This window comes from Acetobacter sp. ESL1128, from assembly GCF_058505085.1.
Genome location: NZ_CP196370.1, coordinates 57672 through 115342 on the forward strand (window position 1 = coordinate 57672; position 57671 = coordinate 115342).

Consider the following 57671-nt stretch of genomic DNA (forward strand, 5'->3'; position numbering starts at 1 on the left):
CGCCCTGGCACATCTGGCCCAGAAAAAACTAAAACGCGGTTACAGGGTTATTGCGCAGGATGCGCTTTTGTTTTCGTAACGCGTTTTGAACCGGGTTTTGGCCCCGGTTTTTTGCGTGGCGGAGCTGCTGGCTGAAGTTCAGCTTCAACAACAGCAGGTTTGATTTTTTTTGCGGATTTCTGCTGGGGCTCCTGAGCAGTCGCCACAAGCGTTTTACTCACCTTCGGCTGACGTGCCAGTTTTTCAATTGGCGCGGCGACTTTCACTGTTTTTCTGGCTACTGGCTGGCGGCTACTGGCGGGAGCTTCAACCAGTTTGCGCAGAACAGGTGACGCCTTGAAGCGCACAGTGGCATAATCCTCCACCATCACCTTTGCTCCGGTTCGCGGATTCAGGCGCTGACCACCTTTGGCTGTAGCTTTTTTAAACGTCCCAAAACTGGGAAGTGTGAAAAACCCTTCTTCTTTGATCTGCGACACGATGGCTTCGATCAGCTCATTCGCGGCTATATTGGCCTTCACACCGGTACATCCAATGCTATCCTGAAGAACGGCTGCGATAAATGCTTTGCTCATTATAATTTCTATTCCTGGTGAATAATCAAAATGGATTTTTCATCGCATGAGTTACCTCATCAGAAGCAACATGAGATGGCAAGTGTTTTCCAGACAGGGTGGTAATAATGCTATCTATCTGTTCTTTAAGAGCAAGAAGGTTGTTAAGACTTTCCTGATCCTGCCGGATGTCCAGTTGACCATATAATGCAATCCTCGCACTCTCATTCTCCAGTGTGAGTCCACCAAAAGTGATACTTTTCCCCTGATCGTGGAAAGGGATAAACGACATGGTTTAATCCTCCATTATCTGCTTCAGCGCATGTAGGCCAAGACGTATTCCCTGTCTCTCGAGCCTGTTCTGATAAGACTGACTCTCCCGCGCTCGGTAAGGACTACTTTCAGGTTCGGGCAGGCCCATGGCGCGCGCCTTCATATCTGCGGGTAAGGAAGAGAACGGATCAATACCAACCGCATGAATTAACGCCGCGACACTGACTATGGTACAGGTTAGCGTATCATTATTTTTGCAGACATAAACCCCTGCCCCAGCACTGACCGGATCATAGACAGCTTTCCATGTTGAACTGGGCACCAGAACATCATGTCCAATCCCGCGTGTACTGTCATGGAATGCGGGACCTGTGTGCGCCATCTCCACACCTGTCCATATCCCTTCGCTGAGGGCGGCCGTCTGCGGCACGACATTTGCCAATGTAAACGTCTGTTCCTGTGCCTGAATAGTCGCCGCGCCCCCAGATGGACTCATGTGAAATACCCGTTTTAATTTCATACTTCTCATTCAATACAATGCTTCCGCGGCGGTCTGAAAGGCGGAGCGAAGCGAAGCCGGAAGACCGCCGCGGAAGCATTGTAAATTGCGGAGAGAGGAGCTAGGTGCCCCTACCCTCGACAAATTAGAGTAGGAGATGCCAACTATCGACTTCAGATCTGTAGACCCTGTCCTCTCAGCGCGTAAACCGGCCGTTAACGGGCTTAAGTGAAAGCTCAATAGCCGATATTCGCGGTGGCCCACTGGTCTACAAGGGGGGAGAAACGCTAAGAGAACTTATCGGACATAAAAACGGGGGAGGGGGCAGAAACGGAAAAACAGTCATTTTTGAAGTTATTGGCCATTTAAGGTAAATCGTAATGACTTTTCCCAGCTGCCCTTGCATCTATTTGCAGTAAAATGGTATCTATCGCGATATATACTATCTTGGGAGGTACGCCATGTCAGAGACTGCCAAAATTTTCATGACCGGTCGCAGCCAGGCGGTTCGCCTTCCCGCTGCCTATCGGTTCAATACGGCCGAAGTCAGCATCCGGCGTGATCCACAAACGGGAGATGTCATCCTCTCAGCCCGACCCACAGATTGGAACGAGGCATTCTCGGCTATCCGGCATAGCCGGGGCGCAGAGTTGTTTCCGGCAGGCCGGGAGCAGGATGAACAGAAACGTGATCCTTTTTCCGGATTTGAATCGTGACTCTGTGGATGTTCGATACCAACACGGTCAGCGACATAGTGCGGGGAGACGAGATCGTTCTGCAGCATGTTGAGCGCCTTGATCCCCGCCAGTGTTGTGTGTCATCTGTGACCGCTGGGGAAGTTGCTTACGGGCTGGCCCGGCGCCCTGACGCTACGCGCCTGCACCGTTTGACCCAGATCGTTATGGACCGTCTGGAAGTGTTACCTTGGGACTCAGAAACTGCACACCGTTATGGCCGGTTACGCGCCAGTCAGGAACGGCAGGGCCTGTCTCTGGGCGCACTTGATATGATGATCGCAGCTCACGCCCTGACCTGTAGCCTGACACTGATTACCAGTGATCAGGCTTTTACAGCCGTCAGGGGATTGGATGTGCGGAATTTCCGTGGCTCGTAACGAGCGGCAGCGTTCTACGGTCATGGCAGACGAGCAAAGGGGCGGTTTTGCCACAAGGCGAGCGACTGGATATCCGTCTTCAGGTGCTCGGAAAGAAGCCGCTCCGGCTCTGGGCGATATAGCCGCTGTACTGACGCGGACAGTCCTACGATGTGGTCAGCTCGACCAGCAGATATACAGGCATCCTCTGCGTGACGTGATCTTGTTCCGATCATGTCTGGAGGCTGCCCGTAATTGTGCGGCCGTCGATGGTTATCTGGTCGATCCGTGGCATCTGGCTGCCGTTCTTGAAGGGTTGCGTCCCCGGATCCGGGGACAGGATGTGTTTGAACGGGGTACCGAAATTGATGCCGCCCGTGTGGCATTCACGCAGTATCAGTGGCTGGCAAGACCCACAGGACTGCAAAAAAAGGCTATTACGCAGGCACGGGCAGTGGCCAAACCTCTAACGCAAAGCCTGGGGCCATTTCTGGGAAGTGCATTGGCGTTCCGACAATGGATAGAAGCCGGAGAGAGCCGCGCACCGTTTCGGGGCGCCCTGATGGAGGTCTGGCGTGAAGATGGCGTGTTACGCACACCCCTTCCGCTCACGGGAGCTGCAGCCTTTCGGTCAGGAACATCCTGGGATGTCCGGACCTGGGTTCCGTGCTGGTTGCAGGCCTTAGAAGACGAAGCTGACGCCATTCGTATCATGACCCGAACGCTTGAGGCCTCGTGGCGCGCTGCCCGTCTTCAGGCGGGAGGTCAGAGACGCACCTCCCGCGCACGCGCCGCGATCGATGTTATTGCGGCCCACCCTGTGATTTCGGCGACAACGCTTGCTACACGGCTTTCGATGTCGATCAAGGCGGCCTGCCAGTTACTTGAACGCTTTTTGAAGAAGGGGTTGATTGTGGAAGTCACCCATCGGTCCGCACGGCGGTTGTTTGCGCTGCAGGATATGGCGCCTCTACGGGAAACTGTGCAGCCACGAGCACAAGTGGTGCCAGGACGAAAGCGTGGCAGGCCTCCTGCGAGTGCTGCTGAAGACGATATGAATGTCGCGGATACAGAGTCGGTGCAGGATTTCAGTCCCCTTGAACGGTGGGTACCCGATTACTCCGAACTTGAGGCCGCAATGGCTATGATTGACCGTCTGATGGAGAAAACCTGTCTGTGAATGGCACGGCACAAGTCGATGACGGTAACTGATGCCGTAATCTGTGACGGCACCCGCCTTTGCTTCCGTCGGAATACGCCAGTGCCTTGCGGAACACTTCAAAATTCACAGTCCGGGGAAACGCTTCGAGCTGATCACTGAGCCCGCTCAGCCGGGCAAGCCGCTCTTCAACGTCAAAAAATCCCGCCTGCTTCATATCGCCATTCCCTCAATCAACACAGAAGAAATAGAATCATATAGAAGACCCCAAAATCAGGGGGTTTTTCGAACCCTCCACTTCTATGGCAGAAGCTCAAATCGACCCTATTAAAAAGGAATCATGGAAATAAAAGTGGAATAAACTAATTAATTCTTTTTCATAAGGCGTGAGTAATAAGTTGGCAATCTTCCTATAAAAGGAAGATTGCCCGACTTTTAGTTAAACAAAATCATTATGTACTGGTAAAACATTTCGAACCTCCTCTAGTTTCAACGAATTTTATATATTAACTACAATCGTGGATTGCAAATAAAAAACCAACTAATGAAAATTATGCCCAAAAAAGCTACTAAATGAAGAAAATTTCCAGTTGGTTTTTTGTCCTGTCAGTTAGGTGATTCAGGTTTGTCAGTTAGGTCTGCCAGCTCACAATCACTGCTAGTAGTGGTGATGTCACGTTAAGTTTTTTAGTTTGAGTGTGGTTGGTTTTGAGTGGATTTCAGGCTGCGAGAATGGTCGCGGGCTTCCACTGAGCGAAAGCTTGGAGACGATGAATGTGTCGTGTGAGGGCGTTGGCGTCAGTGGCGGGTGGAACGAAGAGATTACGGACGGCAGGCTGGCCCCTGATACCGCGATGGTGCCATTGGCCCCGATACGACCATTCGTATTATCAATCTGCTCCCCACTCTTCAGGTTTATGCCCTGCGTGCCGTAAATCAGCCCCGTGTTCACGGCAGAACCAGTCAGAGTTGCATTGGCCTGTTCGGCCGCTACCAATCTGCCTGTATTGAGAAGAGACGCGGCGGTCATCCGGAAATGGAAGACAACAGATGCCGCCGCCCAGTGATGGCGCGCGATTGAGAGAGGGGCTTCTGGATAAAGCCAATACGGCCTCAAGCGTCTGGGCTGATACAGCGTATCGCTCAAAAGCCAATGAAGACTTCATGGAAAAGCAGGGCTTTGTCTCAAAGGTTCACAGGAAGAAGCCGCATCTCAAACCCATGCCACTCCATATCCAGCGGTCCAATGCAGGAAAGTCCGTGATCCGATCCCGCGTCGAGCATGTCTTTGCTGACCAGAAATCGCAAATGGGTCTGTTCGTCCGAACTGTCGGTATCACCCGGGCCACCATGAGGATCGGTCTGGCCAATATCGTCCACAACATGCGCCGCTTCCTCTTCCTCGAAAGATTGAACGCGAGCGCGTAGTCATTCAGCAGGGGATAACACTCGATCTGCTCAAAACGCAGATCGAAAACGAACCCAAAAGTAGTCAATCAAATCGCCAAAAACCTGAAATCACCAGCCACGCGTATCAATCAAGGGTTCTTCGATCCCTCCATCTTCTGGCTATGAGTCCTGAGCCTAAAAACCTGAAATCAGGCGTAAGAGAAGTCAATCAATGGTTTTTCGAACCCTCCAGTTTCTGAAGCCCACTCCCGGAAAGCCCTGCATGCAGGGCTTTCCGGCCTACCGCGTCAGGCTACGGCACACGCCATGTCATACTGGCGGCAAGCTTCAACATAGGAGGCAGAGACATGGGCGAACTTTCGAGCCTGCCACTGATGATAATCGCGCACAAGTCGGGCTGATATCCAACTTTTCTTGCCTGTTTTACCGAAATCATTTTCTGCCTCGACTTTTTTCAGAAGCCGCGCGACATTCCCACGCGAAACGCCATAACGCTGCGCCATGGCGCTGGCACTGTCGAGGGCAATCTCTATCCGTTCCATGCTGCCTGCGGGCGATGCTGTTACAGACTGGGTCATTTCATTTAAGACAGAAATGCCCACCGTCGTGCTGACAAGTTGCGCAATGGACTGCGGTGGCGCGCTCAAAAAAGTATCCCGCAGCATTAGATTGGCAAAAATCGGGTGCATGTGATTAAGGATTTCCGGCGTGGTGCGTGTAACCTCACTCCTTCCCGCTCCGTCAATCTGGTCAAGCGCCTGCAGGTTAACGCTGAGATAAACATGAAACATCTGCTCAGAAAAAGCGCTCATCTGATAGGCGCGCACCCGGCCATCCTGACTGGGAATGGCTTCGATATAGCCAAAATTCTGAATTTCTTTGAGGTAACTTGTCACCGTATTCCGGCTGACCATACTGCTATCTTCCACCAAATCATACAGGTTGGTTGCGGTCAGCGCGGGAGCAGAAGGATCAACCCGCCGCTGAAAATGTAACAAAAGGGCTGCATGTGTTAAAAACCATCGCCTTACATCGGCCACGTAACGCACTTCACGCGGCATCTGCTTGTGAATACTCAGTAATGCCTGATTACAGAACGCTAGACATTTCATGAACTGCGGCAACGTAGCGAGCGCCTTAGCCTCATAAACTGGTATATTGCCTGTCATACCTACCTCTGCATTTACCTTCCCATACTATGACACAAACAGTTGTCTGCCGCCCCGAACATCGTGTTTGTCGCATTTTTGAGGATATCACAAAATCAACCTTGATACGATATAAAAACCAATTAATAATGTGGGAAATTTCATGCCATGGGCTATAATAAAAGAAAATATTTTTGAATATATACAGACTGTAAAATAAAAATCATTATTTTTAACATGTAATATCCAATTGTATATTTTTATTTATGGTTTTTATTGCTCAGAACTCACCCACTTCACTCTGAAGAGGCCCTCTTCCACATCCAGCTCCACAGAACTGAAGACTGACTGATGACCCTGACAACACGCATGCTTCTTCTTGGCGTAACCGCCCTTATCCCCGGCTTTGCCTGGGGGCAGGCCCTGCCCACAGGCGGTACCTATGTAGCCGGTTCGGGCAGTATCAATACGACAGGAGCCACCACCACAATCGACCAGTCCTCCGCGCGCGGGGTAATCAACTGGCAGGGCTTCTCCATCGGTGCGGGCGGTTCGGTCCAGTTCAACAACGGCAGTGGCGCTACCCTTAACCGGGTCACAGGTGAGCAACTTTCTTCCCTGCAGGGACATCTGGGCGCTACCGGCACGGTCTTTCTCATCAACCCCAATGGGATTGTGGTCGGGCCCGGTGGTACGGTGGTGACAGGCGGCAGCTTTGTCTCCTCCACGCGTGATAATCACGGCGGGGAGTGTAAGCGGCACACTCTCGCGTGATCCTTCGAGCGCCAATCATCCGCTGACGAACAGCTTTGATGCGCAGAAGATGCAGAACGACCTGCAGATCCAGCAGGTCGGATCACAGGTCGTAGGTGAAGTCGGTGGGGTTATTTCCGATGCGCTGAATCATGCCGGGATTTCCGGTTTTGGTACAACAGATGCCGGCAATGCCTGGGGGCGCATTGGGCTGGAAACCGCAGGGAGCGCTCTGGTCGCTGGGTTGTCTGGTGGGAATATCGGAGCAACGGCTGCCGGTATGGCGGCGGGAGATGCGGCTGCAATAGCAACGCGTGAGTGGGCAGGCTCAGTCGCACAAGCCATCACGACTGATGGAAATGCCCAGCGTGTGATTGAGAACATGCTGAGTAATGCGATAGGGGCCAGCGCTGGAACTGCGGGGGGAGCCGCTGCGGGTGGTTCTGGGCACACCATGCTCAATGCATTGACCGGTGCTGGCTATGCGTCAGCCATACAGCAGTTCAACCAGGCAAACGAAAATGATGAAAAAGAAGCGAATAAGGGGCCTCGCAATACGAGAGAGGCTCTGGACTGGGTGTTAGGCCCCAGTCCAAGAGAAATCACGGAAGAATTCAGAGAACAGACTTACGATACTGATGCACATGAACTGGCAAGACTGGATCCATCTAACCCCGAACTACAAACATTAACAGATCCCAATCAGCCGCGGGTTATTAGTGACAATGACGTTTCAAGGATGGAGAATGCGCTTTTAGAGGCTCGTGAAGTCAACCTACTGTTGACGACACCAGAGGGAAGAAAAGAGCTTCTGGCAAAAACGCCAACGGGCGCAGAAAACCTGACCGAAGCCGCAAAAAAAGTTGTTGAACAAGAACAACTTAAAGGAATTGATAATTCATCAAGACTTCTACCTGAGGAGAATAAAAATGCACCTAAAATACAAAAACCTAATGGCATTCCGAATAATTGGATAGAAAAGCCCACAAGAAAAGGAGGGGGGGGTCGTTACACGAACCCAGAGAACCCCAATGATTTCGTAAGAGTGATGCCAGGGAATTCGGAAAGTCCTTTCCCTGCACAAAGAGGGCCATATGTTATACGATCAAGCAACGGACAGATTGTTAACGCGAATGGAGATGCTGTCTTAGGCAGTGACCCAGATGCTCATATTCCACTTTCACAGTTTGGATTTAAATGATGGACCATGAAGATCACAAAGTATTGAAGTTGTTTGAATTATTTTCTGATATTGAATTTCAGAAAAATAGCTGGTTTGGTTTTAATCATTCAGCGTCTTCTCCAGACGAGCTATGTAATAATATTGATGACATAAATTTGATAACATGGGTAAATAAAAACGAATCAATTCATCCATTATTATGTAAGTATATAAAAATATTTATTAAAAACGTAGAAGAACTTCCTGATACTCAGGAACCATTTTCAGCATTTTCTTCCAAAGAATGGATATCTTTGCGACTAAAGGCGTCAATTATTTTGGAGTTTATGAGACGCATTTTTAAATAGATAAGAATCCGTGTTGATTTTCACCGAGAACTGACCCGGGAAGGGTATAAATTTCCACTGAAAATTGACTCATGCCTGGAGGGATCGAAGAACCCTTGATTGATACGCGTGGCTGGTGATTTCAGGTTTTTGGCGATTTGATTGACTACTTTTGGGTTCGTTTTCGATCTGCGTTTTGAGCAGATCGAGTGCTGCCCCCCGCTGGATTGCTATGCATTCGCGCTGATCCGCTTCAGGAAGAGGAAGCGGCGCATATTATAGACGATATTGGCGAGCCCGATCCTCATGGTTGTCAACGGCGGAGTAAAAGTAGGCCATTAGGCGGCGCAAAAGTAGGCCGTCTGGTGCCGCATTCGGGGAGCGTCGGGAGGGCGTAGCCCGACCAGAGTTCCCCGAATGCGGCGTCGGCGTTCTTATGGGGTGGCGTCGGCGGCTTTTCGTGCCCGGCTTTGGGCGAGGCGATAGCTGTCGCCATTTACCTCGAGGATGCTGACGTGGTGGGTCAGACGGTCGAGGAGTGCGCCTGTGAGGCGCTCGGACCCGAAGGTTTCGGTCCATTCATCGAAGGGCAGATTGCTGGTGATCAGGGTGGAGCCTCGCTCGTAACGCTGCGAGATCAGCTCAAACAGCAACTCTGCCCCGGTCTTTGACAGCGGCACGAAGCCTAACTCGTCGATGATGAGCAGCTTGTAGCCGGCCATCTGTTTCTGGAAACGTAGCAGACGACGTTCATCGCGGGCCTCCATCATCTCGCTGACGAGCGCAGCCGCCGTGGTGAAGCCGACGGACAATCCCTTCTGGCAGGCTGCCAGGCCGAGACCGATCGCGACATGGGTCTTGCCCGTGCCGCTGGGGCCGAGCGCGATGACGTTCTCGCGCCTTTCGATCCACTCGCAGCGCGCCAGTTCCAGCACCAACATCTTGTTGAGCTTCGGGATGGCGGTGAAGTTGAAGCTGTCGAGGCTCTTGGCGGCCGGGAACTTCGCAGCCCTGATGCGGCGCTCGACTGTCCTGCGCTCCCGGTCGATCAGTTCCAGTTCGACCAACCGGGCAAGGTAGCGAACATGATCCACGCCCTCGACCGCGCATTGCCGGGCAAGCTTCTGATGCTCGCGCAGGAAGGTCGGCAGCTTCAGGGTCTTCAGGTGATGAGCCAGCAGGATCTCGGGAACATCGCTGCTCATGCTGGCTCCTCCTCACGATCCAGCAGGCGCATATAGGCTTTGGCCGAGGTCGTCTCCACGGTGGCTCTGGGCAAATAGGGATAAATGTCGAGGTCCAGTCTGGGCGGCCTGCGCTCGGCCCGGCACAGGACGAGGTGCTTCACGGCGTCGAAGCTGATAGCGCCCAGATGCAGAGCCTGCTTCACGGCCACATGCAGATCGGCCAGATCGAAGTTTTCCAGCAGGCGCAGCAACTGCACGTAGGCGCGTCTGCCCTGTTTGCCCATCCGTGCTTCCATGAGGCGGCGCATTGTCGGGAACGCCTCTGGTAGTTCCCAGCCTTGCAAGGGTGCCGCCTGGTCGAGCGCGTTGATCTTGTGTTCGATCAGCGGCAGGTAATGCAGTGGATCGAAGATCACCTCTTCGCGCTCATAACTGCGCGAATGACGGGCAATGATCCCCCCGCCGCAGCCGATCACCACCGCATCGACATAGCCACGGATCCAGACGTCCTGGTGGCCGAAGGCGACCGGAACGGAGTAGTCGTTGGTCTTGAAGCGCACTAGCGCCTGCGAGGAGACCCGACCGCTGGCATGGTCGCAGGCATCGAAGGGAGAGGCTGGCAGCGGCCGCATCGCCGCCAGATCGCGTTGCAGCCGGTCGCAGATCGTCTCAGTCTCGCCGCGCAGCCGGTCCCCCTGGCGCTTACGACACTGAGCCTCGAGCCACAGGTTGAACGCATCCCACGTCGTAAAGTGCGGGATCGGCACCATGAAGTTGCGCCGGGCATAGCCGACCAGTCCTTCGACGCTGCCCTTGTCATTGCCCTTGCCAGGTCGGCCATAGCGGTCCTGGACCAGGTAGTGGGACAGAAAGCCGCTGAACAGCGCTGCCCGCTTGCGTGTGCCGTCGGGCAGAATCTTCGCCACCAGGCAGCGGTCATTGTCGTAGACGATCGACTGCGGCACGGCCTCAAAGAAGGAAAACGCATGGATATGACCGTCCACCCATGCTTCGGCCACCGCCGCAGGATAGGCGCGAACATAGCAGGCGTCGCTGTGCGGCAGATCAAGCACGAAGAAGTACGCCTTCTGCTCAACGCCACCGATGACAACCACAGCCTCCCCGAAGTCCGCCTGTGCGTGCCCGGCCGGGTGCGCCAGCGGCACGAACATCTCCTGGCCGCGCCGTAACCGATCGCGCATGTAATCCTTGATGATCGTGTAGCCGCCGGTAAATCCTTGCTCGTCCCGTAGCCGATCGAACACCCGTTTGGCCGTATGGCGCTGCTTGCGCGGGACCGTCCGGTCCTCATCAAGCCACCGATCAATGACAGCGATGAACGCGTCCAGTTTCGGGCGTCGCACAGGCGCCTGCCGCCGATAGCCCAGTGGGGCCGAATACGCCATCATCTTGCGAACCGTATCGCGCGAGATGCCAAAATGCCTGGATGCCTCGCGCTGGCTCATGCCCCCATCGCAAGCCATGCGAACCTTCAGATATAATTCCACGGTGTAGATCCCTCGTCCCTCCCTGCGCCGCGCAGAAAAGGGAAAAAGTGGACGACTTTTACGCCGCCCGCAGCAGGACTATCCCGCCGCTGCCGTGGTCGACTTTTCCACCGCCGTTCTCAGGTGATCCAGACGCTCAACAATCTGTCTGATGAGCGGACGGAATATCTGATCAACGATCGCCTCTCCTTTATGCGTTTCCTTGGGCTGGGACTCTCAGATCGGGTGCCGGATGCCAAAACGGTCTGGCTGTTTCGCGAGCGTCTGACCCAGGCGGGTGCGATCGATGGGCTGTTCAACCGCTTTGATGCGACCCTGCGTAACGCCGGGTATTTGCCGATGTCAGGCCAGATCCTGGATGCCACGCTGGTAGCGGCTCCGAAGCAGCGGAACACCAATGCAGAGAAAGCCGATCTTCGGGAAGGACGTATTCCTGAAGACTGGCAGGACAAACCCGCAAAGCTGTCGCACAAGGATCGTCATGCGCGCTGGACACTGAAGTTTACGAAGGCGAAGCGGCAGGATGATGGAACCATGCCATCCAGCGATCTCGCCATCCCGTTCTCTGGCTATAAATCGCATGTTTCCATCAATCGGAAATACCGGTTCATCCGGAAATGGAAAACAATGCATGCCGCCGCCAGTGATGGCGCGCGATTGAGAGAGGGGCTTCTGGATAAAACCAATACGGCCTCAAGTGTCTGGGCCGACACGGCCTATCGCTCAAAAGCCAACGAAGACTTCATGGAAAAGCAGGGCTTTGTCTGCAAGGTTCATCGCAAAAAGCCGCATCTCAAGCCTATGCCCCGGCATATCCAGAAATCAAATGCTGGAAAGTCGGTCATCCGCTCGCGTGTCGAGCATGTCTTTGCCGATCAGAAGTCACAGACGGGGCTGTTTGTCCGGACTGTCGGTATCAGTCGAGCCACCATGAGGATCGGGCTCGCCAATATCGTCTACAATATGCGCCGCCTCCTCTTCCTCAAAAGATTGAACGCGAGCGCATAGCCATCCAGCGAGAGACAACTCCCAATCTGCTCAAAACGCAGACTGGACGCCATCGCAAAAACCGTCAATCAAATCGCCAAAACCCAGAAATTACCGGCCAAGCACATCAATCAAGGGTTCTTCGATCCCTCCAGGTAGGAAAATAAGATAAGGCTATAAAGGATATGCTTGACTACGCTAAAAGTCTCAACCCTCAATCATTTTTGAAAAAATAGGATTGTAAACGTGGAATTATATCCGTTTAATAAAATTTCTCAAATTCCTCTATATCCTGAAGGATTAGGTATTCCGCAGAAGTTTGTTGATATTACGGAAGGAATGGATCTTATAGATATTGCAAATTTGTTTGTGATGGATCGTATTCGAGGTGTCAATATTTCTAAATATAGAGGGATTATAACATATTCTTTCAACGGAAAATTACAGTTTTCCTATAATGAAAAATATATTATTGACTCTCTAGAATTTCGGTTTCCATATAATACCTTTGAAGAAAATAAGTTAACATATAAGAATATTAATATTTTTGGGGAAAATATTATGGAAATGATGATATTTTTTACTGAAAATGGAATGGAAATTAAAAAATATGATTATGGGTTTTATGTTTTACCTTTAGGTATTTCTTATTTTTCCAACGATTTTGAAGAAGGGAAAGATAGTACAGTAAATGCACTGACCATTTTTCTGAATAAGTCAACATTTCTATAGTTATTTTTAAATTATATTGTGCGTAGAGAAAAATCAGTACACCTATGAGTATAAAAGCAGCGCCACCCAGAGTGGCCTGTCTGTCTCGATTCCGGTGTGGGGTGCTGGGAGAGATGCAAGCGGGAGTGCGAGTTACACGCGGCAGAACACGACCGACCATTTCGCTGGTAATCCCCCCATTTTTAACGGGGTGCATCCGGAGAATTTACTCGATCATTTTCAGTTTCATGGCGGGAGTGATGCGGCCGATGCCCATATTTGGACGGTCGTTGTTGTAAGTCCAGAGCCATTGCGTGGCGAAGTCCTGCGCCTCCTCAATGGTTTCAATGATATATTGGTCCAGCCATTCGTGCCTGACTGTACGATTGTAGCGCTCGATATAGGCGTTCTGCTGCGGCTGTCCCGGTTGGATATGCTTTAGGATAACCCCTTGTTTCGCAGCCCATTCCAGGAGTTTCCCGCTGATATACTCGGGGCCGTTGTCGACCCTTATTGCGCCTGGCTTCCCACGCCATTCGATGATCCGGTCGAGGCTCCGGATCACGCGTTCGGCGGGCAGGGAAAAATCGACCTCGATACCAAGCCCCTCGCGGTTGAAGTCATCCAGGACATTCAGCAGCCGGAATGCTCGACCATCACCAAGACGATCAGCCATGAAATCCATCGACCAGGTCATGTTGGGTGCATCGGGCACCGCCAGTGCATCCGGTTTGTCCCGTTTCAATCGTTTGCGAGGCTTGATCCGCAGGTTCAGTTCCAGCGCGCAATAGATGCGATAGACGCGCTTGTGGTTCCATGGATAGCCCTTCACGTTGCGCAAATGCAGAAAACATAGGCCAAAACCCCAGGTCTTTCGGGCCTCGGTCAGCCCAACGAGCAGATCGGAAATCTCCTCATTCTCGTCCTTCAGCTTCGGGCTGTAGCGATAACAGGTCTCGCTGACCCCAAAGGTCCGGCAGGCCAGCGCAATGCTGACCTCGTGTCGCGCCACCGCGTTCCCGGCCATCTCGCGGCGTTGAGATGGCCACGTCATTTTTTTCCAAGAGCCTCCTTGAGCAGGTCAGCCTGCATGCTGAGGTCTGCATACATCCGCTTCAGCCGACGGTTCTCATCTTCCATGGCCTTCATCTGGCTGATCAGCGAGGCATCCATCCCACCATATTTCGCACGCCATTTGTAAAACGACGCGCTGCTCATACCGTGCGCCCGGCACAACTCGGCCACAGGCATCCCGCCTTCGGCCTCACGCAGAATCCCAAAGATCTGCGTCTCAGTATATCGACTTGTCTTCATTCGGAATCTCCTCGTTCATCTTGACGAGAAAATTCTACTTTTGAACACCCTTACTTTCAGGGGGGATTACCCGATTACCCTTCACCATAGATACGGCGGATGTCGCCATGATGGAGGATAACTCCATCGGTATTGAAGGGTAACAGCTGTTGTTTTTTTCGCGTAAGTTTCAATCTCTTTAATGACAACCTTGTCATTCCCAATCAATGTAACAACATACCAGATGCCGATAGGTATATTAAAGAAATTAAAGCGACCATCCGCACTGCATATTGTATGCCTTGTAGTGCTCGATATGCTGGAAGGAACAATTTTTGTATCATTGATTGTACTATAACGGAACATCATATCCACAACATGATCAGATGTCTTATTTTTAGGAATTAGTTGTACATCGTTTCCTGCACAATTTAGTTCTTTGTCTTTTTTATTTGAAAAGTGGGTAAGCCCACCATGACCATTAGGAATACTTTGTTGAAAGAAGGCATGCATAAATGCCGTTCCCGTGATAGTCGCCGTGCCTTTTTCATCTAATGTCTCTTGCGCTAATGTATTTTTTGACATTAACAAAATGACAATTAAAAAAAATATTTTAAATAAAGTAATATTTTTATTTAAGTAATTCATATTATAAAACTCTCAATGAGAAATAAATGATAGGGAATAGATCTCTGGCATTTTACATCCTGCTTCTGAATTTTTGGTGTTTATCATTCCTTAAATGACAATAGAATCTATCTCCGAACTCTTCAGAATTTTACCAGAATACGGTAGTATTTTTACTTATTATTATTGCGGGATATCCAATTTTCTAGAGTTTTCAAAGCAACATCAACTCCCTCGAGCGTGAAATTAATCGTAAATACTCCTCCTGCCAACTTATCAATTTCAATATGACCAGTATGAGAATGGCGTAATGCGTCAACTTGATCTTTGTTCAGGTCTAGTGAGGACAAACAGCCAGAGGTAACACAACTCTGCCACGCTAGTGTAAATGGGGCAGTTTTATCCACGATGAGTCGTGGGTTGCTTTTAAGGGAAAGTCCTAGAGGGGTCATCAAAGTTAAGTGCCATGGACGAGATGAAAGGGGATTGTTGATAGGATCGTCACTTGAGCGCGCCAAAAAAACAGAACCAAGAGGAATAGTCTGTTTATGGACGTCTTGTGTTATTAATTGCTGTTCAGTAATACATATATTGGGTGCTACATTGGGGGTATCTGAGGGAAATATACACCGATAAGTCCATTCTCCAATCGCACCAGATAATGTAATGGGAGAGCTTGCTGCTATCGGTGCAGTTGTTTTAGCTGATGTTGCAGCAAAAACATATTTGGTAATAAAAGTAAATACTAAGGTGGAAAATAATAATTTGCTTAGAAGAGAATTTTTCAAGGTAAAACCTCCAGATTTTTTGGGAATTCCAACGCTAAATTTTTTAGATTACACTTAATTACATTAAATAATTCTCAGCAAAATTGCTGCATGACTTAGGGATGCAGGGATAGAAAGATTATTTTTTTAAATAAGAATAAAAGAAGATCATATGCAACGCCATATTCACCATGTTCAACGTAATCTTTTACATCATCCATGTCATTTTTGGATATTTTTGATTCAATAATTGAAATGGACTCGTTTAATAAATACTCAATTTCGTTATAATTTTTATTTTTCATTTTTGATTCCTAGCAACATTTGTTGGAAATGCGGTCACGATACTTCCTCCACTCTTTTTGGGTTCGAGAACCACTTTCACGTCGATACCATCAACAATTTTATTTTTGACAATTCTTCCATTTGCTTGAACCCTTTCAGGAATGGAAGGATTGCTAGCAATATCAGATACAACATTCATTATTTTCGACGAAGACCAGCTGGAGGGTTCGAAAAACCCCCTGGTTTTGAGGTCTTCTGTATGATTCTATTTCTTCTGCGTTGATTGAGGGAATGGCGATATGAAGCAGTCTGGTTTCTTTGACGTTGAAGAGCGGCTTGCCCGGCTGAGTGGGCTTGGCGATCAGCTCGAAGCGTTTTCCCGGACTGTGGATTTTGAAGCGTTCCGTCCTGATCTGGACAAGGCCCTGGCGTATTCCGATGGAAGCAAGGGCGGACGACCGCCATTTGATCCTGTGCTGATGTTCAAGATCCTGGTGATCCAGACGCTCAACAATCTGTCTGATGAGCGGACGGAATATCTGATCAACGATCGCCTCTCCTTTATGCGTTTCCTTGGGCTGGGACTCTCAGATCGGGTGCCGGATGCCAAAACGGTCTGGCTGTTTCGCGAGCGTCTGACCCAGGCGGGTGCGATCGATGGGCTGTTCAACCGCTTTGATGCGACCCTGCGTAACGCCGGGTATTTGCCGATGTCAGGCCAGATCCTGGATGCCACGCTGGTAGCGGCTCCGAAGCAGCGGAACACCAATGCAGAGAAAGCCGATCTTCGGGAAGGACGTATTCCTGAAGACTGGCAGGACAAACCCGCAAAGCTGTCGCACAAGGATCGTCATGCGCGCTGGACACTGAAGTTTACGAAGGCGAAGCGGCAGGATGATGGAACCATGCCATCCAGCGATCTCGCCATCCCGTTCTCTGGCTATAAATCGCATGTTTCCATCAATCGGAAATACCGGTTCATCCGGAAATGGAAAACAATGCATGCCGCCGCCAGTGATGGCGCGCGATTGAGAGAGGGGCTTCTGGATAAAACCAATACGGCCTCAAGTGTCTGGGCCGACACGGCCTATCGCTCAAAAGCCAACGAAGACTTCATGGAAAAGCAGGGCTTTGTCTGCAAGGTTCATCGCAAAAAGCCGCATCTCAAGCCTATGCCCCGGCATATCCAGAAATCAAATGCTGGAAAGTCGGTCATCCGCTCGCGTGTCGAGCATGTCTTTGCCGATCAGAAGTCACAGACGGGGCTGTTTGTCCGGACTGTCGGTATCAGTCGAGCCACCATGAGGATCGGGCTCGCCAATATCGTCTACAATATGCGCCGCCTCCTCTTCCTCAAAAGATTGAACGCGAGCGCATAGCCATCCAGCGAGAGACAACTCCCAATCTGCTCAAAACGCAGACTGGACGCCATCGCAAAAACCGTCAATCAAATCGCCAAAACCTAGAAATTACCGGCCAAGCACATCAATCAAGGGTTCTTCGATCCCTCCAAGTCACGACTTTCTTCAGATCACGTCCAGGCACAGCAGCCATAAACTGTGTCATCATAACCCAGTGCGCAATGCGCCAGATGACCCTCTGGCGGACGCTCTGGGTTTGGAGCCCTCTCTTGACGATGCCGATGCCGATGCGGCAGAAGAAGGGGAGGCGTTTGTCGGCGGTGCGCAGAGCGCATTGGCGGGCCCGGCGTTAGCAGGACAGTTGAGTGTCGAAGCCGCCAGTTCGGCATTTACATCCGAAGGGACATTGACCGCTGAGGCATTGGCGGGCTCGCGTGAGATTATACCAAGTTCCGCAATTGGGAATCCGAATGTTCCATCTGGCTTCAGCAAGTTTTCGACCCAAACCTTTCAGAGTCCGTCGGGAAACTATCAGGTCCATTTCTATATGAATTCGCACACTGGAGAGCCGTATTACCAGCTCGATTTCAAGTCCGTATTTAACAGCGGGGGGGGGGGGTGGTCGATGAAAGTTCTATGTACTAGCCTTGTTCCTCCTCTTTCGTGGGGTTCCGCCGAAAGTAACGGATGGCTAACCATCGGAAAAGAATATGTCGTAGTGAGTGTGTACGGGAGAGGAAACCGCCTCGATTATAGAATTGTGGGGGATGATGGATTTACACCTGCATTGCAGTCGGCGAGCCAATTTGAGATTTTAGATGAGGCCATTCCTGACAACTGGGTGTTTCGGCAATTTAGCGATTCAGAATGGGTGATTATGCCTACGGCTTTAGCGGCAGAAGGGTTCTGGGAAGCTTATTTTGATGGCGATGTATCGGCTCGAGCAGCATTCGATCAAGTCATTTCTACAATTGTTACAAAATCCGGGGAGTCCTAGCACTACAGTTGCATATTGTGTCGTGAGTGAGCACGGATAGCGCTGGCCTGATGTGTTCGTCGAAAGACGGACCATCTGAGGATGTGAGCGACGGGCAGTCTGCGTTGTGAGAGTTTTACGACAAGACGCCTGATTTCCTGAATGGAGCAACGGACGACGATTATCGTGTTCTGCGGTGTGTTTTTTTCGGTTTCAATGAGTTTGCCTGATACCGGACACTTGCCATGACGGCATAGGCTAGCATGACCAGAGAGACATGCCGATGCCAACCATGCCAGGAGCGGGTCTCGTTATGATCAAGACCAAATGGAGGGTTCGAAAAACCTCTGGTTTTGAGGTTTGCTCTGTGATTCCCTTTCTTCGGTTTTGATTGAGAGAGTGGCGATATGAAGCAGTCTGGCTTCTTTGATGTTGAAGAACGGCTTGCCCGGTTGAGCGGGCTTGGTGATCAGCTCGAAGCATTTTCCCGGACTGTGGATTTTGAGGTGTTCCGCCCGGAACTGGAGAAGGCACTGGCGTATTCCGACGGAAGCAAAGGCGGGCGCCCGCCGTTTGATCCAGTGCTGATGTTCAAGATTCTGGTGATCCAGACGCTGAACAATTTGTCCGATGAACGGACGGAGTATCTGATCAACGATCGCCTGTCGTTCATGCGCTTCCTTGGTCTGGGACTTTCGGATCGGGTGCCGGATGCCAAAACGGTCTGGCTGTTCCGCGAGCGTCTGACCCAGGCGGGTGCGATCGCAGGGCTGTTCAACCGCTTTGATGCGACCCTGCGCAACGCCGGGTATTTACCGATGTCAGGCCAGATCCTGGATGCCACACTGGTAGCTGCTCCAAAGCAGCGGAACACCAACGCAGAGAAAGCCGATCTTCGGGAAGGACGTATTCCCGAAGACTGGCAGGACAAGCCGTCAAAGCTGTCGCACAAGGATCGTCATGCGCGATGGACGCTGAAGTTCACCAAAGCGAAGCGGCAGGACGATGGAACCATGCCGTCGAGTGATCTCGCCATCCCATTCTTTGGCTACAAATCCCACGTCTCCATCGACCGGAAGTATCGGTTCATCCGGAAATGGAAGACAACAGATGCCGCCGCCAGTGATGGCGCGCGATTGAGAGAGGGGCTTCTGGATAAAGCCAATACGGCCTCAATCGTCTGGGCTGATACAGCGTATCGCTCAAAAGCCAATGAAGACTTCATGGAAAAGCAGGGCTTTGTCTCAAAGGTTCACAGGAAGAAGCCGCATCTCAAACCCATGCCACTCCATATCCAGCGGTCCAATGCAGGAAAGTCGGTCATCCGCTCGCGTGTCGAGCATGTCTTTGCTGACCAGAAATCGCAAATGGGTCTGTTCGTCCGAACCGTCGGTATCACCCGGGCCACCATGAGGATCGGGTTGGCCAATATCGTCTATAATATGCGCCGCTTCCTCTTCCTGGAGCGGATCAGCGCGAATGCATAGCAATCCAGCGGGAGGCAGCACTCGATCTGCTCAAAACGCAGATCGAAAACGAACCCAAAAGTAGTCAATCAAATCGCCAAAACCCAGAAATTACCGGCTAGGCACCTCAATCAAGGGTTCTTCGATCCCTCCATCTGACTGATCATCGAGGCATCCATGCCACCATATTTCGCGCGCCACCGGTAAAACGTCGCGTTGCTGATCCCATGCTCCCGGCACAGGTCAGGAACAGAGACGCCGCCCTCAGCCTGGCGGATCACACCCATGATCTGGGCATCAGTAAAACGATCATTCTTCATCAGAATCTCCTCATCATTACGCTGAGAAAATTCTCATCCAAAAGCCACTCTTTTTATGGGGGGATTACCGGGTCATGGGCAACAAACCCGCTGATTGCAGGAGAAGCCAGAGATATTGCCTCGGATCTGTCAGAGCAGGACTGGCGCCGTCTGTCTGCGGGACACGGCACAAAAGGTGAGCGACTTTATGACTGGGCGTATCTTCCGCTTGCTGATCTGGATGCTGAAGAATTTGACTGCCCTATAGCCGGACCATGGACACGAGGCCTGTTGATCCGCCGAAACATCGCTGACGGGGACCTTGCTTATTTTACGACCTGGAGCCCGAAAGGGACAACCACGCAGGAACTCGTGAACGTTGAAGGGACGCGCTGAAGGATCGAAGAATGTTTCGAGACGGCCAAAAACGAATTTGGTCTTGATCATAACGAGACCCGCTCCTGGCATGGTTGGCATCGGCATGTCTCTCTGGTCATGCTAGCCTATGCCGTCATGGCAAGTGTCCGGTATCAGGCAAACTCATTGAAACCGAAAAAAACACACCGCAGAACACGATAATCGTCGTCCGTTGCTCCATTCAGGAAATCAGGCGTCTTGTCGTAAAACTCTCACAACGCAGACTGCCCGTCGCTCACATCCTCAGATGGTCCGTCTTTCGACGAACACATCAGGCCAGCGCTATCCGTGCTCACTCACGACACAATATGCAACTGTAGTGCTAATTTATTGCCTTTTATTCTATATTATGGCGCACATTTTTTTATACTACGCGCTCCTACCCATGACACATAAGGAACTGCTTTACCTTCTACTGTCGTGATTTTTTTTACAGTTACAGCATGTCCTCTTGCTTCTGGTGTGGAATTATATGCAGTCACAATGTACCAGTTTCCCGCTGGAAGATTAGAAAAAACAAAGTGAGCAATAGATGGACAAAAGCTGTGACCAGCCATAGGACAGGTAAAATGAGGGATGAAAGATAACACCGTTGGGTCAACCCAGCGAGGGTCATTTACGTTCTTATAATCGCTGAGCCGAAGGCTATATACTTCCATTTTATTTGCAAGTATACGCATATACTCACTTTCTGGAAGAATATCTATTGTGAAATTTTTTTGTGGTGTTTCTCTGAAAGAACTTTCTATTGGGTAAGAGTCATAGTTTCCATCAGGTACTTGGTAAGTATAATATTTTGTAAATTCGCCACCACTGACGCATCCTTTAATGGTAGCACGACCCGGTCTTTGGGCCCATGCGACTTCAACACTATTGAATGGTATTTTAGGGGGCGCTGGATGCACGCAGCCAGTCAGCAGCAACAAAGGAGATAAGGTAAAGAATAGTCTTATGACACATTTATTTTGCGTCATTTTTTGCTCTTTCTTCATCTGTTAAACTCTTATTGGTTATCATTTTTTGTATCCCTTGTGGCTCATGGTATGCATTTCTGGCGGAGTTTTCAAAACTATTTGTTAGGGAAAGGATTTCCCCCGCCTCGTCTTCTTCAAAATTATTATTTAGCGCATGATTTGCTGACGCTGGATCACGAAACAGAGTGCCTGAAGTTGACCCGGAATGAACTGTAATATTCGAGCTAATGGCAGATTGGCTTGTTGAGGTCTGCAGGTCTATGAGGGCAGATGCCACACCATTTACGTTTAAATTTCCATCAAAAGTCTTCCTTCTTGTGTTCAGATTAGGATCCATAGGACCCGTATTACCTCCACTGCTTAGATTTCCATAAGAAATACTGGCCGATGCTCCGGCATATTCCGATTTGTTCTGTTTACCATGAGCCGTCAGGCTACCTGTAGTTACCGTATTGCCCGATGCAGCCGTACTTTCCATCACACCAGCATTCAACGTCGTATTGTGTGCAACAGTCACATTAAGTCCATTCCCGCCGGCATACAGGCCTGACAGGCCACTTGCTTCCGTCGAAGCATAAGTGTCATACAAAAATCCCGATGCTGCATTCACCGAAAAGCCCATCTCCCCGCCCGTGCCATAAACCGGAACGGCGAAACTGACCCCCGCACTCTCCTGCGTGCTGAGATAGCTGGCCGTATTCTGGGCCGAAGTAATATTCAGATTTCCCGCCGTAACATCCACAGAACCACCAGATATTTTCGCACCATCCAGTGTGGTGGTGCCTGTTCCGTTCTCAATAGTCACATTCTGTGTGCCCGATACGGTTGTATCCACCTGTGTCCTGCTTTGTGAATTCGTATGCGAGTGAGAGGTATTGAGTTGACCCGTAACACTAACACCCCACTGCAAGTCAGCATTGAGAGAAGCCGTCGCACCAATAAAGGCTGACAACGTCGTTTGACTGGAGACAGTGTGCGTGCTGTTTTGCCCCGACTGAAGCTGAATATTGCCTGGTGCCACAAGCGTAACTGTCTTACCAGACAATCGGGCCGCTGTGGCGATAATGTCCCCTGCATTACTTTCAAGTGCAGGGTTGGTGCCTGTTGCTGTAATAGTCAGCCCGTTTCCTGCATTTGCAGTCGCCCCCTGTGTTATCATTGATGTGGTTTGGGACGTCTTGCGATTATGTTCAAAGCCAACTTCCGCCTGCACACCCACCAGTTCTATATTGGCTTTCGTTACCGCTGAGGATGTCGGTGCCAATCTGGTATCCACAAGTGTTGCAATGGTTTTTCCTATGCTGACCCCGCTCTCAGCAGTTGAGAGAGCACCAAGAGACTGGCTGGCCATATCCTTATCACTGGCGGTCTGGGCTGCCGACAGAGCCAGATTAGCAATCCGGCCAACAAGAGAGGTGTCAGATAACCCGACCTGTACTCCAATAAACTTGAAGTCACTTGTCTGCTTTGAAGTGGAAACATCCGAAAGGGCGTTAAAAGCTACTGACGAGCCTGTTACATCTAAGTTTTTCGCGGCTGCAACATCAGAGGCGTTGATGGCCACTTGATCATTTGCAGCAATAGAAAGATTCCCGTCCGTGGTAGCAATCATACTTGGTTTCCAAGTTATACTGCTATCATTCACAGTTTCTTTGGATTTCCCATAGCCTACATGAGCTTTGGCTCCCGCTGTATCAAAATAAAATCCTTTACTTTCTTTTTTGTAAAAAGATTGCGCGGTGCTTTGCAGTGCATTTTCAGTAAATTTGCCCCCAGCCTGCAGAGCGACATTCCCACCGCCTGCGATAGTCCCTGCTACCGACATGTCCTTGCCTGAAACCATAGTGACATTATCATTTGCCACGATGGTATTCCCTATCTGATCGGTCGAGCTCTCACTCTGTGTCTTGGTGGTTTTATTCAAGAAGCCATGCTCAACTGTACGAGTATAGGAAGACTGGCTGTCAGTGACCGTGTTGAGGTCCACATTACCCGTTGCCATCAGGGTTGCTGACTTGCCAGCCGTTACACCTGCGCCTGCCAACGTAAGATTCCCGCCAAGAGCTGCGGCCGTCAGGTCACCCCCCGTACTGATGGAAGAGCCAAAGTTCTCCGTCTGGCTCGCCCGATGGCTGTAGTCATGCCCTTCGATATCTTCAGACGCCTGTGCCGTAACTGAGCCAAGCGTAATTCCCTTCCCCGCCACCAGAGAGGCATCACCCAGAGCATTCAGTGAACCCCCATTAAAAGTGATGCTCTGCGCCGCAGATATCTGCGCATTTCCACCTGATGAAATGTTGCCCTGCGCACCAATGGACTGTGCTGCGCCACCATTCACCATGAACGTATTCAACTGGTCTTCATTGATCACGGAGCCGTTCAGTGCAGCGAGCGTCACACTCCCGCCGGAAATGGACCCACCTGCATTGACGATATCGCCACTGCTCGCGGTCGCTACAAGTGCTGCAGTCGCGCTCAACGTTCCTGTATTATTAACATCTGAACCGGCTAGGGTCACATTGGCTGCAGTAATTTCCGCTCCGTCAGAAAGTGTTGCCTGCCCGGGGGCAAGATAGAGCCTGGGAGTGAGAACGGTCTTCCCATTCACAGTCTCGGGCACATACCAGACAATATTCTGCGTTAGCGCCGCCTGCTGCGCAGTTGTCAGCGCCGTTCCGAATGTCAGACCAAGCGTGTTGGACTCTGAGGCTGCATTATCGAGCAGAAGAGCCATCTGCTGATTGCTTGTCTCGTAACTGCTTCCCAGAAAAGTTTGGCCCGTAGCCGCGACAATCTGTTGCTGGATGAATTCGGTATCAAAATTCGCATCACCCAGAAACTGATAATCTGCCGTATTATTACCCAGACGGTTCAGCAGATACTGCGAACCATAAAGCCCCGAGAGAGCCGCATAATTCGGGTTGGTCTCAATCAGATAATGTGCGGCAGGATTGGGATCAGGAATAAATAGCGCACTGCCACCGGGAATTGATGCAATGACATTGGGAACGGTCGGGTCACTACTGCCAGCAAAACCCGGCAGCGTCATGCTCGCTTCCTGCACGGAAGAGGATGCCTTCACCTGAGCCGTCTCTACTCCCTGATAAGCCAGAACGCCAGTGGCCGTTGCAAGAGCTTCCTTACCCGCTCCTTCCAATGTTGTATTCGTTGCAACGCTGTTTGCGCCTGACGTGGAGGCAAGCGGCGAAAGACCGCCGGGGGCTTTACCCGTGTAGGTCGTATATTCACTCGGACTGGCGTTAACGATTTTTGTCTGGTTATTGATCGCTCCTGTGAAGTCACCAACGATATTGTCTTTGGCAACAATAGTCCCTGTCGGGCCATAATAGGTTTCTGTCGAACCCCATTGTTCCTTTGGTTGGGGTGCCGCCGTCCAATAATGACCTATCGTAATTCCAGCGAGTTTCTTTTTGTGCCGTTTTGCAGCAGTTGTCCCACCAGTAAATGCTGGGTCAGACTGGCTACTCCAGGAACACCCCCAGAAATTCCTGCAGGTAACATAAAAAACATGCTGAACTGCATAGCCAACATTATTGAGGCTACCGCCGCTCAGGTTAATATCGCGCCCCGCAGAGATATGGCTGGCATCGTTAACAATTCCGCCTGTGGTCGTGATATCAATGTCCCGCCCAGCCGAAATCAGGGAAGCAGCATTATTGAGGGTGGCGAGCCCCCCATCTTCTTCCACATAGACTGTACCGCCGTTGGCATGACCGACAAGCTGGCCTGTTCCCTGTAGTCCAGTCGTTGTGTTCAACAGTCCCTGAGGGACGATGATATTGACATTGCTGCTTCCGCCGTAGTTCTGACTCCATAAAACCTTGTTGTTGGCAACAGAGACCCCGCTCAACACATCATTGGTGACAGAACCAGCATTAATCCGAACATCACCATCGGCACTATCGGCAGCAATCTCACCAGAGCGGTTGATAACGGCGGTTGCTGGACCATTATTGTTTGCCCCGATCCCGATTGATCCATTCTGGGAAAGAATGGCTCCCAACTGGTTAGTCAATGTTCCAGGCAGTTCCAGCGTAACACCAGCCCCACCATCAATCAGGCCTGTGTTAAAGATCGCACTGTCCGATGCCACATCGAGAACGCCACCATTAGCCATCAATGCGCCATTATTTGTCACTGCCGTGGCAAGAATGCTGGCATTACCTCCAGCGGATAGCCCGCCACCGGAAGCGGCTGTATAATTCCCGGCTACTGTCAGACGGGCATCACCGCCAGACTGGAACAGAGTATCACTGCTCAGATCGCTGCTGACAGTGACGTCAAGATTGCGTCCTGCAACCAGTCTGGATGCCCCATCAAGGGAAGTGGTATCAATTTTCAGGTCACCTGCAGCCTGCAAAATACCACCAGCATCGCTAAAATCATTAACCGCACTCCCACCTCCATTTGTCAGTAAGAGCTTTCGCGTTCCTGAGCGTTCGATGATACTGCCACCGTCATTGTCCAGGCTTGCCACCGTCAGGCCCAGATCATTCAATGATTGCAAAGTGCCTTTGGCATTATTGATTTTGGCAGTTGCAGTTGGGCCTCCTGCGGAAATAGTCAGGCCCCCGTTTACTGCATTAATTAATGCACCGGATCCGTTATTCAGATTATTGGCCACAAGAACAATATTGTTCTCTGCCTGCAGTGCGCCCTTGTTATTGGCGATCAGCGTCATTGCCTGACCACCTATGTTCTGGATATTCAGGGTGCCGGCATTACTGATGATTTTCCCTGCGTTCTCATTATCAAGCGAGGCGGCAGTCAGCGTAACATCACCTGCTGCCTGAATAACCCCTTCTTCATTACTCACGCCGCCTGCCGCTGACACCAGCAGAGCTCCGACGCCGGTAATAATGTCCCCACTCGTGTTGGTCAGGCTGGCCCCTGATACCGCGATGGTGCCATTGGCCCCGATACGACCATTCGTATTATCAATCTGCTCCCCACTCTTCAGGTTTATGCCCTGCGTGCCGTAAATCAGCCCCGTGTTCACGGCAGAACCAGTCAGAGTTGCATTGACCTGTTCGGCCGCTACCAATCTGCCTGTATTGAGGAGAGACGCAGCTGTCAGGTTCGCCTGCCCGGTTAACGAGCCAACCTGACCACTATTGCTGAGATCTTGCGCCGTAAGCGCAACATCACCCTGGGAAACAAGTGTTCCACTATTAGTAATGCTCCCCTGTGTCGTGACGTTAAGGAGAGCTCCGGTGCCCGTCGTTTCGATCCGGCCAGAGTTGGAAAGCCCCTCTCCTGTGCCTGTTCCATTCAGGACAAGGTCCAGCGTGCCATTCTCGGTCGCGATCAGCCCGCTTGCAGCATTCGTCAGACCTGTTGCATCAAGGTACAGGCCCTGCCCTCCTACCAGAACGCCCTCGGTCCTCAGGTCTTCAGAGGCCTGTACAGAAAGATTTTTCCCCGCACTCATGACGCCATTGGCATCATCACGCCAGTTCCCCGTCACCAGGATCAGGTTTCCTGCCGCTTTTACTGCTCCTCCCACATTAGAGAAGGACAGTACGGAAGAGGGCGCACTCACCGCGTTCAGCGCAATATCGCCGTTCAGCGCCAGAACGCTGCCAGCGTCATTGCTGATAGTGGAAGCAGCTACTGAAACAGTTCCACCAGCCTGAATGATACCTCCAGATGTATTATCGAGCGCTGTCATCATTGCGCCGGTGCTTCCAGCAGCAAGAGTCACATCGCCATTAATGCCAAGAAGAGTTCCCGCCGTGTTGGTCAAGCTCGTTGTCTCAACATCCAGGTTATTCCCAGCCTGCATCAGGCCGTTATTGTTGTCGAGAATAGAAAGCGGTGCTGAGGTAATGCTATTATTGATCCCGAGGTCGTGTCCTGCCAGCAGCTTCCCGTATGTGTTGTTCAACGCTGTCGAGGAAACCCTCAGATCGGTTCCGGCCCTGATCGTACCGTTATCGTTGGAAAAGGCCCCCGTACTCGTCAGGCTCATTCCACCTGCACTATAAAGCATACCTGTATTGCTTACTGTCCCGGTAACTGTATTGCCGGATACGCCATCAAACAGAACACTGTCATTTGCTGCCTGTCTTTGACGATCACCCACGTTCAGACTGAGAGAACCACCTGTCGCAAGCAGAAGACCAGACGCCGCATTCGTGAGGCTGTCGGCTGTTACAAGGACATCCGTGCTTCCGCCAAGGGTGCCTTCATTGTCCAGATTGCCAGACACTGTGACAGCCAGTGCCTGTTCTGCTGTGAAGAAAGAGTGAGCATTAGAGCTGTAGCTGCCCAATGCTGCCGTCAGATTACCACCAGCCTGAATGACACCCTCATTATTGGTGACATCCTGCGCCGATAATATCATGTTGCCAGATTGGTTGAGGACCGTCCCCCCAGTGTTATCCAGCACGCCAACCGCTTCAATTGAAGCCAGACCTGCCGTATTCGATATCTTCCCGCCAACATTTGAGAGAGAACTGGCACTGTTCAGTGTCAGGTCTGCCTTTGATGCGATTGTTCCGGTATTTGCGATAGACGCTGCCCTGGCAGACAGACTACCATTCGATGCGCCAATACCACCGCTATTGGTCAGGAGGCCCTGTGCTGCAAGAGACAGCATACCGCCTCCCGCTGAAATCGTCCCACTATTACCGATTGTTTCCGCTTGTGCAGTTAGTGCTGTGCCCGCACTGATGCTGCCACTATTAGCCAGTGCATTGGCCGCCTCAAGTTGCAGACTGGTACCCGACTGCAGGCTGCCGGCATTAGTGATCTGACCACTGGCCTGAACCTGAATAGTACCGCTGGCAGCCAGATTACCATTCAGTACCAGATCACCTGTATCGGTGAGGGTCATGTCTCCGGCATTGGCGGCCATGGCGCCGTCGACCCTTACACCTGCCCCAGCTTCGTTAACCACCATGTAGATACGGTTTGCATAGAGTCCACCCAAGGCGGCCGTATCAATGGCAAATTCGGGAGTAGCTGTCCCATCGGAAGCTAGTGTGTGGGCAACGTTGGTGCCATAATCAACCCGGTTACGTCCAGCTACAATATTGGCTGTCTGAGCATTCACCTGTGCCTTCAGCGTCACGGATCGCGAAAGGACATCCAGCACTGGCACCGTGGTGAAATCCCCACCCGGCCCTGAAAAAGTGATGTTACCTCCCCGAACAGCTATATCCTTGAGTGCACCACTCGCATCCATCTCCGGCTTGCCTGTCGCAAGGGTGACACGTGCCGTATTGATGAAACCACAGCCTGAACAGGTAATTCCGTTTGGATTAGCAACAACGACCGAGGCTTGATGCCCGGCTACTTCCGTATAACCCAGCATCAGAGTTGGAAGGGAACCCGTCACCTCATTCAGAATGAGGTTCGCCGAATGGCCATTAAGATTACTATTGCCGTAAACTGCGCCACCGATCTTCGTCTCTGTCGCTGACGTAGCATTATTCAGAATGACACCACGTTCAGGTACCCCGTATTCCAGAAAGTCATTATGCGACACACCAGCAGTATTCGGAGTGGCGATGTTGACCTGATCGATCCCATTCTGGGTTTTATCCAACGTCGGCTCAGGTCCTGCTGCATGCGGATCAATTACGATCTGCGGTTCTGCCTGCTGAGCTGATGCGACTGAAATGGTTGACGTAAAAAGCAGGCAGGTTGCGACCAGAACACGCAGACAACGCTGCATCAATGTTGTGTTGGGGAGCATTTCGAGAACAGTATGCCTATAGGCCGTATTCATTACATCTTCGCTCCCACCTGAAACAGCGTAACCAAACCTTCAGAAGGGAGAGGGCCGGTATAGATCGAATGTGTAAGGGAGACGTTCCAGAAAAATGGACCAGTGGTCTTCCTGAGGCCGAGGCCTCCCCCTGCCATTTCTCCGCCTTTAAGTGCCGGAGGCATGGACGAAGAAGTAAACCCCGCCCGCACGACACCGACGTCCAGAGCAGCATAAAGCTGCGTGCCTTCGATGACATGGTGACAGAGAAAAGCGAACTTCCCACATTTCTGGTCCAACGATGGAAGCTGCCATGAAAAATCATTGCGCATATAGCCGCCATCGTTACCCAGCAGGACCTGTTCCAGGAAACCCCGAACTGAATAAGGCCCGCCCACCTGTAACTCGTTGGTCGGAAACTGGTCTCGGGTGCTGTATTCAGCATGTAACGATGTATGCCATAACACGTTGGGCATAAGAGGTTTATACCCATCTATATCCAGTGAAGGCTTAAGATAAGACGAATGGGGCTCCTGCAAGCCAGGATGAGCAATGTTGGACCACGTCCCGGCCCCGGCTACGGCAACCTTGAGACCGCCTGTGATGTACCAGACCCCGCCCCATCCTTTGAGAGATTCACTGACTTGCAGGTTAACGAAGGACTGCCGCGCGGTTTCAGTATCAATCACGGTATGATTGATTTCAGAACCGAATGATTTTCGTTCGTAACTGACCTGGAAAGACGTAATGCCAAGGCTGTTGCGCAGCAGCACCCGTGAAATTCCCAAACGCCAGTCTCGCCGACCACCAGAAAGATGATAGAGATCGCTCAGGCCGCGCAGGGGGTATTCATCTTCTGAGTGCCACCATGAACCGAAAACAGTCCAATAACCAAAAGGGATTGAGCCATTAACGGAGAGATAGGATGTTCCCCGCTGCCCGGCCTGGCCCACGAGTGAGTGATCATATTCAACTGACCACAGATCCAGAAGTCCCAAGGGGTTCTCTGCCGTCAGCATGGCATGCCCTGTTTCCTGTCCCGTGATTTTCTGGCCATAATTGTCAAACCAGACTTGGCCATGCAGCACACCGCGCTTTGGCGCGCTGATCACAACAGTTGAGGTGCCTGCTTTCCCGCCGGGGATAATACGCATGCGGGCCCCCCAGTGGCTCAGCCTGTTCATAGCTTCTATCCCCTGCTCCAGGTCACGGAGATTGAGGATTTTCCCATGTAGAGCAGGAAAGGCCATGGCAATTGCCAGCCGGGTTGGGCGCCCTTCCAGCTTGAGTTCTGTCAGTTTTCCCTCAATGACGACTATTCTGAGGTGTCCGGAGGAAAGCTTCTGTTCTGGCAGATAAGCGCGGGAGGTAATATATCCTTGCTGAACATAGGCTGCGTTCAGTGCGTCAATCAGGCTATTAAGATCTCGCACAGTCATGCAACTACCCACATGAGGCTGAGTCATATGCCCGATATCTGCTTGAGAAAGCCGTGAAATTCCTTCCACAGTAATACTATGAATTGTCACGCATCCCCTGGATGCCCTGCGCTGGAGATGCGGGTTTATGAAGATCAATATCACCCGATGGCGGCGGTAAAGCGTCCAGTTGTTCTTGATGCTGTTCAAAGCGCTGATACTGATCCTGTGCGGATCCTGGCCCTGCCGGCATAATCCCACCGGGCAACCCCGAGACCTGCCCCATTGCCAGATCTGGCATAGTCATGATGACTAAACCAGCGAGAATCTGCCATCGCATACGCTGCGGCCCGAACTATGCGACGACTCAGGAAGGGGCTTTCTGCGTAGCCCATGTCTCGAGAGCACCTAAAGCATCGGAAAAATGATTCATGCTATAATTTATTGTTACAGTGCCCCCTCCTTGTGAAGGAACACGAGTGACACGAATATGACCTGTTTTGGCAGTTTTCAGACCAGCCATGGTGGACGGAGTTGTTTGCGTGGTCGCAAGACAGCCTGAAGCATTGCAGACCAGATAAGGTAAATTCAAAGGCTTACCATTATCCATCGTGAGCGTTGGAAGCTTGGTCAGGTCAAACCCGAGTGGAACCATAAGACTCAATTCATATGGACGTGTCGTAATTGGTTCCTTGGTTGATGCAGCTCGAGCGACAATAACCATACCCAGTGCGACTGACTTGCCATCCTGCTGCATCGTCAGCTGTTGGGCTGCAATACACAATGACGCGGCCCGGGTTGCCGGAGCATAAGTGCAGCTTGCTTTCCATGCTCCGAAATTACTCTGGATGGTAGGGGAGACCGTTGGGGCTTTAGATACAGAAGAATCTGCATGTGCAACAAAAGAAATTTCAGAAAAAACGATAATAGAAGAAAGCAGTAATTTTTTATTCACTTTATCGCGCCTTAAATAATTCTAAATTTATAATATTGAAAATATTAATGGTAGAAGACATTCTTAAATATCTATCTCCGAAAAATTTTCTTCCAAAAAATCACAGCGATAAGAACATTCAGACATCTCCCGTTAAGACATTCTTCATGTGTTCTAGCAATGTCTGCTTGAAACAAGAGTCTGAGAGAACAGCATGGAAACAAATTATGTCTTTCTAGATCAGTTCCAACCTTTTGCCGATCTAGCGATATTGATAGGTCATTTTAGAGGGGAAGATATAAGAGTATAAAAATTATAAGTTTATTTGATATTTCTGTAGAGAGAATATCGATGAGCGCCTTGCTACATTCCTATATTGATGTCGAAAAAGATGTTTATACAGAAATAATTCATCCTTTTATTATTGAATCGATTGATGTTTTGGCATCTGTACTCAAAAATACAGATATGATCGGTCGGCGCCATTTTATAGATATGGTATACCACGAAAGTAATCGTAGAACTGAGTTTGCACTTAAGCTGGCAGCTTTTGTTTTGCACGAAGTGAGTAAAATTTCACCACCGGATGCTGGAGCAGTGGCAGCCAACATTATCCAATTAAGTCCGGACCTCGGGATTGGAACAATTAGTACAGGACAATTGCTTTATGCCAGTGCATTGCACGAGGGACGTAGTAAAATAACAAATTTCGACCTCGAGCCTATCCCGTATAATGATAATACAGAAAACACATCACTTGGTTTTCAAGTGGGGAAATATCTAGCATCCAACTGTATTACAAGTTGGGTGTGCATGCTGTCTGTCAGTTCGGAATATGACGTATCTGGCGTTCTGCGTCTCGGTGGGCGCGAAAGCAAAAACGTTATAAACCAGCTGTTTATTTATAACTGTATTAAATCTATCAATGTTTTTTCTGGCATATCTTCTGCGTTTGATGAAATTTATAAACGGGCTAAACTTATATCAACCCGAATTTAATTGCTTTTGCCACAGCCCCACAGGTCGTTTGTGCACAAAGTTTATGCCGAGCCGTCGCAAGATAAAGTCTTACAGTCGCTTCAGAGATATTCAGTCTGTAAGACACTTCCTGCGTCATCAAACCCTCGCCATGGTAAGCAAGACATTCTCGTTCGCGAATGGATAACCGAGGAGGCGCCAGAGCCTCTCGACGCCCTCCATAATTAGCAAACCATTCATGCATGTATGCACCAATCTGAGAGAATGTTGCCGCATAAACCCTTCGCCGATCTTGCCCGAAATCATGGATATTGCGACTTGTTATAGTCAGAAGACCCACTTCACCACGTAACCCTCTTAACGGAATGGACATTCCATCCTTGCCCATATTCTGTTCAGAAAAAAGCTGCATGACCCGTTTCTCTTTCTGAGAAAGTATCTTTATTTCTGACCACAAAAAAGGAAGTGCGCTGGTTAGTGCAGTACGGACTACCGGATCTGAATGAACAAGATTTTTTTCAGTATATAAGATTTGCCATGACAGCGGGTATGTCGTGACCCCCAATTCTCCTCCCTCTCTAACCCAAGGGTTGGATAGAAAGTGGTAGGTAAGATGGGCCGCGCCACTATTATCCCTGATCTCGAATGCCAACTCCTGCATTGTCGAGATGCTTTCGCATGACTGAATGCGTTCGAGAAGGGTATCCCCTAGGGGAAGAAGCGCATTGTGTGTGTCAGGAACCATTACGATTAAGGCCAGCCAAGATGTTCTTGGCTGGCATATAAGATTTTAAGCGGCCAATGCAAATTTTTTATTAATTTCGTCAAGACGCGCCTGCGACACATCAAACGTGGCAAGCGTAATCATCTTCCCGTCGAGTTGAGCACTCATAATAGGTTCAGGTGGCCAGCCCGCACGCTCATAAATCCGTAACATTGGCCGAAAAAAGATACCTGTAAGATGAGTAATTCCGTTTTCGAGGCACGTTTGACACAGAGTGCGTGCTAACTCACCTGTATAATGTATCTCACCAGGTCGTAATGTTGCACAGTAACGGGTGCTTTCCCATATTGTTGGACTATAGATATCCGGGCAATCTGGAAAAAATGAATGAAATTTGTCACGCAACATTGTCGGCCCCGTGGTGGGGATGATACGCATGGATGTTGCGTGTGAACCATCAGGCCGCTCTGCTACGAAATAGAGTGGGTTATACTCCCGGTCATATTCGTCTTCTTCTTTTCCATCTACGACATTAACGTCCCAATTCAGGCGATCTGAAAAAACAATGGCACGTGCTCGAAGCATTTGTAAATATGTTTGACCGTGGTCCTGCCTTTGATTGTAACTAAATACTCTTATCATCACAAAACCTCCCTATGGAGATTTTGATTTATTCTACACCAATATCATTTATAATTAGTTAATATTGATAGGTTAACTAATTATAAATTAATTATATAATTGAAATTATGGCGTATTCGCAGCCGCTTTGAAGCGCCATTTTAATTTGAATACGACGGTAGAGGGTCCGAAAAACCCTATGGTTTTAGCTCTGTCTCTGTGATGACTGGAGGAGTGGCTGATGACGCAGTCTGGTTTCTTTGATGTTGAAGAGCGGCTTACTCGGTTGAGTGGGCTTGGTGACCAACTTGAAGCATTTTCCCGGACTGTGGATTTTGAGGTGTTCCGTCCGGAGTTGAACAAGGCACTGGCCTATTCAGACGGAAGAAAAGGCGGGCGTCCTCCGTTTGATCCAGTGCTGATGTTCAAAATTCTGCTCATCCAGACGCTGAACAATTTGTCCGACGAACGGACGGAATACCTGATCAACGACCGCCTGTCCTTCATGCGCTTCCTTGGTCTGGGGCTGTCTGACCGCATGCCTGATGCCAAGACCGTCTGGCTGTTCCGGGAACGTCTGACACAGGCGCGAGCAATTGATGTTTTGTTCAACCGCTTTGATGCGACCCTGCGGAATGCCGGTTATCTACCCATGTCAGGCCAGATCCTGGACGCTACACTGGTGGCAGCTCCCAAGCAGCGCAATACCAGTGCGGAGAAGGCCGAACTGCGGGAAGGACGGATCCCACAGGATTGGCAGGACAAGCCGTCAAAGCTGTCCCATAAAGATCGTCATGCGCGATGGACGCTGAAGTTCACCAAAGCAAAGCGTCAGGATGACGGGACGATCCCGTCTACGGATCTCGCCATCCCTTTCTTTGGCTATAAATCGCATATTTCCATCGACCGGAAATTTCGGCTGATCCGCAAATGGAAGACGACGGATGCCACTACCAGCGATGGTGCCAGACTACGTGAGGGGCTTCTTGATCGCAGCAATACGGCGTCTGATGTCTGGGCAGATACAGCCTACCGCTCAAAAGCCAATGAAGCCTTCATGGAAAAGCGGGGCTTTGTTTCGAAGGTCCATCGCAAGAAGCCTCATCTCAAACCCATGCTCCGGCATATCCAGCGGTCCAATGCCGGAAAATCCATTATCCGGTCTCGTGTCGAGCATGTCTTTGCCGATCAGAAATCGCAAACGGGATTATTCGTCCGGACCGTGGGCATTACCCGAGCCACCATGAGGATCGGACTGGCCAATATCGTCTATAATATGCGTCGCTTTCTTCTCCTGGAGCGGATTAACGCGATCGCGTAGCAATCCAGAGCATGAGACCCTCTCTCTACTCAATACGCAGAGTGAAAATCAGGTCCACGAACCAGCAATCAACTCGCTAAAAACCTGAAATCAGGCAAAAGGAAAATCAATCAACGGTTCTTCGAACCTTCCAAATGACCGGGCGGAATCCGAATAAGAAATGATGTCGATACGCCGTTGACACGTGGCGTTGTGGCCTGTAGTATCGACTTCGTTAATACGTTATGGTGGTAACGATGAAGGCTGTGGTAAAAAAGTGGGGAAATAGTGCGTCTGTCCGCATCCCCGCCTCAGTGTTGGCAGCGGCTGGTTTGAAGCTGGATCAGCCGGTCGATGTGCGCGAGGAAAGTGGTCGCGTCATCATCGAGCCAGTCACAGTCGCAGAATACGATCTGGCGGATCTGTTGGCAGGGATTACCCCGGAGAATGTTCATTCCGAAGTAAATTTCGGAGCAGCGGTCGGCGGAGAACGTCTCTGATATGGCCGCCTATGTGCCAGATGCCGGCGATATCGTCTGGCTCGATTTTTCGCCGCAGACTGGACACGAGCAGGCCGGTCATCGACCTGCCGTCGTTCTCTCGCCGGTGGCTTATAATCGGATTGGCCTGATGCTGTGCTGCCCGCTGACCACCAAACGGAAGGGCTATCCCTTCGAAGTCGCAATCGACAACGACCGGCAGAGCGCGGCTCTTGCGGATCAAGTGAAGTCACTCGACTGGCGGGCGCGTTGTGCGAAGAAGAAAGGTCGTGTGTCTGAGAAAGAACTATCGGAAATCCGAGCGAAAGCCCGCGCACTGATCGGCAAATAAGTGAATCACCATGGGTGACAACCAGACGACCATAAGGAAAATAAGCACCATGATCGCTCTCGCTGCGATCATGGTGCTTCGTTGCCCTGTGGCATTTGCTGACGTGGATGCTATTCAGATCGAGAACTCAAACACCAAGCCAAGTATTATCGTACCGGCCGTTCATGGTCCCATCTTTGGGATTCAGGCTCCAAGTGCAGCCGTCTTCGTAGGAAAAACAGTGCTTGTTTCTGAAGGGACGGCAGATAGAAACGCGGATACCCAACCTGACAAGCTCGAACACCCCATATCTGAAATCGCACTTGATTCCACTGTTTTTGCCTCATGGGTCCATGGAATAGATATCGAAAAGCTTAAAGCCAGACTGCAACCGCATCTCGCGTGCTATACTGGTCAGGAAATGCTTCGAACGGGCAATACGGAGATGTTCACGCGGGTGCTGTTGAACATGCAAACAGCAAGATTAGCCGAATTTATTCTCGAAATGCCGTGCCCGCAACCAGCAACTCTATCCCGTGATGCTGTCGTGCATGCTGAAGCGCAAAAATCAGGCGTCCTTATCAAGTGGCTCGAACATCTCGACGAATGGAAGGCGGTACAAAAGGAAATTCCGGATGACTACTATCGTGACGCAATCGTTGAGATGCTTAAACGACCTGATGAAAACCTTTCATCCCCCCCATTTGTTTCCTTCGTTCAAAATGGACAATATGATGAATTGGATGCATGGATCCGAGAGCGTAAAGTCACGCCAAGCGAGAAGAAAATGTATGATTACGAAATTACCAAGCGTACCCGCCTAATGTATCGGGATATGGCGCCATATCTACGATCCGGCGGTGCGGTTATTTTGATCGGAGCAGCCCATATAGGTGGACCAGATGGACTAGCGGCTCTACTGCGACGCGATGGGTATCATTTGCGTCCGATCACGCTGCCCGCGAATAAATAAACTATGTCACGGTAATCGGACGCTTTTTGATCACGGGATATCGCTACTGACGGGCAGCAATGACCGAAAAACATTATCAAAAGTAAGCTTATTATTCACAGAAAATCCATATATGTGCTATAAAATTGCGGTGGTTCTGCCTGCGGAATCTTTAATTAGAAATTATGCATTGAAGGTAAGTTTATGAAAAATACTACCCTGGCTGGATGCCTGACTGCTCTTCTGGCTCTGTCAGCCTGTGCTTCAAGCGGGAATGAATCCATCAAGAACGAAACTGGCGCGACAGTCGACCAGAAAATTCAGGACGGCGTCACAACCAAAGATCAGGTTCGCGCTCAATTTGGTGACCCAATGGATACCAGCTTCACCGATAGTGGTCATGAAGTTTGGAAATATGCTTTCACCAAATCTAAAGAGGACGGGACAAATTTCATCCCTTACTATGGCATGTTCTCCTCTGGCTCCCACGGAACTGAGAAACAGCTTTCCATAATCTTTAATGGGAATAAGGTCTGGCATCATTCCCTGTCGAATTCCGCAGTGAAATCGCACGGCGGCCTCGGTAGTTGATTTCAGGAATATAAAATCCAGCCTGATGACATCAGGCTGGTTCCCACTGTCGAAGTATAACTGCGAGTTGAAGGTGATTGCAGTCGGAACTGTGAAATGAGCGTAGATAACCCTGTTCAGGTCGGTGCGGGTCTGTCTACTCCAGTCCGCCGCCTCGGTCGTGAAAAACTGGCGGAGCGGACGGTTGAAACAGTCCTTCAGCTCACACCGGACACCGAGACTGTCGCCGCAACACTCCATGGCGCTGGACTACGTTTTTCCCGCAAAGCCGAGACCCTCAGGCGGGAAGCTTCCCGTACCGTCCGAACCGAAGCAAAAGGGTTCGATTTTTCGATATTCGCAGATTTAGACGAACTTCAGGAACAAGCGCGGCTTTCCCTGCAGGAAGCGGTCGATACTTTTCTGCACCTGCTGGCACAGGCAGAGGATGAGCGGTTCCAGATTGAGCAGATCACACAGAATACGACCGTGGAACAGAGACTGAATGATCCGGCTTTCCGTGCCAGACGGGAAGCGGCAGGCAGGGTTTTCTATCAGGCATGGCATGGGGGTCACTGGATAGCAGGGGCATGGGAGGCTTTTGGCAAGGTGTTCGATGCCTACCGTAAAGCCAATCCCGCGCGCCCGGCCGCTCTTGCCAGCAACGACACGGGACATGCCCGTCAGGATTTGGTCGCGCGCAAGATCGTTTCTCTCGATGCATGGAAGTCGGCCGATCGGTAGGTATCGAAGATGCAGATCATGAGCGCGTGGCGGCCTTGTAGCGTGGATCCGCATGTAGCCGCGCCATGGCACGCTGGCGAATTTCGTCTGTCGTGATTTCTCCCCGGACGTACGCTTCCAGATCTGCGGCTGCCTCTGGAGAAACCCGCTGCCCTTCCCGGGCGGCACTGGCCAGCGCGTCCTGAACCGCCTGCAGGCGGCGCTCTGTGTCAGAGTCTGTGAGCTGTTTCACGCGTTACCTCATCGTTGACATCGCATTTTACCTCCAGATGCCGCCCTGAGCGAGTCACGAAAGCTTCGCCATTCCAGTTTCCCCGCCAGATCAGACGGATAGCAGCAGCGGGCCTCGCGCGGACCGGAATTCCCTTGCGTTCCTGTTTTGTTCTGTTGTAGCCATAAGGGGTAAAGGAGCGACCCCATGCACCAGAACAAGACTGATACGCTGGATCTTCTGCGCGAGAAAATCCGCCGGATGGAAGCCCCCCAGCACACGTCGGCCGACCGGCTACCAACCGGGTTTACAGCCATCGACACGCATCTGGACGGCGGCCTTGCACAAGGCTGCGTGCATGAAGTATTCAGCGCCGGACGTGATAGTGTTTTCTCATCCCGCTCAGCAGCCTTCGTCGCTCATGTGCTGGCCCGCACCACCGGGCCAGTGATCTGGGCCAGTGAGGACTACCCTGACCTGTCCGCCCCGGGCATCCGTCAGTCCGGCCTTAATCCCGGTCGCCTGCTCTGCGTCACCACCCGCAAGGGCGGTCTGGAAGCTTTGTGCGAGGACGTGCTGAACGAACGCGGGGTCTGTGCCCTGGTCGCGGATATCCGTATACCGCTTACGCTCACCCAGTCCCGCCGCCTCGTGCTGGCTGCCAGTCGAAGCCACGTCAGTGGCTTCCTGCTCTGTCGCACGGCAGGGGCTCAGAATGACCCGCCAGCCAGCGCCAGCATGACCCGCTGGCGGATTGGGGGCAGCCCCTCAACACTGCGCACCGATCTCCCCTCTCTTTCTCCGGTTGCCGGCGCAGAGCGCTGGGCTGTCGAACTGCTGCGTCATCGCGGTGGACCTGGCGGCACCTGGATCATTACCCCGACACGCCATGACCCGACGTATTCTCTCCCTGTGGCTGCCCCTTTGGCCGATCGAGCGACACCAGAAACAGCAGCCATCCCCTTCACGCAGCGGACTGGCGCTCTACGCGCCTGAGCGTGGCCGGCTTCTGGTGACAGCAGCCGATCCCATAGCCCTGCGACTGGGGATATGCCACGGGATGCCATTGGCACAGGCCAGGGCCATGCAACCGGAGCTGCACGTGGCGCAGGCCGAACCTGCGGCCGATCAGGCCGCACTGGAGGCGCTCACCCTGTGGTGCCAGTGGCTGTCGCCCCTCACGGCCACCGATGGCGCCGATGGCGTGTGGGTGGAGACCACTGGCTGTGATCATCTTTTTGGAGGTGAGGACCAGATGGCTGAACACCTGCTGACCCGTCTTGCAAAGGCCGGTTATTCGGCCCGGATCGCGATCGCAGATACAGCAGCCATAGCGGCGGCTGTCGCCCGCAGCAGCCACCGGTCCATCACCCTCATTCCCCCGAGGGGGCAGGAGAGTGTTCTGCGCGAACTACCTCTGGCCAGCCTGCGACTTGAACCTGAGACACTGGCGACCCTGCGCCGTCTGGGTCTGGTACGTGTCGGCCAGCTGCTGGATATGCCCCGCGCGCCTCTGGCACGCCGCTTCGGGCAGGCCCTGCCCGACCGGCTTGATCAGGCGATGGGACGGCTGCCTGAACCCCTTTCCTTCAGGACAGCACCACAGGCTTTCCGCGCTTCTGGTACACTGGTTGAGCCAATCAGCACGGCCCCAGCCATTGCCAGCGCTCTGGAAAACCTCGTGGCGGAACTGGCAGACACCCTGAGCCGGCGGGGGCACGGCGCGCGCCAACTGCAGGTGCAGTGCATGCGGGTCGATGGCACACTCCAGAGCCTTCAGATTGGACTATCGAACCCCAGCGCCGATCCTGTCCGGCTGAACCGGCTTCTGGCCGAGCGGATCGAAACCATAGAACCGGGCTTCGGGATTGAAGCCTTTACCCTCAGTGCAACAGAAACAGCCCCACTGGACGCCCCGACCACCCGGGACTGGCTGACACCCACCACCGATCCCGCAGGCCTGCCTGCCCTCCTTGAGCGTCTTGGGGGACGGGTCGGGATTCAACGCCTCTCGCGCCTGCACGATGGAGGCAGCCAGTTTCCTGAATGCGAACAGGCTTATACGGGGTGTGAGCGCGTGCAGGGTATGGCGGAACACTTCTCAGTCGGTCCTCATGGGCCACGACCTGCCCGGTTACTCCCAGCGCCAGCTTCCATTACCGTTACGGCGTCCTGGCCTGACGGCGCGCCCAAAGCCTTCCGCTGGAGGCGTGCCACGCACACTATTCGCGGGCTGATCGGCCCAGAGCGGGTGTGGAGCGACTGGTGGCATGACCCCCAGAGCGCTTGCGCGCGCGATTACTGGGTAGCCGAGACGGCAGAGGGCGAACGCTTCTGGTTGTTCGTCGCTCATGATGGCACGGGTCCGGCTAAAGGGCGGGCCGTATGGTTCCTGCATGGGCTTTTCTGATGCAGCGCCCGCCAGACCTTCCCGGCCTGCGTCCGGCCCGCACAGACGACATCGCCGATGCCCTCATGCACGCGTTATGTCATGATGGTCGCCGCCGGGTGCATGATGCGGACGAGCTGATGGCCCGACTGGTTGCTGAGCGGTTGGTCGCCCATCTCGAACGCTGTGGCTTCATCCTGTGCCGTGCGCAGGACACAGGCAGCCAAACAGCTTCAGCCCATCCGCACCCGACCGAGGCCCGCTGTGAGTGAGGCAGGCTATGTCGAGTTGCAGGTGGCGACCTGTTTCTCGTTCCTGCGCGGGGCCAGCCATCCCGGTGAACTGATGCAGCAGGCCAGAGCACTGGGCTACACGACATTGGGTATCACCGATTACAATTCGGTGGCCGGACTGGTACGTGCCCATGACGCGGCGACTGAGCACGGTATCCGCCTCATTCCGGGGGCACGGCTGGAGCTGGAAGAGGGCGCGAGCCTGCTCGCCTATCCACGGGATCGGGAGGGTTGGGCGTCGCTGTGTCGGCTGTTGACGCTGGGTGCGCGCCGTGGACCGCATGATGCGTTCCAGCTCCGCTGGCAGGATCTGACGCGCGAAGCACGTAATCTGATTCTGATTCTGCTCCCCAGTGATGACCAGCGCCTGCAGGGCGACATGGAACGGCTGGCAGAACTGGCCCGCCAGAAAGACGTCGGCCCGACCTATGTCGCGCTCACACGCCGTTTCGAGGGGCATGAGAGCGAACGACTGGCGTGGATTGCGCGGCTTTGTGTCCAAAACGGCGCGCTCCCCGTCGTAACGGGAGATGTACTGTGGCATGACCCGTCCCGCCAGATCCTCCATGACGTGATGACGGCTATTCGTTGCCACCGCACTCTCGAAACACTGGGAGCGGAACGCACCCGGCATCTCTCCCGCCACCTGCGCGGCCCGAGCGAGATCCGTGCCCTGTTCCCCGGTTATGAGGACGCTCTGGTGCGCAGCCAGGAGATTGCCGCCGCTTGTCGTTTTTCGCTGGAGGATCTGCGCTACCAGTATCCCGATGAGACTGACGGAAGCGGTGAGACACCGCAGGCCGTTTTAACCCGCCTCGTCAGGGCCGGCGTGCCTTATCGCTATCCAACAGGCACCCCTGTCGATGTCCGTCAGCAGCTCGATCACGAACTGGGCCTGATCGAACGTCTTGGCTATGCGCCGTATTTCCTGACGGTAAATACCATCGTCGCCTATGCCCGCTCACGCGGCATCTTATGCCAGGGCCGCGGTTCAGCCGCCAATTCTGCCGTGTGTTACGTGCTGGGGATCACGGCCATTGATCCCGTCCGCTCAGGCCTTCTGTTCGAACGCTTTGTCTCCGAAGAGCGGCAGGAGCCACCTGACATCGATGTGGATTTCGAAGCCGACCGGCGCGAGGAAGTTATCCAGTGGATCTATCGGCGCTATGGTCGCTCCCATGCGGCCCTGTGCGCCACTCTTATGCGTTTCCAGCCTAAAGGGGCGCTGCGGGAAGTCGGCAGGGCATTCGGTCTGCCAGAGGATCTTCTGGGCCAGATGTCGAAACATCTGGCCAGTGCCCTGCACGACGAGGCCCTGCTTGCCGAACGGCTGGCACAGATCGGCCTGTCTGCTGGCGACAGGCGACTTGGCATGGTCTTGCAACTTGCCCGTCTACTGGTGGGCTTTCCGCGCCAGTATGGCACCCATCCCGGCGGGTTCGTGCTGACCGCTGACCGGCTCGACGAACTGGTGCCCGTGCGCCCCGCCGCCATGGCGGAACGCCAGACCCTGGTCTGGGACAAGGATGACATCGACCGGATGCGCATGATGAAGGTCGATGTGCTGGGCCTTGGCATGCTCGGCTGTCTGCGGCGCTGTTTTGACCTCATCCAGTCACGCTACCACCGCACGCTCGACATGACGGCAATCCCGCCCGAGGACCGCGCGACCTACCAGATGATTGCCCGGGCGGACACGCTGGGGACGTTCCAGATCGAGAGCCGCGCGCAGATGGCCATGCTGCCGCGCACAAAGCCCGCCACCTTCTACGATCTGGTTGTGCAGGTCGCCATCGTGCGCCCTGGTCCCATTACTGGCGACATGGTCCATCCCTATCTGCGACGCCGGGCGGGAGAAGAAGCTCCGGACTGCCCCAGCCCCGCCCTACAGCGTATTCTGGGCAAGACACTCGGCATTCCGCTGTTTCAGGAGCAGGCCATGCAGGTTGCGGTGCATTGTGCGGGCTTTACTGGTGGGGAAGCAGACCAGCTCCGGCGCTCCATGGGTACCTTCCGCTCCACGGGTGGTGTCCACCATATGAAGGCCCGTTTGCTGGGCGGCATGATTGCCAATGGATATGATCCAGCTTTCGCTGCGCGCATTTGGACACAGCTGGAAGGCTTCGGAGCGTATGGTTTCCCCGAAAGCCATGCGGCGAGTTTCGCGCTGATTGCCTACGCCTCGGCCTGGCTGAAATGCCATTATCCCGATGTGTTCTGTGCCGCTCTGCTCAACAGCCAGCCCATGGGGTTTTATGCCCCGGCCCAGATTGTACGCGACGCGCGCGAACATGGGGTGGAAGTCCGGCCGGTCTGCATCAATGCCTCACGCTGGGACTGCACGTTGGAGACAGGACGCAATGGAGCGCGGCAGGCTGTGCGTCTGGGTTTCCGACTGGTGTCGGGCCTATCGTGTGATGCAATAGCCCGGCTGATCCTCGCCCGTGGGGCGGGGTATGACAGTCTGGATGATGTCTGGCGCCGCTCGGATGTACCGCTGTCTTTGCTGGAAAAGCTCGCCGAAGCGGATGCCTTTCGCGCACTGGGGGCCGACAGGCGACAGGCCTTGTGGACGCTCAAGGGTTTTGGCGCAGCCCCGCTACCTCTTTTTGAAGCGGCCGACCGGGGGCGGAATGCACCGACCCCCGAACTCTGGGAGCCTGACCCGCAATTACCCGAAGTCTCGGCAGGCAACGCCGTGGTGGAAGATTACCATGCAACAGGACTAAGCCTGCGCGCCCATCCGCTCAGCTTCCTGCGCGACACGCTTGCCCGTCAGGAGATTACCCCCATTGCGGATCTGCCACAGGTCCGCGATGGCGCGTTCGTGCGGGTAGCCGGTCTGGTGCTGATGCGCCAGAGGCCCTCTACCGCGAACGGGGTCATGTTCATGACGATCGAAGACGAAACCGGCACAGCCAATCTGGTTTTGTGGAAAGATCGCGTGACAGCGCAACGGGCCATTATTGTTGGATCGGGCTTCATCGCGGCTTACGCGCGCCTCCAGCGCGAAGGTGATGTGACCCATCTGGTCGTGCGCTTTGTCGAGGATCTCCAGCCAATGCTCTCCCGCCTTAGCACCGAAAGCGGGCGAGATATTGCGATCAGTTCACGGGATTTTCGCTAAAACCTCAGTCGGGACGTTTACGTTTTCGGTTGGATTTAGGCAGCGCACCTTTCAGCATAGGAGCCTGATTCGGGTCCTTCTTGCGTCGGACAGGCATTTTGCGTCCGTGCTTCCGTTTGTACTCATTAGCCGCGCATTTCTCAGAATAGGCTTTGGGCACCATAGGATAATCCGGTGGCAGTCCCCATTTTTCACGGTATTCGTCAGGTGTCATGTTGTATATGCGCCTGAGATGGCTCTTCAGAAGCTTCATGTGCCGGCCATCTTCAAGACAGATAATATAATTATGGAAAACGGATTCTTCGATTGGCACGGCCGGAATTTCCGGTTCCGGTTCCTCCACCGGGATGTGCGCTTCTTCCAGAGACCTATAAACCAGCTTGATCAGAGCAGGGAGTTTTTCCAAATCCATCGGGTTCCCGGCAAGGAATCCCTTAACGATCGTGGCCGTCATCCGTTTGAGATCGTCAGGTGTTGGTCGGTCGGTGCTGGACATAAATCGAAATATTCCCTGAACATCTGGCGCAAAGCGCATAAGCAGAAGGCAGGGTCTGTGGCAGGATTCCATGGTTTTTGAAAGGCACCCCGCCAGAGTCGTCCCTGGAAAATACTGCCGCCAGTCACCACTACTGGAGGAATAGTGTACCAGACGGTGCTTGCGCCGCATAGAAAAGCGCAAGACACGCCCATTCCTCCAGTCGAGTAGCCAGATCATCTGCCCGTCTGGCCAAAGCCAACATTTCTGGAAACCAATAAAGATCGCTGTCTACAGCCGCATGGATTACGTCTGTGTTGTCAACGAAATTTCTCAAGTCTTGAATAAATGCAGCACGTAGTCGCGCCCCGCCCATGTCGTTGTTTATTGCCGGCATATCAGTGCCTCTGAGCCGTCGTCGAAGAAGACTGAGCATCCTGCTGCAGTCTCCCGATCTGAAGCTGCACAAGCGTCTTAAGATCATCAGATATCTTTTTGAGAATCTTCTCCTGTCGCATCTGCACGCGGATCAGTTTGTCCAGTCGCGTCCTCATACACCGGCATAATTTGGTAGGCCGTTTTCAGCGACCGCAGAATGCCCGGTGTCGGTTTGGCACCGTTAAGTTTGGCGACTTCTTGCCATGCGGTATCGTCGTCTGTCGCCGGCAGGTGTCCCATCACATCAGAAAGGGAGCCGTCTACAGTTAGCCGGTAGAGCGTATATCCGCATGGTATGTTCTGGCTATTTTCCATGAGTGACATCCATTGTAGCGTCATTCTGTCGCACGAGGCGGGACATACCCATTCTGGTCGGCCCCATAATTAGCGTGTGCTCTTGGATCTCTGTCTGCTCAAAACTAAACGGCGTGGCGTCCTTCTGCAGCCCAATGACCGCAAGACCTTTCCATGGAGTTTCGGTTGTTTTTCTATCAGTCATGATCTTCCTCGGTTATTGGCAGCGCCGCCATTTCTGCAAACCACGCTTTATGGACGGCTTCGGGCATCCGGCAACTGTTGCCATCGGCCTCAATTAGTCCCACATGCAAAAGATAGTCGGTTGTCGCAGCATCCATTGCAGGTAAATCATCGCCATATCCGATGGCATCAAGAACCGCCCGCTGCTCGGGTGTCTTTGCCTGACCCAGAAGGGTCGTGGGCTGTTGTTTTTCAGTCATCTTGACCCCATTGAGGGGGAGTGCCGCAAACTTATGTCATGCCCGGTGACCGGACGGACCAGACACTGCCTGCTTTACCTGCGCTGGGAGTCGCTGCCGGGAAAAGATAAGCCTGATCGACAGGTCGGTGTTGTCACCAAGTTGAAGATCAACAGTTTCTGCATGATCGGGAGACAATATCACCGTACGGCGTACTTCACGACCGACCGTTATTGGACATTGTGCGTCATTGCAGTCTGGCATATCGACCAATTTGACGTCCGATACCATGACATCAATTTTCACGCCATCGTTGGGAAGGCGTGTGGCAGTGGTGGTGCCAAGGATACCTGTCTCGATCGTGCCAGGCACGAGGTCAATATGGGTAAGGCCCGTTTTCTTGTCTTTCGTGTGAATCACTTTGGAAAGGTAGGTAATGTTTTCCCCTTTATGCAGGAAAACTACTTTCTCGCCGTCTATTTTCACATAACCATGAAACTCTAAAACCTGAGTGCGGGGAAGCACTATGGATGCTCCATCCACCTCTTTATTTGTTAGACCCAAAAGCTGCATCCCCTGCGCCGTCATGGTGATCACGTCTTTGCCGTTCAGGGACTGTTCTGAAATATAACCGTCCGTAGACCGGATATTGCTGGTGTCTGTCGCATGAACGATGTGCTGATAAGAGTGGATATTTTCCGCGCGAACCGTCGAACTGGCAAAACAGGCCAGCAGACCAAGAGCCGGCATTGTCCTGCGCCCCCATAACCGCACGTTCAACGCCCGGATATTTCGACCATCAGGTGCCATATATGTGCCTGCGGGTTTGCGAACCATGAGGTAAATCCTTTCAGTTGAGCCGAACCATCCGGCTCCTTCCCTCATTGTATTCGCACCCGTTGTGACGCTGTTTTCACCCGGCCTGTCGCACGTTCTGGGATTTGCGACATATCCTGTGCCAGCGTGTCCTTCAGGGCGTAAAGACTGCGGTCGAGGTGGAGTGTTCCACGCACTCCGCGTTCGACCAGGGCCCGGAAATACGCATCGGGGTGACGGATCTGTTCGCCCTGATCCTTGCGCGTCGCCATGACGATGACCGCCACAGCAGCTTCAAACCGCCCCAGAGCGATGCAGCCGGTTTTCCACGACTGGTAGCCAATGCCGATCTGGCCGGAAAGCAGTTCAGCAGCGTCGGTGAGCTGGGCACGGTCGGGTGCGGCTGAGGCACACAGATCCCGCAAGGCAGGACACACCGTCAGAAAGAACGTGCTGGTGCCCGGGAAGCCCCGCAGAATGGATGCTTCCAGCCCCTCGGATGGTTCACGCTGAGACACCTGCCCTGCACGCCGCATTGCCTCAATGCGATTGCGCCCATCGGGCGCTACTACAACAACTTCTTTAGGTTTTTTGTTATTTCTTTCTGTATAGTGGGTGCCAGATTGCGCATCCATGGGTGCCATTTCTGGGGTACACCGGACAGAATCTGGCAGCCTGTCGATACGGTTTTCCGCAGGCTTTTCCACAGGTTTCACACGCGTCCAGAGCGCTTTCATGATGTCGTGATAGCTGACCAGCGTATCAATCAGATCCGTGCCGCGACGGAGCCGCATGATCCGTGCGGCTTCCAGTGCGGTTGCCTCATCGCCCCGCAGCTCGGCCGCCACGCGCACCTGCTCGTTCAGATCGGCAATGGCTTCACGCAGAAACGCTACTTCCGCGCGCTGTCGTCTGCCGATCTCGAGCTGGGCCTGCAGGTCCGGCCACCGATAGCGCAGGGACGCCAGACTGAATCCAACCTGCGACATGCCTTCCTGCCCCTGCCAGCGCCGCCCTCGCTGTCCGTTCCGGCCGTCACAGGGCACGATCATCCCGGCCTCGGCCAGCTCTCTGACCGCCCGCCTCAAAGCCGTAAGCGACAACCCCGTCCAGGACATCAGTGTCGCGTTATGGGCGTAGATAAAAGGGGTTGAGAGCATTTCCCAGCTCTCCGGCCGGGTTTTCTCGATCATCCGTTCCAGCAGCCCACGTGCGCTGCGCGTCAATGGAAAGGTGCGGGGCAAAGCCCTGATCGTATTCAGGACGGCGTATTTATCCGGATAGTCCGGTGGAAGGCCGAGCAGTTCATCACGCGCCTTGAGCATGGCGGGCGTGAGGGTGCGTTTTCCCCGTCTGCGGATCGGGCAGAGGTCATCAGTGTGTGTCTGGGGCACAGCTCAAAAGTTCCAGTGCTATGGGTCATGACAGACCTCTCGGCACAGGCATCTGGACAAACCTTCCCCGTTCGCAATTTGCTTGCGTTTCGAGCGGAAGCTGGCTATAGGGAAAGGGCAATCTTCTTCCCCTATAGCTTATGGTTCGTTACAGGTGCCCTGGCTTTTCCGGTCTGCAAACCGGGAGAGGCAGGGTTTTCCTTTTTGTGGCTACGTCATTGGTGGGCCTCGAATGGGGTGGCACGGACTCGCAATCAGCCGCGTGTCCGGTCTGCCGCTCAACCTGCCCGTGTACATGTTTTCAGACAAGATCAAAAAGTGAAAAAATGGCGTGTAAGACACTGTTTTTTCACTGATTTTGTGTCCAAAATTGCGCAACTTTTCCGCTTTTGTTCTCATCCCGTGACCGTTTCGGATGCACCGCTGCCCATGCGGGTCGAGACGGTTGAGAGGTATTGTCCCACTGTCCAGCCGCTCATGTTGTTGGCAGCCAGCGAGGAACGCGACACGAGACTGCTCAGAGGTGTGCTGCTGGTCGCTGCCGCGATCTTTGAACCGGCCGACGGTCCGAACATATAGGCGGCGTAGACCTGCGCCGAGGTTGCGGGTGTTCCGGTGGATTTGGAAACAGCGCTGGCATAGGAACTGATGATGGCACTGGCGACTTTCGCCTGCGCCGTCGGATCATTCCGGTCAGCACTACTCAGCCCAAGCTTGGATGCGTAGTCGTTCCATGTGCCATTGGTGATCTGCCAGACCCCCGTGGCCGATGAAGAACTGTTGCCGGTGTTCTGGAAATGGCTTTCGATCTGAGCATAAGCTGCGAGCGTATCGGGGTTGATCCCGGCAGCTTTGGCCGCTGCGACAGCATCGGCGCCATAGGATTGCGACAGCAGTTTGGACATCGCATCACTGCTGCCCCACGCGCCCGAGTAACGCGACGCGCTCCCCGATGTGCCTGCTCCTGATGAGGAAGACGTCTGCGCACCTGGAAAGACGAAGGTCGGCGCACCAGCCTCTTCGATGCTCGGCACGATCTGGGTGGCCACCTGCGCGACACCCGGCCGTGCAGCGATACACACAGCCAGCAGGCCCAGTCCGCTCCACCGGGCCAGAGAGAGGGGGCGCGTCATGCGCCAGGATATGAGAAGAGGATCATGCCGTCAGATGGTCTCATTCCGGCCACGATGCAGTGTGTGCCCGCAGAGGCTGTCGTGGATGTCCAAGGCTGCAGATCCTCGGTCGGTATCCATGCGGCTTTCCCATAAGCACGCAGGATGCGGGTCCAACCGCCTGAAGTCGTCGTGGTAACCGCAAGCTGGGGTGGGGCGACACCAACCTGTCTCGTATTGCTCCCAGGTCCGGCATAGACCGGTTCAAACGCCATGTGAGGCGACATGCACGTAACGTGCCCGCCAAGCGGCATCAGCTGCGCCTCAGGTGCGGGGTCGACAGGCGGTCCCCAGTCGCGCGGGCCGATGGCTTCCTGCCGTTCAGCAGCCAGTCGGTCGAGTTCGGCAGGCGACACATCCTGAGCGTAGGCTGGCCCTGCCAGCAGGCCACCTGTCAACAGGGTGAGGGTAAGCGTGGATCTGAGCGACACGGGGCGGCTCCTTTGCCTTGTTGGTCTCTCCCCAGTATGTCTCAGACCGTTGTGACGCTCTGCGTTCGGTTTTTGTTCCACAGAGCGTCACAACGCTCTGGCGCATCATGGGGAGAGAAGGAGACCCCAATGCGACATTCCCGAAACGCTCTTCTGGCGGCTACAACCCTTGTGACCCTTTCAACACTGGCGCACGCCCAGCAATGCCCAACTCTGCCCCCTGTGGAAGTGACACCCCCGTTGGCTGTCCCATCAGGCACCCCTGACACTGGTCCTGTCCTGCGCCCCACCCCGACCGTGCCCACACCACGGCTCATCCCGGCCGGGGAAATTGCAGCAAGCCCTGCACTCCGACGCATCACCAGTACAGGTGCGAAAGTCTATGAGATCGGTAACCACGTCATGAATCATGGCCTTCAGGGTGTATATGCCGTCAATGGCGACATCTTCCGGGTCTTCTACCTGACCCCGGATGGGCAGGCGCTGATTGGCGGTGTCCTGTGGGAGCAGGACGGGCACAACGTCACGCGTGATACCATTGCCCCGATCAAGGGAGCGATCCCTACCGTGACCATCACCGGGGCAAAAAAAGCGGCATCCGGGCAGGCCAGTGCACCACTCGATGCGACAACGCTATCGGCCGAGCAGGTCAAGCGCGTCGCTCAGGCCAATATCGGGCTGGAAGGACGGGACGGGCTACCGCGCCTGACTATGGTGATCGACCCGCTCTGCCCCTGGTCAATCCGCGCACTCAATACGCTGGAACCTTTTGTCGCACGTGGCCAGATCCAGCTGGCGCTGCTGCCGATCGCGATCAATGATCACGAAAACGGCAATGCCAGCACTCCGGCCGCCACAGCGCTGTTGTCAGCAGTGCCATACGAGATGCAGGCGACATGGCAGAAGATCATCGATCTGCATCACGTCGCAGACGACATGTCTCGCACAGACGAGGCGGCTCTTCATCTGCAGCAGAATATGGCCGTCGCCAATGCCATCGGTGTCCCAGGGACACCGACATTCATCTGGCGCGACAAGGCGGGTGCCTCGCATGTCACTGAGGGGTTGCCTGGGGATGTTGAACAGCTGATACGGGAACTGGGGCGGTGAGGCGGTCCACACGCCCCATTCTAAGAGTGGGGAAATGGCTGATTTTCCCGCTTTACCTGCCATTCGTGAGGGGCGTGCGCACCTTTAACCTGTCGCGACAGTATCTGCGCGACCGGAAAGCCTTCATCGAAGCGTCAGCCATCGACACGGCTCTTGCTCCCGTTATGGACCCGGCGACAATCAGGGCGCTGGTGTCCACACGGCGCAACGGGCGGTTCTGCCTGGTCCTGTTTGTGGGCACTCTGTGCGTGTGGATCTGGTCGTGTGTTCACCAGGGGACAAGGCTGGCCAGTGTCACCAGTCTGCAATTCGGGGTTATCCTGCTGGTGCTACTGGCCGAGTTTATCAGACTCAGCTTCTCGAACTGGATGCTCCGAACCGGAGGCATCGGGCGGTTCGGAACGTTCATCGCACGGGGAAGCAATCTCTGGCCCCGTTAGGGAGCACTGCGTCGCGCTGGAGCCTCAGACTTGTCGCGCTCTGGCACGAGGCCGTGCTTCCAGCCAGTTTTCAACCTTCAGGCGCAGTCTGTACCAGAACTTTTGGCCTATAGCGGCGGGATAAAGAAACCCTTGATACAATCCAGATTGTAAACTGCTATCTGTGTGTGTGTTTTGGATCGAAACCCGCTACCCGGGTATAGTGGCGCGCCTTCCTGAAAAAGACCTCTAACCGTGTCGTAAGCGGCGGGTAGCGGAGAGCCTGTGTCTAACGAGGCGTGCAGATAGCGGATAACGGCGCAATCCAGATTGCGGAACAATTTGTCGTTGTTGGAATCGAAACTGGCGTCACGATTTTCAGGAAGGGGAGTGCCTTGGACATCAAGAGTCGCCTTCAAACCGTCATAGGCTACTTGAAGGAGAGCGAGATCCTCGCGGTTCGTTAAATCAAGACAGTTGCCAAGATCGAGCACGACACCAACAACGAAAGGCTTGAAGGTCGGGTCACGCTTTTTCTTCTGTTCCGCCCATTCATAAGCCCGTTGTGGGTCTGACTCCCAGAGATAAAACCCCGGCCCCAGCCAGTCATAAGCTGTTTCCGACTTGATAGGCTGTTGCTGCCGCAAGATGAGACTACGGCCCACCTTTTCGGAACATCCATGATACCCGAGAACAAAAGACGTATGCAGAGCAGTCAATGCGTCACGCCCGCATCATGCCATCGGATCGGGGATCGCGTGTATATTCCTTGGTAATATTGCCCTTGCGATCGACAATACCCATACGCTGCAGAGCCGCACGGGCGGCGGCTTTGCTTTTGATATTGGCATTGGTCTGTTTCTTGATTGCCTCAAGAACTGCCTGTCGGGTGTCAGTCTTCATAAAACAACAATAAACGCAGCTGACCTGAGAGTCATCATCAATCTGCTCCGCTGGCTTATCATGTTCAGCCGTAAAACCCCGTCTTTTAGGGCGGGGATATAAGGCGTATTTTTCTTGTACCAGTTGAGTGGAACTGCTAAAATCTGGGCATGATTCAGCGCAAGGCGAATACCTTTCGGCTCTATCCAGATGCAGGGCAGCGGCTCAACCTGGCCCAGATCGCGGGCGCTTGCCGGATGGTCTATAACCTCGCTCTGGAACAGCGACGGGACTGGTGGCAGCGCTATAAAGCCGTAACCGGCAAGTCCATTTCCTATAACATGCAGAGTGCTGAATTGACGGCCCTCAAGCGTGAGGTGGACTGGCTGCGCGAAGCGCCCAGTCAGGTACTTCAGCAGGCGTTGCGTGATCTCGACCGGGCGTATCAGAACTTCTTCTCAGGACGCTCAGGCTATCCAACCCCGCGCCGCAAGGGTCGGCACGACAGTTTCCGTTTTCCTGATCCCGCTTCGTTGCGCGTCGAACGGACAGGGAAGAAAACCGGGCGTATCAAGCTCCCCAAACTCGGATGGGTCGCCTTCCGGGGCTGGTATGACCTGCCCGGCGCGATCCGCAACGTCACCCTCTCCCGGCGGGCCGGGCAGTGGTTTGCATCCGTGCAGTGGGAGCGTGAGACCGAAGAGCCTGCGTCCTCGGTTCTGCCTGCTGTCGGGATCGATATGGGTGTGGCCGTCTTCGCCGCCATGAGCAATGGCGAAACTGTCGCGCCGGGAGACTTCGGCAGGAACGCCCTGCGCGCGCTGCGCAAGGCCCAGCGCGCCGTCTCTCGCAAGAAAAAGGGGAGTGCCAACCGGCGCAAGGCCATACGGCGTATGCAGGCCCTGCACGCCCGCGTGGTCAATGCCCGCAAGGATTTCCTCCACAAGCTCAGCACGACCATCGCCAAGAACCACGGCACGGTCGTTGTGGAGGCATTGCAGGTGCGGAACATGTCCGCATCCGCCAAAGGCTCGGTTGATGAGCCGGGTCGCAATGTCCGGCAGAAGTCCGGGCTGAACCGCAGTATCCTCGATCAGGGCTGGCGGATGTTCCGCACCCTGCTGGGATACAAACTGGCCGAACGGGGCGCCATGCTCATTGAGGTGCCCGCCGCCTACACCAGCCAGACCTGTTCTGCCTGCGGGCAGGTGGATCAGGCCAGCCGGGTCAGTCAGGCCCGCTTTGTCTGCACCACCTGCGGAAACACCGGCAACGCGGACATCAACGCCGCGAAGAACATCCTACGGCGGGCGGACTGCCCGTTGAAGCCTGTGGAGGGACACCGCACCAAGCGGCCCGTTGAAGCAGGAAGCACCAGGAGGGCAGCTTAATGCACGCCTACACTGGAACCATCGGCCTTCAGGCCGGTGAGCAGGTCAGGTTCTCCTGGCGCAGATCAAGCTCCCGGTTAAGAAAACACGACAACACCGTCTGACGGGCGGATGCCTGCGACAGTGCAGCGTGTGCCTGCGGTGGCGGTTGTCGAATGCCATGGCAGAACGTCCGCTGTCGGGATCCAGGCGTAACGGCCCTGCCCTCGGATGATCCGCGTCCACTCGCCCGATGTGGTCGTCGTTACGGCCAGCTGGGGCAACGCGACACCGATTTTTTTCGCATGTTTGCTCGGCCCGGCATAGAGCGTTTCGAACTCAGTCCGGGGCGACATACAGGTGGCGGGATCCTTCAGGGGTACGGGCGGCGCCTCGGGAGCTGCTGCGACAGGCGCGCCCCAGTCGCGTGGGCCGATTTCGGCCTGCCGTTGGGCTGAAAGCCGATCCAGTTCGGCAGGCGACATCGTCTGGGCCTGCGCGGCCGACACGAGCAGGCCGGTGGAAAGCAGGACAACGGCCAGTTTGGGCATAATCGACACGGGAAAATCCCTCTAAGTGGTTGAACACGTCGATTAGCATACCGCTTGTCGGGAAAGAAGATTCCAGTATGCAGATCAGCCTACTCGTCCGGGGCACGATCCTGCAAAGTCTGGGCTGCACGGCGGTTCAGATGCTCTGCCAGCAGAGCGGCTAGCGTAGTTTGCAAGCGCGGCTGTCGAGCTGCGGACGTTTGGTCCGGTCGTTCAGCAGTTTTGGACACACCAGGATCCACGGTTTCAGCGCACATAAAAAAACTCCATACTGGTCAGGACAGGCGGTTGCCTCGTTTCCCGATCAGTATGGAGCTTTCAGTTGTGACGCGGTCAGAAAGTCCCGGCGCGACCTGTTGCCTGTGATACTGCCCATTTGGCGTGTTCATAATCCGGGCGGCCGGCCTGATCGACCGGGTCTGTCGGGCGGATTATCGTGCCATCGCGGGACGCGACAGAGGGCGACCAGCGCGCCGGCGATGAGCCGTAAGACGCATAAGGGTCGTATTGTGCCTGACGCACCGGCGGAGGCTTGAGCGGCCTGTCATTCGCCGAGCGTAGATTGCCGTGCGCACACCCGGAAAGCGCCAGCATGCAGCCGAGTAGCGGAAGAGGCAGCCTCATGCCTGCTGCGCTCTCATCTCTGCCTCAAGGGCGGTGATCAGCGCAATGGCATCTGCTGGCTGGCCTTTAATCGTGTTTATGCACTTGAGGAACCGATTAGATTTTCTCACCAGCTTATTATATCTCTCGTTCAGTTCGTTCAGTTCCTCCCACCCTCGGTCTTTCTCAACCCGCAGGGCCTCCTGCGCCTGAGCGAGCTGCTGACGCAGATCGGCAGTGACCTGCTCTTCTTTTTCCAGAGCTTCTAGCGTTCTCCTACTCAACGCTTTCCACTCAGATCGTTCGTTCTGGAGCTTGAAAGCCGTCACCTGCCAGTGGTTAGCGACCTGCGTCTGCTGGGCGAGTGCGCCTGCCATATTATTCTGACGGCCCTGTTCACGAGCCATCCGGGAGAGAGTTCCCTGAATGCCACCCAGTGCACCTGCTGTTACAAAATCACTGCACATCGTTCGTGCCCTCAAACATCGGTCTGTGTAATGGGTCGCACCTGAGCGGCCGTTGTTGTATCCATTGCAGGTACTGTATCATCGCTCGCGCCATCGCCACCACTTTTATCTGCACTTCTTCTCGTATTTTCAAGATACTGTGTGCCGATCTGACGACCAGTATCTGCTCCCTGCTCGACCGGCCGGCTGGAGGATTTTTCGAATTCTTCCGCATCCACACGGCTGGCCGCACCAAATCCGACCATGGAGGCCATGTGATGGGGCAATGTGGTGATCAGGCGGAAGGACAATGTCGCAGTCGTCATCTCCATGGCGGAATACATGATGATCATGGCGATCAGGCCGACCCAGTTATCGGTGAGATAGCCATGATCCAGCGTAAAGGTCGAGGCGACCAGAAAGCTTTTCATCAGCAGCCAGGAAAACGCAGAAAATATTGTATAGCTGAACACCATACCGATCACCATCATCGCCGGCCGGAAGAGAATGGTGAAAAGAATCTCGTAACCCCGCACCCCTTTGCCGTGTATGCCGTCTCCTGCGAACGTCATATGGGCAAGGAACCAGAGAGGCGCATAAGCGACAGCCTCGACAACCAGCAAAAACCATCCCGTAACGCCGGCAATCCAGTACAGATAGGGCATCATTGGCAGGACATAGGCCAATGTGACCCCTGCCGAGAGCAGAAAAAGACAGGCCGTAAAAATTACCGGGAGCAGGCGGGTAATCGTTCCGCTTAAAAAGGTCGCCGCAGCGGCGGTAGCCGTGGCGCCCCATTGTCCCGTGACGAAGGACGCAACGCCCGCACCAATATCGAGAGACATGCTGCCTGCGGCCACAGACAGCGCAATGGCGGTCAGGGCCAGATGGATGAGCAGATGCCCCATGCCGATCATGGCTCCAAGGGGATCAACCCAATCCGTGCCAGAGCTGCCCATCACCAGATGGTTCATGATGAGTTCAAGCGTGCCTGGTCCGAAGTTCAGGTAAGTCAGCACCTTTGTCCAGATCGCCGTGCTATCTGAAGAGACACGGGCATTGGCATACAGCCGGGGTGATGTGCTGTTGGGAGCTGGCTCGTCGGCAGTCTGAAGTGTCGCATCCATCTTGCCGAGATAACTGGATACGCTCTGAAGGAACGGCAGCAGGTCCTGCCCCAGATACGGGCCTGTGCCGGCCCATGATGGTGCTACGACAGCGGGGGTGATCGAGGACACTGAAATGACCTCTGCATTCAGGCGGGAAATTTCGAGATAATAAGCCCCAAGTCCCGTCCAGCCGAGGGAGCGGAGCTCCGCGGTTGCTGAATTGTCGCTCGCCGTTGACCCGGCGGCATTTCTAACAGCCGAGACCACGCTGGAGGCGATGCCCGTCAACTGCCCGTTGAGGTAGTTCGACTGCGCGACGAATATCGTGTCGAGTGTTCCCAGTGTTGCGACATCACGAGTTTTCCATAGGGATGTTATGGTGTTCTGCAAACTGGAACGGATATTTGTCGCCAGCGTTTTTAAGGACTGGATTTGCTGGCTGCTGACGCTACTGAAATCAATGCTCTGGTATTCGGTCGTGGTCGCGGTTTTAACGGGCGTGCTGATGGAAACCAACCCGCAGGTCGGCATGGCCGTGCCGTTACCATTGGCCATATTGTAAGAGAGGGACACCGTGCCATTGCCATCGTCAGTGATAGTGGGCTCCGGAACAAGAACGGGATTGTTGGAGGCCGTGTTGATCAGGGCCCTACATATCTCGCTTTCCATGACACCAAGCACGACCTGACGCGAGCCCGGGATCATGGGCGTTGCCAGAGGGAGTGCCTGTGGTCCCACGGCGTTCATCACCACTTTTTCCTCGATTGTGGCCATACCGATAGAAGCCTTGGCAAAATTCACAATCAGGTTTTGACCAAGCGAAAATCCGTTGAGGACTGGCAGCATCATAATGACGCTGCCGACCGCACGCACTGGCACCCAGCCGCCAAAACTGGCGGAGAACACCTTCCCGGTTTCGGCCGTTTTCTGAATCTGCGCCAGGATGGAATACATGATCCAGAAGCACGCCATAATTGAGACAAAGGTGGTAAACCATTGCAGCAGGGTGCCGGTGGCCGTATCCGCGGTGCCGTCCATCGGGAACAGGCTATCGAGAACTCGCGAAGACCAGTCATCACCAGCGACAAGGTCGGCCCAGCTTACATTCTCGAACCCGTTCGTGGCGTGGGCTGGTCCTGCGTGAAGCAGAACCAGCCCTCCAAGTAAGGCTGCCACCAGAGGCGGCGAAAGCCGCGCCATTTTGGACACACCGCGCATGGCTCAGGCTCCCATGGACGGGCTGTTATCGCGCCCCTGCTCACGTCCCTGGGTGAGAGCCAAAAAACGCGCCTTCACCTTCTCCATGATGCGTTCGAGTGCGCCCCCGATGTTCTTGATCAGACTCTCGCCGGGATTGCGACCGGGCACGTCCTCCATCTCCATGGCTTTCTGGCCGGCCCTCTCTTCGACCTCGACAACGGACTGGGCGTTGGTCGCACCGCGTTCGGCGGCCTCACTCTGCAGAGAGCCAAGGTTGAGACGCATATTCTGCAGTGTGTGGCCCAGGTCACTGTAAGCCTTGCCTACCCGTTCATCGGACAGGCGAAGCTTCTCGAACTCCTGCCACAGGCCATGATGCTTGCCGCCCTCACCCATGCTGGCAATCAGAGCAGCAGGTTTAACGCCTTCCTGTCTGGCTGTTTCTTCCATTTTTTTAAAAAAGGGCGCAGCGGTCTG

The 57671-nt window shown here is 53.6% G+C and carries 55 protein-coding genes and 8 pseudogenes (2 of these 63 cut by a window edge); 28 read left to right on the forward strand and 35 right to left on the reverse strand.

Translation table 11 applies throughout. The annotated features are described in order from the left end of the window. Nucleotides 1–32: the end of a hypothetical protein gene (locus tag ACSYTG_RS13265; protein ID WP_489784060.1), read on the forward strand. The gene continues 115 nt to the left of window position 1, outside the view; only the last 32 of its 147 coding nucleotides appear in the window; its start codon lies beyond the left edge, outside the window; it ends in the stop codon at nt 30–32. Nucleotides 33–308: 276 nt separating this feature from the next. On the opposite strand, the pseudogene ACSYTG_RS13270 reads toward ACSYTG_RS13265, so the two are convergent. The 3 genes and pseudogenes from ACSYTG_RS13270 to ACSYTG_RS13280 form a co-directional block, all read right to left on the reverse strand. Beyond that, a pseudogene (locus ACSYTG_RS13270) lies at nt 309–575 on the reverse strand (HU family DNA-binding protein); the annotation flags it as partial. Between the two features lie 25 nt (nt 576–600). Continuing rightward, a complete protein-coding gene (locus ACSYTG_RS13275; protein ID WP_489784061.1) occupies nt 601–846 on the reverse strand; it encodes a hypothetical protein in 246 nt (81 codons plus the stop codon). 3 nt (nt 847–849) lie between these two features. After that, nucleotides 850–1347 (reverse strand): DNA/RNA non-specific endonuclease, encoded by a 498-nt coding sequence (locus tag ACSYTG_RS13280; protein WP_489784062.1) that lies wholly within the window; start codon nt 1345–1347, stop codon nt 850–852. A 440-nt stretch (nt 1348–1787) separates the two neighbouring features. Between ACSYTG_RS13280 and ACSYTG_RS13285 the strand changes: the two genes are divergently transcribed. The 3 genes from ACSYTG_RS13285 (at nt 1788) to ACSYTG_RS13295 (ending at nt 3599) form a co-directional block, all read left to right on the forward strand. Then, nucleotides 1788–2042 (forward strand): antitoxin, encoded by a 255-nt coding sequence (locus ACSYTG_RS13285; RefSeq protein ID WP_415421194.1) that lies wholly within the window; start codon nt 1788–1790, stop codon nt 2040–2042. Then, the gene (locus tag ACSYTG_RS13290) at nt 2039–2440 is read left to right on the forward strand and encodes a type II toxin-antitoxin system VapC family toxin (protein WP_231098548.1); all 402 of its coding nucleotides are present in this window, start codon (nt 2039–2041) and stop codon (nt 2438–2440) included. Before ACSYTG_RS13285 ends, ACSYTG_RS13290 begins: the two co-directional genes overlap by 4 nt. A 196-nt stretch (nt 2441–2636) precedes the next feature. Beyond that, on the forward strand, nt 2637–3599 hold the full coding sequence (locus tag ACSYTG_RS13295; protein ID WP_415421195.1) for a hypothetical protein: 963 nt from the start codon (nt 2637–2639) through the stop codon (nt 3597–3599). A gap of 52 nt (nt 3600–3651) precedes the next feature. On the opposite strand, the pseudogene ACSYTG_RS13300 reads toward ACSYTG_RS13295, so the two are convergent. Then, nucleotides 3652–3795, reverse strand: a pseudogene (locus ACSYTG_RS13300) (IS5/IS1182 family transposase); the annotation flags it as partial. Between the two features lie 456 nt (nt 3796–4251). Continuing rightward, nucleotides 4252–4575, reverse strand: a complete 324-nt coding sequence (locus tag ACSYTG_RS13305) for a hypothetical protein (protein WP_373318159.1) — start codon at nt 4573–4575, stop codon at nt 4252–4254. A gap of 15 nt (nt 4576–4590) precedes the next feature. Between ACSYTG_RS13305 and ACSYTG_RS13310 the strand changes: the two are divergent. Next, nucleotides 4591–5006 (forward strand): annotated as a pseudogene (locus ACSYTG_RS13310) (transposase); the annotation flags it as partial. Between the two features lie 269 nt (nt 5007–5275). Here the strand turns inward: ACSYTG_RS13310 and ACSYTG_RS13315 are convergent. Further along, a complete protein-coding gene (locus ACSYTG_RS13315; RefSeq protein ID WP_415421196.1) occupies nt 5276–6157 on the reverse strand; it encodes a hypothetical protein in 882 nt (293 codons plus the stop codon). A gap of 330 nt (nt 6158–6487) precedes the next feature. Here ACSYTG_RS13315 and ACSYTG_RS13320 point away from each other — a divergent pair, with 330 nt between their 5' ends. The 3 genes from ACSYTG_RS13320 to ACSYTG_RS13330 are packed head-to-tail and all read left to right on the forward strand — an operon-like array spanning nt 6488 to nt 8419. Then, on the forward strand, nt 6488–6910 hold the full coding sequence (locus ACSYTG_RS13320; protein WP_415421197.1) for a two-partner secretion domain-containing protein: 423 nt from the start codon (nt 6488–6490) through the stop codon (nt 6908–6910). Between the two features lie 49 nt (nt 6911–6959). After that, nucleotides 6960–8090, forward strand: a complete 1131-nt coding sequence (locus tag ACSYTG_RS13325) for a hypothetical protein (protein WP_415421198.1) — start codon at nt 6960–6962, stop codon at nt 8088–8090. After that, nucleotides 8087–8419 carry a hypothetical protein gene (locus tag ACSYTG_RS13330; RefSeq protein WP_415421199.1) on the forward strand — a complete coding sequence of 111 codons (333 nt, stop codon included), beginning with the start codon at nt 8087–8089 and terminating at the stop codon, nt 8417–8419. The genes ACSYTG_RS13325 and ACSYTG_RS13330 overlap by 4 nt, the downstream gene beginning before the upstream one ends. 413 nt (nt 8420–8832) lie before the next feature. On the opposite strand, the gene istB is transcribed toward ACSYTG_RS13330, so the two are convergent. Further along, a complete protein-coding gene (gene istB / locus ACSYTG_RS13335; protein ID WP_415421200.1) occupies nt 8833–9603 on the reverse strand; it encodes an IS21-like element helper ATPase IstB in 771 nt (256 codons plus the stop codon). Further along, entirely contained in the window at nt 9600–11093 is a 1494-nt protein-coding gene (istA, locus tag ACSYTG_RS13340; protein WP_462897561.1) for an IS21 family transposase, read from the reverse strand. Before istA ends, istB begins: the two co-directional genes overlap by 4 nt. Before the next feature lie 123 nt (nt 11094–11216). Here istA and ACSYTG_RS13345 point away from each other — a divergent pair. Both ACSYTG_RS13345 and ACSYTG_RS13350 read left to right on the forward strand, forming a co-directional pair. Next, nucleotides 11217–12101 (forward strand): annotated as a pseudogene (locus ACSYTG_RS13345) (IS5 family transposase); the annotation flags it as partial. A gap of 225 nt (nt 12102–12326) precedes the next feature. Then, the gene (locus ACSYTG_RS13350) at nt 12327–12812 is read left to right on the forward strand and encodes a hypothetical protein (protein WP_165926628.1); all 486 of its coding nucleotides are present in this window, start codon (nt 12327–12329) and stop codon (nt 12810–12812) included. Nucleotides 12813–13017: 205 nt separating this feature from the next. On the opposite strand, the gene ACSYTG_RS13355 is transcribed toward ACSYTG_RS13350, so the two are convergent. The 5 genes and pseudogenes from ACSYTG_RS13355 to ACSYTG_RS13375 all read right to left on the reverse strand — a co-directional run. Continuing rightward, a protein-coding gene (locus ACSYTG_RS13355) for an IS3 family transposase (RefSeq protein ID WP_415666186.1) occupies nt 13018–14105 on the reverse strand; the annotation gives its coding sequence in 2 pieces (ribosomal slippage) (nt 13018–13853 and nt 13853–14105; 1089 coding nt in all). A gap of 81 nt (nt 14106–14186) precedes the next feature. Then, entirely contained in the window at nt 14187–14732 is a 546-nt protein-coding gene (locus tag ACSYTG_RS13360) for a hypothetical protein (RefSeq protein ID WP_489784227.1), read from the reverse strand. Between the two features lie 152 nt (nt 14733–14884). Beyond that, nucleotides 14885–15499: an invasion associated locus B family protein gene (locus ACSYTG_RS13365; RefSeq protein ID WP_489784228.1), complete on the reverse strand. Its 615-nt coding sequence runs from the start codon at nt 15497–15499 to the stop codon at nt 14885–14887. 95 nt (nt 15500–15594) lie between these two features. Then, nucleotides 15595–15783, reverse strand: coding sequence for a hypothetical protein (locus ACSYTG_RS13370; RefSeq protein ID WP_489784229.1), 189 nt, complete (start codon nt 15781–15783; stop codon nt 15595–15597). Then, nucleotides 15780–15977: pseudogene (locus tag ACSYTG_RS13375) on the reverse strand (hypothetical protein); the annotation flags it as partial. The pseudogene ACSYTG_RS13375 and the gene ACSYTG_RS13370, both read right to left, overlap by 4 nt. Before the next feature lie 85 nt (nt 15978–16062). On the opposite strand from ACSYTG_RS13375, the gene ACSYTG_RS13380 reads away from it, so the two are divergent. Together ACSYTG_RS13380 and ACSYTG_RS13385 are read left to right on the forward strand one after the other, a co-directional pair. Continuing rightward, nucleotides 16063–17142, forward strand: a complete 1080-nt coding sequence (locus tag ACSYTG_RS13380) for an IS5 family transposase (protein WP_489784230.1) — start codon at nt 16063–16065, stop codon at nt 17140–17142. 238 nt (nt 17143–17380) lie between these two features. Then, on the forward strand, nt 17381–18121 hold the full coding sequence (locus tag ACSYTG_RS13385; protein ID WP_491706468.1) for a hypothetical protein: 741 nt from the start codon (nt 17381–17383) through the stop codon (nt 18119–18121). A 160-nt stretch (nt 18122–18281) separates the two neighbouring features. Here ACSYTG_RS13385 and ACSYTG_RS13390 read toward each other — a convergent pair. After that, nucleotides 18282–18425, reverse strand: a pseudogene (locus ACSYTG_RS13390) (IS701 family transposase); the annotation flags it as partial. An 82-nt stretch (nt 18426–18507) separates the two neighbouring features. On the opposite strand from ACSYTG_RS13390, the gene ACSYTG_RS13395 reads away from it, so the two are divergent. Further along, nucleotides 18508–19587: an IS5 family transposase gene (locus tag ACSYTG_RS13395; RefSeq protein WP_489784233.1), complete on the forward strand. Its 1080-nt coding sequence runs from the start codon at nt 18508–18510 to the stop codon at nt 19585–19587. 128 nt (nt 19588–19715) lie between these two features. On the opposite strand, the pseudogene ACSYTG_RS13400 reads toward ACSYTG_RS13395, so the two are convergent. Further along, nucleotides 19716–19886, reverse strand: a pseudogene (locus tag ACSYTG_RS13400) (transposase); the annotation flags it as partial. 69 nt (nt 19887–19955) lie between these two features. On the opposite strand from ACSYTG_RS13400, the pseudogene ACSYTG_RS13405 reads away from it, so the two are divergent. Further along, nucleotides 19956–20444 (forward strand): annotated as a pseudogene (locus tag ACSYTG_RS13405) (transposase); the annotation flags it as partial. A 185-nt stretch (nt 20445–20629) separates the two neighbouring features. Here ACSYTG_RS13405 and ACSYTG_RS13410 read toward each other — a convergent pair. The 4 genes from ACSYTG_RS13410 to ACSYTG_RS13425 form a co-directional block, all read right to left on the reverse strand. Continuing rightward, nucleotides 20630–21274 (reverse strand): hypothetical protein, encoded by a 645-nt coding sequence (locus ACSYTG_RS13410; protein ID WP_415420794.1) that lies wholly within the window; start codon nt 21272–21274, stop codon nt 20630–20632. Beyond that, nucleotides 21243–29012, reverse strand: a complete 7770-nt coding sequence (locus ACSYTG_RS13415) for a two-partner secretion domain-containing protein (protein WP_491706469.1) — start codon at nt 29010–29012, stop codon at nt 21243–21245. Before ACSYTG_RS13415 ends, ACSYTG_RS13410 begins: the two co-directional genes overlap by 32 nt. Further along, complete coding sequence (locus tag ACSYTG_RS13420; RefSeq protein ID WP_491706470.1) at nt 29012–30619, reverse strand: ShlB/FhaC/HecB family hemolysin secretion/activation protein; 1608 nt, start codon at nt 30617–30619, stop codon at nt 29012–29014. Before ACSYTG_RS13420 ends, ACSYTG_RS13415 begins: the two co-directional genes overlap by 1 nt. Before the next feature lie 157 nt (nt 30620–30776). Beyond that, the gene (locus ACSYTG_RS13425) at nt 30777–31364 is read right to left on the reverse strand and encodes an invasion associated locus B family protein (protein WP_491706471.1); all 588 of its coding nucleotides are present in this window, start codon (nt 31362–31364) and stop codon (nt 30777–30779) included. 330 nt (nt 31365–31694) lie between these two features. On the opposite strand from ACSYTG_RS13425, the gene ACSYTG_RS13430 reads away from it, so the two are divergent. Next, on the forward strand, nt 31695–32342 hold the full coding sequence (locus ACSYTG_RS13430; protein ID WP_489784243.1) for a hypothetical protein: 648 nt from the start codon (nt 31695–31697) through the stop codon (nt 32340–32342). On the opposite strand, the gene ACSYTG_RS13435 is transcribed toward ACSYTG_RS13430, so the two are convergent. Further along, on the reverse strand, nt 32323–32982 hold the full coding sequence (locus ACSYTG_RS13435; RefSeq protein ID WP_165926410.1) for a helix-turn-helix transcriptional regulator: 660 nt from the start codon (nt 32980–32982) through the stop codon (nt 32323–32325). The two genes, ACSYTG_RS13430 and ACSYTG_RS13435, sit on opposite strands and share 20 nt — an antisense overlap. A gap of 129 nt (nt 32983–33111) precedes the next feature. After that, nucleotides 33112–33687: an acyl-homoserine-lactone synthase gene (locus tag ACSYTG_RS13440; protein ID WP_491706483.1), complete on the reverse strand. Its 576-nt coding sequence runs from the start codon at nt 33685–33687 to the stop codon at nt 33112–33114. Nucleotides 33688–33904: 217 nt separating this feature from the next. Here ACSYTG_RS13440 and ACSYTG_RS13445 point away from each other — a divergent pair, with 217 nt between their 5' ends. From ACSYTG_RS13445 to ACSYTG_RS13470, 6 genes are all read left to right on the forward strand, one after another. Then, the gene (locus ACSYTG_RS13445) at nt 33905–34987 is read left to right on the forward strand and encodes an IS5 family transposase (protein ID WP_415420795.1); all 1083 of its coding nucleotides are present in this window, start codon (nt 33905–33907) and stop codon (nt 34985–34987) included. A gap of 236 nt (nt 34988–35223) precedes the next feature. Beyond that, nucleotides 35224–35466, forward strand: coding sequence for an AbrB/MazE/SpoVT family DNA-binding domain-containing protein (locus ACSYTG_RS13450; protein ID WP_373319922.1), 243 nt, complete (start codon nt 35224–35226; stop codon nt 35464–35466). 1 nt (nt 35467) lies between these two features. Further along, a complete protein-coding gene (mazF, locus tag ACSYTG_RS13455) occupies nt 35468–35797 on the forward strand; it encodes an endoribonuclease MazF (RefSeq protein ID WP_165992561.1) in 330 nt (109 codons plus the stop codon). Nucleotides 35798–35846: 49 nt separating this feature from the next. Continuing rightward, a complete protein-coding gene (locus tag ACSYTG_RS13460; protein ID WP_165992560.1) occupies nt 35847–36749 on the forward strand; it encodes a TraB/GumN family protein in 903 nt (300 codons plus the stop codon). A 183-nt stretch (nt 36750–36932) separates the two neighbouring features. Beyond that, nucleotides 36933–37319: an outer membrane protein assembly factor BamE domain-containing protein gene (bamE, locus tag ACSYTG_RS13465; protein ID WP_083503713.1), complete on the forward strand. Its 387-nt coding sequence runs from the start codon at nt 36933–36935 to the stop codon at nt 37317–37319. Nucleotides 37320–37415: 96 nt separating this feature from the next. Continuing rightward, nucleotides 37416–38042 carry a hypothetical protein gene (locus tag ACSYTG_RS13470; protein ID WP_415420786.1) on the forward strand — a complete coding sequence of 209 codons (627 nt, stop codon included), beginning with the start codon at nt 37416–37418 and terminating at the stop codon, nt 38040–38042. 16 nt (nt 38043–38058) lie between these two features. On the opposite strand, the gene ACSYTG_RS13475 is transcribed toward ACSYTG_RS13470, so the two are convergent. Beyond that, on the reverse strand, nt 38059–38274 hold the full coding sequence (locus ACSYTG_RS13475; protein WP_253531379.1) for an antitoxin VbhA family protein: 216 nt from the start codon (nt 38272–38274) through the stop codon (nt 38059–38061). Nucleotides 38275–38460: 186 nt separating this feature from the next. Here ACSYTG_RS13475 and ACSYTG_RS13480 point away from each other — a divergent pair, with 186 nt between their 5' ends. Genes ACSYTG_RS13480 through ACSYTG_RS13495 form a run of 4 tightly spaced genes read left to right on the forward strand, consistent with a single transcriptional unit; the run spans nt 38461 to nt 44062 of the window. Beyond that, a complete protein-coding gene (locus ACSYTG_RS13480) occupies nt 38461–39249 on the forward strand; it encodes an ImuA family protein (RefSeq protein ID WP_415420785.1) in 789 nt (262 codons plus the stop codon). After that, nucleotides 39143–40663, forward strand: coding sequence for a DUF6504 family protein (locus ACSYTG_RS13485; RefSeq protein WP_489784100.1), 1521 nt, complete (start codon nt 39143–39145; stop codon nt 40661–40663). The genes ACSYTG_RS13480 and ACSYTG_RS13485 overlap by 107 nt, the downstream gene beginning before the upstream one ends. Then, nucleotides 40639–40914, forward strand: coding sequence for a hypothetical protein (locus ACSYTG_RS13490; RefSeq protein WP_489784099.1), 276 nt, complete (start codon nt 40639–40641; stop codon nt 40912–40914). The genes ACSYTG_RS13485 and ACSYTG_RS13490 overlap by 25 nt, the downstream gene beginning before the upstream one ends. After that, a complete protein-coding gene (locus ACSYTG_RS13495; RefSeq protein ID WP_489784098.1) occupies nt 40907–44062 on the forward strand; it encodes an error-prone DNA polymerase in 3156 nt (1051 codons plus the stop codon). The genes ACSYTG_RS13490 and ACSYTG_RS13495 overlap by 8 nt, the downstream gene beginning before the upstream one ends. Before the next feature lie 4 nt (nt 44063–44066). On the opposite strand, the gene ACSYTG_RS13500 is transcribed toward ACSYTG_RS13495, so the two are convergent. The 6 genes from ACSYTG_RS13500 to ACSYTG_RS13525 form a co-directional block, all read right to left on the reverse strand. Beyond that, the gene (locus ACSYTG_RS13500) at nt 44067–44558 is read right to left on the reverse strand and encodes a Ros/MucR family transcriptional regulator (protein WP_198912040.1); all 492 of its coding nucleotides are present in this window, start codon (nt 44556–44558) and stop codon (nt 44067–44069) included. Nucleotides 44559–45020: 462 nt separating this feature from the next. Continuing rightward, nucleotides 45021–45290: a hypothetical protein gene (locus ACSYTG_RS13505; protein WP_143221915.1), complete on the reverse strand. Its 270-nt coding sequence runs from the start codon at nt 45288–45290 to the stop codon at nt 45021–45023. 176 nt (nt 45291–45466) lie between these two features. Beyond that, entirely contained in the window at nt 45467–45712 is a 246-nt protein-coding gene (locus ACSYTG_RS13510) for a hypothetical protein (protein ID WP_095350048.1), read from the reverse strand. Nucleotides 45713–45748: 36 nt separating this feature from the next. Beyond that, a complete protein-coding gene (locus ACSYTG_RS13515) occupies nt 45749–46528 on the reverse strand; it encodes a hypothetical protein (protein ID WP_489784097.1) in 780 nt (259 codons plus the stop codon). 44 nt (nt 46529–46572) lie between these two features. Beyond that, nucleotides 46573–47901: a replication initiation protein RepC gene (gene repC, locus ACSYTG_RS13520; RefSeq protein WP_489784096.1), complete on the reverse strand. Its 1329-nt coding sequence runs from the start codon at nt 47899–47901 to the stop codon at nt 46573–46575. A 395-nt stretch (nt 47902–48296) separates the two neighbouring features. After that, nucleotides 48297–48950: a transglycosylase SLT domain-containing protein gene (locus ACSYTG_RS13525; RefSeq protein ID WP_491706472.1), complete on the reverse strand. Its 654-nt coding sequence runs from the start codon at nt 48948–48950 to the stop codon at nt 48297–48299. A gap of 956 nt (nt 48951–49906) precedes the next feature. Between ACSYTG_RS13525 and ACSYTG_RS13530 the strand changes: the two genes are divergently transcribed. Both ACSYTG_RS13530 and ACSYTG_RS13535 read left to right on the forward strand, forming a co-directional pair. Next, nucleotides 49907–50614 (forward strand): DsbC family protein, encoded by a 708-nt coding sequence (locus ACSYTG_RS13530; protein ID WP_491706473.1) that lies wholly within the window; start codon nt 49907–49909, stop codon nt 50612–50614. Nucleotides 50615–50688: 74 nt separating this feature from the next. Next, nucleotides 50689–51054, forward strand: a complete 366-nt coding sequence (locus ACSYTG_RS13535) for a hypothetical protein (protein WP_489784092.1) — start codon at nt 50689–50691, stop codon at nt 51052–51054. A gap of 107 nt (nt 51055–51161) precedes the next feature. Here the strand turns inward: ACSYTG_RS13535 and ACSYTG_RS13540 are convergent, their stop codons facing one another. Together ACSYTG_RS13540 and ACSYTG_RS13545 are read right to left on the reverse strand one after the other, a co-directional pair. Continuing rightward, entirely contained in the window at nt 51162–51698 is a 537-nt protein-coding gene (locus ACSYTG_RS13540; RefSeq protein ID WP_489784091.1) for a hypothetical protein, read from the reverse strand. A 58-nt stretch (nt 51699–51756) separates the two neighbouring features. Beyond that, the gene (locus ACSYTG_RS13545; protein ID WP_095350055.1) at nt 51757–51936 is read right to left on the reverse strand and encodes a hypothetical protein; all 180 of its coding nucleotides are present in this window, start codon (nt 51934–51936) and stop codon (nt 51757–51759) included. Between the two features lie 149 nt (nt 51937–52085). On the opposite strand from ACSYTG_RS13545, the gene ACSYTG_RS13550 reads away from it, so the two are divergent. After that, the gene (locus tag ACSYTG_RS13550; protein ID WP_489784090.1) at nt 52086–53306 is read left to right on the forward strand and encodes an RNA-guided endonuclease InsQ/TnpB family protein; all 1221 of its coding nucleotides are present in this window, start codon (nt 52086–52088) and stop codon (nt 53304–53306) included. Nucleotides 53307–53383: 77 nt separating this feature from the next. On the opposite strand, the gene ACSYTG_RS13555 is transcribed toward ACSYTG_RS13550, so the two are convergent. The 5 genes from ACSYTG_RS13555 to ACSYTG_RS13575 all read right to left on the reverse strand — a co-directional run. Then, a complete protein-coding gene (locus tag ACSYTG_RS13555; protein ID WP_489784089.1) occupies nt 53384–53845 on the reverse strand; it encodes an SH3 domain-containing protein in 462 nt (153 codons plus the stop codon). A gap of 324 nt (nt 53846–54169) precedes the next feature. Continuing rightward, nucleotides 54170–54460, reverse strand: coding sequence for a hypothetical protein (locus tag ACSYTG_RS13560; protein WP_279185355.1), 291 nt, complete (start codon nt 54458–54460; stop codon nt 54170–54172). Beyond that, the gene (locus ACSYTG_RS13565) at nt 54457–54906 is read right to left on the reverse strand and encodes a hypothetical protein (RefSeq protein ID WP_491706474.1); all 450 of its coding nucleotides are present in this window, start codon (nt 54904–54906) and stop codon (nt 54457–54459) included. The genes ACSYTG_RS13560 and ACSYTG_RS13565 overlap by 4 nt, the downstream gene beginning before the upstream one ends. An 11-nt stretch (nt 54907–54917) precedes the next feature. Next, nucleotides 54918–57212, reverse strand: a complete 2295-nt coding sequence (locus tag ACSYTG_RS13570) for a DotA/TraY family protein (protein WP_491706475.1) — start codon at nt 57210–57212, stop codon at nt 54918–54920. A gap of 3 nt (nt 57213–57215) precedes the next feature. After that, a protein-coding gene (locus tag ACSYTG_RS13575) for a hypothetical protein (protein WP_489784086.1) crosses the window boundary here: on the reverse strand, nt 57216–57671 show its end. 1377 nt of this gene lie beyond the right edge of the window; 456 of the gene's 1833 nt are visible here — the last part of the coding sequence; its start codon lies off the right edge, out of view; its stop codon occupies nt 57216–57218.

Coding starts and splice junctions, on each gene's coding strand:
- ACSYTG_RS13515 (WP_489784097.1), bottom strand. CDS start 46,528: ATGGTTCGCAAACCCGCAGGCACATATATGGCACCTGATGGTCGAAAT.
- ACSYTG_RS13280 (WP_489784062.1), bottom strand. CDS start 1,347: ATGAAATTAAAACGGGTATTTCACATGAGTCCATCTGGGGGCGCGGCG.
- ACSYTG_RS13480 (WP_415420785.1), top strand. CDS start 38,461: ATGCACCAGAACAAGACTGATACGCTGGATCTTCTGCGCGAGAAAATC.
- ACSYTG_RS13415 (WP_491706469.1), bottom strand. CDS start 29,012: ATGAATACGGCCTATAGGCATACTGTTCTCGAAATGCTCCCCAACACA.
- ACSYTG_RS13325 (WP_415421198.1), top strand. CDS start 6,960: ATGCAGAACGACCTGCAGATCCAGCAGGTCGGATCACAGGTCGTAGGT.
- istB (WP_415421200.1), bottom strand. CDS start 9,603: ATGAGCAGCGATGTTCCCGAGATCCTGCTGGCTCATCACCTGAAGACC.
- ACSYTG_RS13460 (WP_165992560.1), top strand. CDS start 35,847: ATGATCGCTCTCGCTGCGATCATGGTGCTTCGTTGCCCTGTGGCATTT.
- ACSYTG_RS13560 (WP_279185355.1), bottom strand. CDS start 54,460: ATGAGGCTGCCTCTTCCGCTACTCGGCTGCATGCTGGCGCTTTCCGGG.
- ACSYTG_RS13450 (WP_373319922.1), top strand. CDS start 35,224: ATGAAGGCTGTGGTAAAAAAGTGGGGAAATAGTGCGTCTGTCCGCATC.
- ACSYTG_RS13435 (WP_165926410.1), bottom strand. CDS start 32,982: ATGCAGGAGTTGGCATTCGAGATCAGGGATAATAGTGGCGCGGCCCAT.
- ACSYTG_RS13545 (WP_095350055.1), bottom strand. CDS start 51,936: ATGAAGACTGACACCCGACAGGCAGTTCTTGAGGCAATCAAGAAACAG.
- ACSYTG_RS13505 (WP_143221915.1), bottom strand. CDS start 45,290: ATGGAAAATAGCCAGAACATACCATGCGGATATACGCTCTACCGGCTA.
- bamE (WP_083503713.1), top strand. CDS start 36,933: ATGAAAAATACTACCCTGGCTGGATGCCTGACTGCTCTTCTGGCTCTG.
- ACSYTG_RS13380 (WP_489784230.1), top strand. CDS start 16,063: ATGAAGCAGTCTGGTTTCTTTGACGTTGAAGAGCGGCTTGCCCGGCTG.
- ACSYTG_RS13570 (WP_491706475.1), bottom strand. CDS start 57,212: ATGCGCGGTGTGTCCAAAATGGCGCGGCTTTCGCCGCCTCTGGTGGCA.
- ACSYTG_RS13470 (WP_415420786.1), top strand. CDS start 37,416: ATGAGCGTAGATAACCCTGTTCAGGTCGGTGCGGGTCTGTCTACTCCA.
- ACSYTG_RS13440 (WP_491706483.1), bottom strand. CDS start 33,687: ATGATAAGAGTATTTAGTTACAATCAAAGGCAGGACCACGGTCAAACA.
- ACSYTG_RS13490 (WP_489784099.1), top strand. CDS start 40,639: ATGGTTCCTGCATGGGCTTTTCTGATGCAGCGCCCGCCAGACCTTCCC.
- ACSYTG_RS13485 (WP_489784100.1), top strand. CDS start 39,143: ATGACCCGACGTATTCTCTCCCTGTGGCTGCCCCTTTGGCCGATCGAG.
- ACSYTG_RS13275 (WP_489784061.1), bottom strand. CDS start 846: ATGTCGTTTATCCCTTTCCACGATCAGGGGAAAAGTATCACTTTTGGT.
- ACSYTG_RS13565 (WP_491706474.1), bottom strand. CDS start 54,906: ATGTGCAGTGATTTTGTAACAGCAGGTGCACTGGGTGGCATTCAGGGA.
- mazF (WP_165992561.1), top strand. CDS start 35,468: ATGGCCGCCTATGTGCCAGATGCCGGCGATATCGTCTGGCTCGATTTT.
- ACSYTG_RS13530 (WP_491706473.1), top strand. CDS start 49,907: ATGAATCATGGCCTTCAGGGTGTATATGCCGTCAATGGCGACATCTTC.
- ACSYTG_RS13330 (WP_415421199.1), top strand. CDS start 8,087: ATGATGGACCATGAAGATCACAAAGTATTGAAGTTGTTTGAATTATTT.
- ACSYTG_RS13510 (WP_095350048.1), bottom strand. CDS start 45,712: ATGACTGAAAAACAACAGCCCACGACCCTTCTGGGTCAGGCAAAGACA.
- ACSYTG_RS13430 (WP_489784243.1), top strand. CDS start 31,695: ATGAGCGCCTTGCTACATTCCTATATTGATGTCGAAAAAGATGTTTAT.
- ACSYTG_RS13370 (WP_489784229.1), bottom strand. CDS start 15,783: ATGAAAAATAAAAATTATAACGAAATTGAGTATTTATTAAACGAGTCC.
- ACSYTG_RS13360 (WP_489784227.1), bottom strand. CDS start 14,732: ATGAATTACTTAAATAAAAATATTACTTTATTTAAAATATTTTTTTTA.
- ACSYTG_RS13500 (WP_198912040.1), bottom strand. CDS start 44,558: ATGTCCAGCACCGACCGACCAACACCTGACGATCTCAAACGGATGACG.
- ACSYTG_RS13410 (WP_415420794.1), bottom strand. CDS start 21,274: ATGAAGAAAGAGCAAAAAATGACGCAAAATAAATGTGTCATAAGACTA.
- ACSYTG_RS13315 (WP_415421196.1), bottom strand. CDS start 6,157: ATGACAGGCAATATACCAGTTTATGAGGCTAAGGCGCTCGCTACGTTG.
- ACSYTG_RS13285 (WP_415421194.1), top strand. CDS start 1,788: ATGTCAGAGACTGCCAAAATTTTCATGACCGGTCGCAGCCAGGCGGTT.
- ACSYTG_RS13550 (WP_489784090.1), top strand. CDS start 52,086: ATGATTCAGCGCAAGGCGAATACCTTTCGGCTCTATCCAGATGCAGGG.
- ACSYTG_RS13320 (WP_415421197.1), top strand. CDS start 6,488: ATGACCCTGACAACACGCATGCTTCTTCTTGGCGTAACCGCCCTTATC.
- ACSYTG_RS13395 (WP_489784233.1), top strand. CDS start 18,508: ATGAAGCAGTCTGGCTTCTTTGATGTTGAAGAACGGCTTGCCCGGTTG.